48 protein-coding genes are annotated in these 51,869 nt (G+C 67.6%); 27 read left to right on the top strand and 21 right to left on the bottom strand.

What is annotated here, in order from left to right:
- Nucleotides 1-258: 258 nt before the first annotated feature.
- The 3 genes from J0J01_RS30630 to J0J01_RS30620 are packed head-to-tail and all read right to left on the bottom strand — an operon-like array spanning nt 259 to nt 3,529.
- Nucleotides 259-1,293 (bottom strand): amino acid ABC transporter permease, encoded by a 1,035-nt coding sequence (locus tag J0J01_RS30630; protein ID WP_296387429.1) that lies wholly within the window; start codon nt 1,291-1,293, stop codon nt 259-261.
- Between the two features lie 8 nt (nt 1,294-1,301).
- Nucleotides 1,302-2,453, bottom strand: coding sequence for an ABC transporter permease subunit (locus tag J0J01_RS30625; RefSeq protein ID WP_296387428.1), 1,152 nt, complete (start codon nt 2,451-2,453; stop codon nt 1,302-1,304).
- Between the two features lie 47 nt (nt 2,454-2,500).
- Nucleotides 2,501-3,529, bottom strand: coding sequence for an amino acid ABC transporter substrate-binding protein (locus J0J01_RS30620; RefSeq protein WP_296387427.1), 1,029 nt, complete (start codon nt 3,527-3,529; stop codon nt 2,501-2,503).
- A gap of 48 nt (nt 3,530-3,577) precedes the next feature.
- Between J0J01_RS30620 and J0J01_RS30615 the strand changes: the two genes are divergently transcribed.
- Both J0J01_RS30615 and J0J01_RS30610 read left to right on the top strand, forming a co-directional pair.
- A complete protein-coding gene (locus J0J01_RS30615) occupies nt 3,578-4,774 on the top strand; it encodes a formimidoylglutamate deiminase (RefSeq protein WP_296387426.1) in 1,197 nt (398 codons plus the stop codon).
- A gap of 75 nt (nt 4,775-4,849) precedes the next feature.
- Nucleotides 4,850-5,878, top strand: a complete 1,029-nt coding sequence (locus J0J01_RS30610) for a serine protease (RefSeq protein WP_296387425.1) — start codon at nt 4,850-4,852, stop codon at nt 5,876-5,878.
- A 4-nt stretch (nt 5,879-5,882) separates the two neighbouring features.
- On the opposite strand, the gene J0J01_RS30605 is transcribed toward J0J01_RS30610, so the two are convergent.
- Nucleotides 5,883-6,743 carry an alpha/beta hydrolase gene (locus J0J01_RS30605; RefSeq protein ID WP_296387424.1) on the bottom strand — a complete coding sequence of 287 codons (861 nt, stop codon included), beginning with the start codon at nt 6,741-6,743 and terminating at the stop codon, nt 5,883-5,885.
- Nucleotides 6,744-6,800: 57 nt separating this feature from the next.
- On the opposite strand from J0J01_RS30605, the gene J0J01_RS30600 reads away from it, so the two are divergent.
- From J0J01_RS30600 to J0J01_RS30575, 6 genes are all read left to right on the top strand, one after another.
- Nucleotides 6,801-7,547 (top strand): 3-oxoacyl-ACP reductase family protein, encoded by a 747-nt coding sequence (locus tag J0J01_RS30600; protein WP_296387423.1) that lies wholly within the window; start codon nt 6,801-6,803, stop codon nt 7,545-7,547.
- A gap of 27 nt (nt 7,548-7,574) precedes the next feature.
- On the top strand, nt 7,575-7,943 hold the full coding sequence (locus J0J01_RS30595) for a thioesterase family protein (RefSeq protein ID WP_296387422.1): 369 nt from the start codon (nt 7,575-7,577) through the stop codon (nt 7,941-7,943).
- Nucleotides 7,944-8,118: 175 nt separating this feature from the next.
- Nucleotides 8,119-8,325, top strand: coding sequence for a hypothetical protein (locus tag J0J01_RS30590; protein WP_296387421.1), 207 nt, complete (start codon nt 8,119-8,121; stop codon nt 8,323-8,325).
- A gap of 8 nt (nt 8,326-8,333) precedes the next feature.
- On the top strand, nt 8,334-8,621 hold the full coding sequence (locus J0J01_RS30585; RefSeq protein WP_296387420.1) for a YciI family protein: 288 nt from the start codon (nt 8,334-8,336) through the stop codon (nt 8,619-8,621).
- 32 nt (nt 8,622-8,653) lie between these two features.
- The gene (locus tag J0J01_RS30580; protein ID WP_296387419.1) at nt 8,654-10,147 is read left to right on the top strand and encodes a CoA-acylating methylmalonate-semialdehyde dehydrogenase; all 1,494 of its coding nucleotides are present in this window, start codon (nt 8,654-8,656) and stop codon (nt 10,145-10,147) included.
- A 94-nt stretch (nt 10,148-10,241) separates the two neighbouring features.
- Nucleotides 10,242-11,540, top strand: a complete 1,299-nt coding sequence (locus tag J0J01_RS30575) for an FAD-binding oxidoreductase (protein ID WP_296387418.1) — start codon at nt 10,242-10,244, stop codon at nt 11,538-11,540.
- 42 nt (nt 11,541-11,582) lie between these two features.
- Here the strand turns inward: J0J01_RS30575 and J0J01_RS30570 are convergent, their stop codons facing one another.
- Nucleotides 11,583-13,139, bottom strand: a complete 1,557-nt coding sequence (locus J0J01_RS30570) for an ABC transporter substrate-binding protein (protein ID WP_296387417.1) — start codon at nt 13,137-13,139, stop codon at nt 11,583-11,585.
- Nucleotides 13,140-13,265: 126 nt separating this feature from the next.
- Nucleotides 13,266-13,394, bottom strand: a complete 129-nt coding sequence (locus J0J01_RS30565; RefSeq protein ID WP_296387416.1) for a hypothetical protein — start codon at nt 13,392-13,394, stop codon at nt 13,266-13,268.
- Nucleotides 13,395-13,447: 53 nt separating this feature from the next.
- On the opposite strand from J0J01_RS30565, the gene J0J01_RS30560 reads away from it, so the two are divergent.
- Nucleotides 13,448-13,636 (top strand): hypothetical protein, encoded by a 189-nt coding sequence (locus J0J01_RS30560; protein ID WP_296387415.1) that lies wholly within the window; start codon nt 13,448-13,450, stop codon nt 13,634-13,636.
- 269 nt (nt 13,637-13,905) lie between these two features.
- Here the strand turns inward: J0J01_RS30560 and J0J01_RS30555 are convergent, their stop codons facing one another.
- Nucleotides 13,906-15,525: a GMC family oxidoreductase N-terminal domain-containing protein gene (locus J0J01_RS30555; RefSeq protein WP_296387414.1), complete on the bottom strand. Its 1,620-nt coding sequence runs from the start codon at nt 15,523-15,525 to the stop codon at nt 13,906-13,908.
- A 10-nt stretch (nt 15,526-15,535) separates the two neighbouring features.
- Nucleotides 15,536-16,375: an SDR family NAD(P)-dependent oxidoreductase gene (locus tag J0J01_RS30550; RefSeq protein ID WP_296387413.1), complete on the bottom strand. Its 840-nt coding sequence runs from the start codon at nt 16,373-16,375 to the stop codon at nt 15,536-15,538.
- A gap of 107 nt (nt 16,376-16,482) precedes the next feature.
- Between J0J01_RS30550 and J0J01_RS30545 the strand changes: the two genes are divergently transcribed.
- Nucleotides 16,483-17,625 carry an amidohydrolase family protein gene (locus J0J01_RS30545; protein WP_296387412.1) on the top strand — a complete coding sequence of 381 codons (1,143 nt, stop codon included), beginning with the start codon at nt 16,483-16,485 and terminating at the stop codon, nt 17,623-17,625.
- A gap of 36 nt (nt 17,626-17,661) precedes the next feature.
- Here J0J01_RS30545 and J0J01_RS30540 read toward each other — a convergent pair whose 3' ends face one another.
- The 5 genes from J0J01_RS30540 to J0J01_RS30520 form a co-directional block, all read right to left on the bottom strand.
- Nucleotides 17,662-18,300, bottom strand: a complete 639-nt coding sequence (locus J0J01_RS30540) for a DUF4286 family protein (RefSeq protein ID WP_296387411.1) — start codon at nt 18,298-18,300, stop codon at nt 17,662-17,664.
- Nucleotides 18,301-18,491: 191 nt separating this feature from the next.
- Entirely contained in the window at nt 18,492-18,725 is a 234-nt protein-coding gene (locus J0J01_RS30535; protein WP_296387410.1) for a hypothetical protein, read from the bottom strand.
- 37 nt (nt 18,726-18,762) lie between these two features.
- Nucleotides 18,763-19,002: an Lrp/AsnC ligand binding domain-containing protein gene (locus J0J01_RS30530; protein ID WP_296387409.1), complete on the bottom strand. Its 240-nt coding sequence runs from the start codon at nt 19,000-19,002 to the stop codon at nt 18,763-18,765.
- Between the two features lie 3 nt (nt 19,003-19,005).
- Nucleotides 19,006-20,541, bottom strand: coding sequence for a DEAD/DEAH box helicase (locus tag J0J01_RS30525; RefSeq protein WP_296387408.1), 1,536 nt, complete (start codon nt 20,539-20,541; stop codon nt 19,006-19,008).
- A 211-nt stretch (nt 20,542-20,752) separates the two neighbouring features.
- Complete coding sequence (locus J0J01_RS30520; RefSeq protein ID WP_296387407.1) at nt 20,753-21,064, bottom strand: cupin domain-containing protein; 312 nt, start codon at nt 21,062-21,064, stop codon at nt 20,753-20,755.
- 69 nt (nt 21,065-21,133) lie between these two features.
- Between J0J01_RS30520 and J0J01_RS30515 the strand changes: the two genes are divergently transcribed.
- The 3 genes from J0J01_RS30515 to J0J01_RS30505 are packed head-to-tail and all read left to right on the top strand — an operon-like array spanning nt 21,134 to nt 23,760.
- On the top strand, nt 21,134-22,585 hold the full coding sequence (locus tag J0J01_RS30515; RefSeq protein WP_296387406.1) for an MATE family efflux transporter: 1,452 nt from the start codon (nt 21,134-21,136) through the stop codon (nt 22,583-22,585).
- Nucleotides 22,527-23,225, top strand: coding sequence for a class I SAM-dependent methyltransferase (locus J0J01_RS30510; protein ID WP_296387405.1), 699 nt, complete (start codon nt 22,527-22,529; stop codon nt 23,223-23,225). The genes J0J01_RS30515 and J0J01_RS30510 overlap by 59 nt, the downstream gene beginning before the upstream one ends.
- A gap of 1 nt (nt 23,226) precedes the next feature.
- Entirely contained in the window at nt 23,227-23,760 is a 534-nt protein-coding gene (locus tag J0J01_RS30505) for a GNAT family protein (protein WP_296387404.1), read from the top strand.
- On the opposite strand, the gene J0J01_RS30500 is transcribed toward J0J01_RS30505, so the two are convergent.
- Complete coding sequence (locus J0J01_RS30500; RefSeq protein ID WP_296387403.1) at nt 23,733-24,155, bottom strand: cupin domain-containing protein; 423 nt, start codon at nt 24,153-24,155, stop codon at nt 23,733-23,735. The two genes, J0J01_RS30505 and J0J01_RS30500, sit on opposite strands and share 28 nt — an antisense overlap.
- Nucleotides 24,156-24,241: 86 nt before the next feature.
- The gene (locus tag J0J01_RS30495; RefSeq protein ID WP_296387402.1) at nt 24,242-27,697 is read right to left on the bottom strand and encodes an FAD-dependent oxidoreductase; all 3,456 of its coding nucleotides are present in this window, start codon (nt 27,695-27,697) and stop codon (nt 24,242-24,244) included.
- Nucleotides 27,698-27,711: 14 nt separating this feature from the next.
- Here J0J01_RS30495 and J0J01_RS30490 point away from each other — a divergent pair, with 14 nt between their 5' ends.
- Both J0J01_RS30490 and J0J01_RS30485 read left to right on the top strand, forming a co-directional pair.
- The gene (locus J0J01_RS30490) at nt 27,712-28,824 is read left to right on the top strand and encodes a COX15/CtaA family protein (protein WP_365738855.1); all 1,113 of its coding nucleotides are present in this window, start codon (nt 27,712-27,714) and stop codon (nt 28,822-28,824) included.
- A 33-nt stretch (nt 28,825-28,857) separates the two neighbouring features.
- A complete protein-coding gene (locus J0J01_RS30485; RefSeq protein WP_296387400.1) occupies nt 28,858-30,252 on the top strand; it encodes a peptidoglycan-binding protein in 1,395 nt (464 codons plus the stop codon).
- A 39-nt stretch (nt 30,253-30,291) separates the two neighbouring features.
- Here the strand turns inward: J0J01_RS30485 and J0J01_RS30480 are convergent, their stop codons facing one another.
- Genes J0J01_RS30480 through J0J01_RS30470 form a run of 3 tightly spaced genes read right to left on the bottom strand, consistent with a single transcriptional unit; the run spans nt 30,292 to nt 34,583 of the window.
- On the bottom strand, nt 30,292-31,140 hold the full coding sequence (locus tag J0J01_RS30480) for a 4-(cytidine 5'-diphospho)-2-C-methyl-D-erythritol kinase (protein WP_296387399.1): 849 nt from the start codon (nt 31,138-31,140) through the stop codon (nt 30,292-30,294).
- Nucleotides 31,141-31,150: 10 nt separating this feature from the next.
- On the bottom strand, nt 31,151-32,914 hold the full coding sequence (locus tag J0J01_RS30475; RefSeq protein ID WP_296387398.1) for a tetratricopeptide repeat protein: 1,764 nt from the start codon (nt 32,912-32,914) through the stop codon (nt 31,151-31,153).
- Nucleotides 32,915-32,927: 13 nt separating this feature from the next.
- Nucleotides 32,928-34,583: an electron transfer flavoprotein-ubiquinone oxidoreductase gene (locus J0J01_RS30470; protein WP_296387397.1), complete on the bottom strand. Its 1,656-nt coding sequence runs from the start codon at nt 34,581-34,583 to the stop codon at nt 32,928-32,930.
- An 84-nt stretch (nt 34,584-34,667) separates the two neighbouring features.
- Between J0J01_RS30470 and J0J01_RS30465 the strand changes: the two genes are divergently transcribed.
- Nucleotides 34,668-35,696: an alpha/beta fold hydrolase gene (locus tag J0J01_RS30465; RefSeq protein WP_296387396.1), complete on the top strand. Its 1,029-nt coding sequence runs from the start codon at nt 34,668-34,670 to the stop codon at nt 35,694-35,696.
- Nucleotides 35,693-36,523 carry a uracil-DNA glycosylase gene (locus J0J01_RS30460; protein ID WP_296387395.1) on the top strand — a complete coding sequence of 277 codons (831 nt, stop codon included), beginning with the start codon at nt 35,693-35,695 and terminating at the stop codon, nt 36,521-36,523. Before J0J01_RS30465 ends, J0J01_RS30460 begins: the two co-directional genes overlap by 4 nt.
- A gap of 126 nt (nt 36,524-36,649) precedes the next feature.
- Here the strand turns inward: J0J01_RS30460 and J0J01_RS30455 are convergent, their stop codons facing one another.
- Nucleotides 36,650-37,081 carry a GNAT family N-acetyltransferase gene (locus tag J0J01_RS30455; RefSeq protein WP_296387394.1) on the bottom strand — a complete coding sequence of 144 codons (432 nt, stop codon included), beginning with the start codon at nt 37,079-37,081 and terminating at the stop codon, nt 36,650-36,652.
- Nucleotides 37,082-37,286: 205 nt separating this feature from the next.
- Between J0J01_RS30455 and J0J01_RS30450 the strand changes: the two genes are divergently transcribed.
- The 9 genes from J0J01_RS30450 to J0J01_RS30410 all read left to right on the top strand — a co-directional run bounded on the left by J0J01_RS30450 (nt 37,287) and on the right by J0J01_RS30410 (nt 49,237).
- A complete protein-coding gene (locus J0J01_RS30450) occupies nt 37,287-38,249 on the top strand; it encodes a tripartite tricarboxylate transporter substrate-binding protein (RefSeq protein ID WP_296387430.1) in 963 nt (320 codons plus the stop codon).
- A 49-nt stretch (nt 38,250-38,298) separates the two neighbouring features.
- Nucleotides 38,299-38,802 (top strand): tripartite tricarboxylate transporter TctB family protein, encoded by a 504-nt coding sequence (locus J0J01_RS30445; protein ID WP_296387393.1) that lies wholly within the window; start codon nt 38,299-38,301, stop codon nt 38,800-38,802.
- Between the two features lie 13 nt (nt 38,803-38,815).
- A complete protein-coding gene (locus J0J01_RS30440; protein ID WP_296387392.1) occupies nt 38,816-40,327 on the top strand; it encodes a tripartite tricarboxylate transporter permease in 1,512 nt (503 codons plus the stop codon).
- Between the two features lie 331 nt (nt 40,328-40,658).
- On the top strand, nt 40,659-42,467 hold the full coding sequence (locus J0J01_RS30435) for an ABC transporter ATP-binding protein (RefSeq protein WP_296387391.1): 1,809 nt from the start codon (nt 40,659-40,661) through the stop codon (nt 42,465-42,467).
- 84 nt (nt 42,468-42,551) lie between these two features.
- Nucleotides 42,552-43,238 carry a GntR family transcriptional regulator gene (locus tag J0J01_RS30430; protein WP_296387390.1) on the top strand — a complete coding sequence of 229 codons (687 nt, stop codon included), beginning with the start codon at nt 42,552-42,554 and terminating at the stop codon, nt 43,236-43,238.
- Nucleotides 43,239-43,254: 16 nt separating this feature from the next.
- The gene (oxc, locus tag J0J01_RS30425) at nt 43,255-44,997 is read left to right on the top strand and encodes an oxalyl-CoA decarboxylase (RefSeq protein WP_296387389.1); all 1,743 of its coding nucleotides are present in this window, start codon (nt 43,255-43,257) and stop codon (nt 44,995-44,997) included.
- Between the two features lie 10 nt (nt 44,998-45,007).
- Nucleotides 45,008-46,456 carry a formyl-CoA transferase gene (gene frc / locus J0J01_RS30420; protein ID WP_296387388.1) on the top strand — a complete coding sequence of 483 codons (1,449 nt, stop codon included), beginning with the start codon at nt 45,008-45,010 and terminating at the stop codon, nt 46,454-46,456.
- Between the two features lie 4 nt (nt 46,457-46,460).
- On the top strand, nt 46,461-47,390 hold the full coding sequence (locus J0J01_RS30415) for a methionyl-tRNA formyltransferase (RefSeq protein ID WP_296387387.1): 930 nt from the start codon (nt 46,461-46,463) through the stop codon (nt 47,388-47,390).
- 149 nt (nt 47,391-47,539) lie between these two features.
- Entirely contained in the window at nt 47,540-49,237 is a 1,698-nt protein-coding gene (locus J0J01_RS30410) for a formate--tetrahydrofolate ligase (RefSeq protein ID WP_296387386.1), read from the top strand.
- A gap of 17 nt (nt 49,238-49,254) precedes the next feature.
- Here the strand turns inward: J0J01_RS30410 and J0J01_RS30405 are convergent, their stop codons facing one another.
- Entirely contained in the window at nt 49,255-49,914 is a 660-nt protein-coding gene (locus J0J01_RS30405; RefSeq protein ID WP_296387385.1) for a Crp/Fnr family transcriptional regulator, read from the bottom strand.
- Between the two features lie 122 nt (nt 49,915-50,036).
- Here J0J01_RS30405 and J0J01_RS30400 point away from each other — a divergent pair, with 122 nt between their 5' ends.
- Complete coding sequence (locus J0J01_RS30400; protein ID WP_296387384.1) at nt 50,037-50,330, top strand: hypothetical protein; 294 nt, start codon at nt 50,037-50,039, stop codon at nt 50,328-50,330.
- A 43-nt stretch (nt 50,331-50,373) separates the two neighbouring features.
- Here J0J01_RS30400 and J0J01_RS30395 read toward each other — a convergent pair whose 3' ends face one another.
- A complete protein-coding gene (locus J0J01_RS30395) occupies nt 50,374-51,567 on the bottom strand; it encodes an MFS transporter (RefSeq protein WP_296387383.1) in 1,194 nt (397 codons plus the stop codon).
- Nucleotides 51,568-51,869: the final 302 nt, after the last annotated feature.

The raw sequence follows: 51,869 nt of genomic DNA, 5'->3' as shown, positions 1-51,869 counted from the left end.
CGGCTCTCGGGGTCGATGTAGGAGAACAGACCGCCCTGATCCCGGAACTCACCGCGCATTGCCCATGCTCCACAGCAAAAACCACGCTATGGAATCATCAATCCTGAAAAACCGGAAGGTTCTTCAGCAAACTGCTAGAGCGATTTCCGGTTAGATGGAACCGCGCGCGGTTCCATCTAACCGGAAATGCGCGCACGGGTGATAGTCGTTGCAGAAGGCATATTCCGTCCGGCTGATTCCAGCCGGACGGAATATGCTCTAGCGGCCGTGAGCGACCTGCAGGCGCCGCTCGCGCTGGCGGCTCCATTGCGAGAGGCCGAAGCAGGCGAACCAGTAGATGGCGCCGGCGAAGACATAGGCCTCCATGTTCATGCCGACCCAGGCCGGGTCGGCCAGCGCCGCCTGGGCGATGCCCAGGAGGTCGAAGATCGAGACGATCAGCACCAGGGTGGTGTTCTTGAACAGGGCGATGAACTCGTTGGTCATCGCCGGCAGCGCGATGCGCAGCGCCTGCGGCAGCACGATCATGCGCTGGATGCGCCAGTAGCCCAGCCCCAGCGCCTGGGCGGCCTCGGCCTGGCCTTCGGGCAGCGCCTGCAGGCCGCCGCGCACCGCCTCCGCCATATAGGCCGCGATCACGAAGGCAAGCCCGATCACGGCGCGCGCCAGGCGGTCGACATCGAAGCCGGTCGGCATGATCAGCGGCAGCAGCAGCGAGGCGAGGAAGATCACGGTGATGATCGGCACGCCGCGCCAGAACTCGATGAACACCACCGAGGCGAAGCGGACCAGCGGCAACCGCGACTGGCGGCCGAGCGCCAGCAGCACGCCGAGCGGGATGGCGATCAGGCCGGCATAGACGGTGAGGAACAGGGTCAGCATCAGCCCGCCCCATTCCCGCGTCTCGACCAGCTTGAGGCCGGTGCCCCAGCCGCCGTGCAGCAGCACGATGCCGACCGGTGGCAGCAGGACGGCAGCCGCGACCGTGGCGCCGCGACGCTGCGGCAGGCCGCGCCACGACAGCGCCAGCGTCACGGCCACCCACAGCGCGCCGACGATGTCGACGCGCCAGCGCTCCGGCACCGGATACTGGCCGTACATGAACTGGCTGAAGCGCATCTTCACGAACACCCAGCAGGCGCCGGAGCCCTTGCAGTCGTCGCGGCTGGTGCCCTGCCAGGTGGCGTCGAGCAGAAGCCAATGCACCAGCGGCACCGAGATGCGCCAGACGATGTAGAGGCAGATCAGCGTGATCGCCGCATCGACCGGCGTCGCCAACAGGCGCTGACGCAATTGCGCGATCATCGCGTCACCAGCCGGTGGCGCGTGTTGTACCAGTTCATGAACGCCGACACGGCGAGGCTGAGCGTCAAGTAGATCGCGAGCGTAATCGCGATGATCTCGATCGACTGGCCGGTCGAGACCAGCGCCGAGCCCATGAACACCGCGACGATCTCGGGATAGGCGATCGCCGCGCCGAACGAGGAGTTCTTGATCAGGTTGAGGTACTGGCTGGTGAGCGGCGGGATGATCACCGGCATCGCCTGCGGGATCACCACCAGCCGCACGATGCGGCCGGGCGCGAGGCCGAGCGCGCGGGCGGCGTCGATCTGGCCCTGCCGCACCGACAGGATGCCGCCCCTCACCGCCTCTGCGATGAAGCCCGCGGTGTAGGTCGAGAGCGCCGCGAACAGCGCCACGAACTCCGGCGCCAGCACGAAGCCGCCGCGATAGTTGAAGCCGCGCAGCGTCGGCACGTCCCAGCTGGTGGCCGCGCCGCCGGCGACCAGGGCCAGGATGGGCAGCAGGCCACAGGTCACGAAGCCCACGGCCCAGGTCGGGAAGTCGCGGCCGGTGCGCGCCTGGCGCGCCCGCGCCCAGCGCGCGAGGCCCCATTGGCCGGCGATCAGGACCGCGATCGCCAGCAGCGCCAGCCGCAGCCCGGTGGCGTCGTTAGGCGTCGGGATCGAGAGCCCGCGGCGGTTCAGGAAGGCGACGTCGAGAAAGTTCAGGCTCTCGCGCGGCGTCGGCAGCGCGGCGAGCACGCCGAAGTACCAAAACAGCACGAAGAACAGCAGCGGGATGTTGCGTACGAACTCGACATAGGCGCCCGCGAGGGTCGACAGCAGCCAGTTGCGCGACAGCCGCAGCAGACCGACGGTGAAGCCGATCACCGTTGCCACCATGATCGAGACCGCCGACACCAGCAGCGTGTTGACGATGCCGGTCCACAGCAGCGCCAGGATGGTGTCGCTGGGCTTGTAGCCGGTGAGGTTGAACGGCACCTCGATGCCGCTGTCGCGCCACAGGAAGCGGAAGCCCGAGGCGATGCCCGCCTTGACCATGTTCTCCGAGGCGTTGCGCACGAAGAACCAGACGAGGGCGACCAGGACGATCGCCCCCGCGGCCTGCCACAGGACGTCGCGGACCTTGCGGTCGCGGAGGAACGCCATAGAAATCACTCTCCTCCCTGCGCGCAGCGCGGGGAGGAATATGAAGGTCACTGGAACGGCGGCGTGAACAGCAGACCGCCCTTGGTCCACAGCTCGTTGCTGCCGCGCTTCAGCTTGAGCGGCGAGGCCATGCCGACGGTGCGCTCGTAGCTCTCGCCGTAGTTCCCGACCTGCTTGACGATGTTGTAGGCCCAGTCGTTGCCGATCCCCATCATGTCGCCGAACTTGCCTTCGACGCCGAGCAGGCGGCGGACCTCGGTGTTGGTCGACTTGGCCTTCATCTCGTCGACGTTCTTCGAGGTGATGCCGAGCGCCTCGGCGGCGATCTGCGCGTTCAGCACCCAGCGCACGATGAGCTGCCAGCGCTCGTCGCCCCAGCGCGTGGTCGGGCCCTGCGGGTCGTTGGAGATGATCTCGGTCAGGATCTGGTGCTCGGCGGGATCCTTGAACTTGATGCGCTGGCCGGCCAGCGCGCCGAGGCCCGCGGTGTAGGCGTCGCAGCGGCCCTGGTCGTAGGCCGAGATCGCATCGTCGTTCTTCTGGAAATTGATGATCGTGACCTTGAGGTTGCGCTCGCGGAACCAGTCGGCCGCGGTCTTCTCCTCGGTCGAGCCGGCGGCGACGCAGATCGTGGCGTCGGCGAGGTCGGCGACCTTGGCGACCTTGGCCTTGGTGCGCACCACGAAGGTCTGGCCCTCGTAGAAGTTGATGCCCTGGAAGTTCACGCCGAGCGTGGCGTTGCGCGAGAAGGTGATGGTGGTGTTGCGCGCCAGCAGGTCGACCTGACCCGACTGCAGGATCGGCCAGCGCTGCTGCACCGAGGTCGGCGTGTACTTGACCTTGGTCGCGTCGCCCAGCACGGCGGCGGCCAGCGACTTGCAGTAGTCGACGTCGAGGCCGGTCCACTCGCCCTTGTCGTTGGCGAAGGAGAAGCCCGGCAGGCCGAGATGCACGCCGCATTCGATGTTGCCGCGTGCCTTGACGGCGTCGAGCGTCGGGCTGGGCGCCAGCTGCTGCGCACCCGCAGGCGTCGCGACCAGGCATGCCACCGCGGCGGCAAAGCCGTAGAACTTCATGTGAAAACCCCCTCAACAGTCGTTGCCCGATACCGTACAAGCCTCGGCGTGACCAGTAAATCGCCGCTCGAAACCAGCCGCATTCCGGGCCTGCCCAACCTGCACAGCCACGCCTTCCAGCGGGCCATGGCAGGGTTGACGGAGCGCCGCGGCAGCGGAAGCGATTCTTTCTGGACCTGGCGCGAGCAGATGTATCGCTTCGTCGAGCGGCTCGGGCCGGACGACCTCGAGGCGATCGCCGCCCAGGCCTACATGGAGATGCTCGAGGCGGGCTTCACCTGGGTCGCCGAGTTCCACTACCTGCATCACCAGCCCGACGGCCGGCCCTACGACAATGTCGCCGAGATGTCGCAGCGCATCGTTGCCGCCGCGGCCGAGGTCGGTATCGGCCTGACCCTGCTGCCGGTGCTCTATCGCCAGAGCGGCTTCGGCGGAAGGCCCGCGACACCCGGCCAGCGCCGCTTCCTCAACGACCGCGAATTCTACGCCCGGATCATGGAAACCAAGGTGCCGGGCGGGCGTATCGGCATCGCGCCCCATTCGCTGCGGGCGGTGACGCTCGACGACCTCAAATGGGCGGCCGAAACCTGGCGCGGCCAGCCGGCGCACATCCATGTCGGCGAGCAGACGCGCGAGGTCGAGGATTGCCTCGCCGCCCATGGCCGCCGCCCGATCGACCTCTTGATGGATACCGTGCCGGTCGACGCGCACTGGTGCCTCGTCCATGCCACCCACGCCGATGCCGGCGAACGTACGCGCATCGCGAAGTCGAAGGCGGTCGTCGGCCTCTGCCCGATCACCGAGGCCAATCTCGGCGACGGCCTGTTCGACGTGCCCGACTTCCTCGGCAAGGACGGCCGCTTCGGCGTCGGCTCGGATTCCAACGTGCGCATCTCCGTCGCCGACGAGTTGCGCACCCTCGAATACGGCCAGCGCCTGGTCCACCGCCAGCGCAACGTGCTGGGCGATGCGGGCCGATCAACCGGCCGCCGCCTGTTCGAGGCGGCGCTCGCGGGCGGCGCGCAGGCCGTCGGCGCGAGCGACGAGAGCATCGTCGTGCTCAACGACAGCAGCCATCGCGGCGACGCGATGCTCGACCACTGGCTGTTCACCGCCGACAACGATGCCATTATCTCGGTCGAACGCGGCGGCGTGCGGCTGGTCGACCGTGGGCGCCATCGCGATCGCGATCGAATCGCGGGACGCTACGACAGGACGCTCGCCCGACTGCTCTCCCAGCCATGAGCGGCACGGCACCGCTTGATCGATGGCTCGCGCTCCGTCAAAGTTGGATTTTGGGAGACCAATCATAGGTTGCAGATGAACCGGGCAAGCTGGGGCGTTCTGGTCGCTGGACTTGCGGTGGCCGGCTGCTCGGTCACCGTCGATGTCGTCGGCCTCGTGGGAAGCGAAACCTTCAGGGGAAAATCGACCGGCTATGGCGACGGCACCGGCTACATGGAGATGCAAAGCGACGCCGGCACCAAATGTGTCGGCGACTTCGCCTTTCACGGCTCCCGCAACGGCACCGCCATCCTGTCGTGCAACGACGGCCGTCAGGCCGCCTTGCAGTTTCGTTCATTGCGGGCGGGCGTCGGCTACGGTTTCGGCACGCTCAATACCGGCGGGACCGTGCGCTTCTACTACGGCATGAGCGACGAACAAGGCGCCGCGTACATTGCCGCCGGCCCCGGCCAAGCCGGACCGGCTGCCGGCGGACCGAAGAGCGGAAGCGGCACCGGATTTTACGTCACCCGACAGGGCCACGTTCTCACGAATGCCCATGTTGTCGACAGCTGCGGGAGCTTGACCGTCCATCGGGCGGGCGGGGTCTCCGCGCCGGCCATCATCGTCTCGACTGACAAGCAGAACGATCTGGCGCTCTTACAAACCGCCTCCGCGCCCGCGGCGATCGCGACGCTGCGCGGCAATCGGCCGGTGCGTCCCGGCGAGGCGGTCGTGGCGTTCGGGTTTCCAATTCCGAACATGGTGACGACGACCGGCGTGCTCACGACAGGGACGGTAAGTGCGCTCGCCGGCCTGCGCGACGATACCCGCTTCCTCCAGATTTCCGTGCCGATCCAACCCGGCAACAGCGGTGGCCCGTTGATGGACATGACCGGAGCCGTGGTTGGTGTCACATCCTCCTCGCTCGACGAGCGTGCCGCCATCCGCAGGAGCGGCGCTCTTCCGCAGAACGTGAACTTCGCCATCAAGACCGAGGTCGTGAGGACTTTCCTGGCGACGACCGGCGTCTCGGCCGAAACCGGCGGTGGCCATGAGCTTGGCGCCGCTGACGTCGGAGAACGTGCCCGCGGCTTCACCGTCCGCATCGAATGCAAGGGCTGACGCGCTACAGTCCCATCAGCGAGAACAGCGCGCGGCCGAGCGCGCTGTTCGGGTCGGCGAGCTGGCGCGGTTCCTCGAAGTGGTTGGGCGAGAAGACCTCGGTGCGGCTGGCCAGCCGGCCCATACCTTCCAGCGCCGCAGCGAACACCTGCCCGTGGCGGCGGAACTCCGGGCTGTCGCCGACCGACCAGGCGACGGCGACCGGGCAGCGGATGCGGCCGAGATGGCGCATGGCGCTGGCGGCATCCAGCTCCTCGGGCGTGATCTTCACGTACTTGCTGCGCGCCGACAGCAGCGGCGCGTGCAGGTCGTACATGCCGCTGATCAGCAGCGCGCCCTTGACCGTGTCGTTGCCGAGCAGCACGCAGCTCGCCAGATGCGCGCCGGAGGAATGGCCCGCGAGATAGATGCGGTCGGGGTCGCCGCCGAAGCTCGCCGCGTTGCGCGCCGTCCACGCCACGGCCTCGCGGCACTGCGCGATCATCGCCGGCAGCGGCACCGTGGCGACATTGTCGAAGTCGGCGACCACCAGCGCCGCGCCCTTGCCGACAACCGCTGGCGCCGGGTAGGCGACGTCGAGGCGCGAGCCGCGCAGCCAGGCGCCGCCGTGCAAATAGACCAGCACTGGTACCTTCGACGCTCCCTTGGGCGCGAAGATGTCGAGCAGCTGCATTTCGCTCCTGCCGTAGCGCTCGGTGCGCGACGGCATCGCCTTGCGGACAGCCTCGCAGTCCTTGCGGATCTCGGCCTGGATGGCATCGCGATGCGGCGCCCAGACGAGCTGGTCGTAGGCCTGATCGAGCTGTTCCTTCGTGTAGTCGAGGAATACCCTGTCGCTGTCGTTCGGCATCGCCGGACGCAACACGACTATCGCCTGCCGTGCAAGCCTGTTGTGGGGTTCGGACTGGGGAGGAAGAGCAGCATGAAGCTCGCGGGAAAAATCGCTCTGATCACCGGCGGCTCGCGCGGGATCGGCCGCGCCACGGCGCTCGCCTTCGCCGCCGAGGGTGCGGATGTCGCCTTTTGCCATCTGAATGACGATGCCAAGGCTGACCAGACCGCTGGCGAGATCCGCGCCCTCGGCCGGCGCGCCCTGCATCGCTCGGTCGATGTCGCCGATATCGCGTCCGCGCGGGTCTTCGCTGAGCAGGCGGCGCGGGAACTCGGACCGGTCGACATCCTGTTCAACAACGCCGGCATGAACATTCGCAAACCCTTCGAAGCCTATACCGAGGAGGAGTTCGACCGGATCATCTCCGTGCACCTGAAGGGCACGTTCTTCATGGCACAGGCGGTCTACCCGGCGATGGCGGCCCGTGGGCAGGGCTGCATCATCAACGTCGCCTCGCAGCGCGGCTTGAAGGGCGCGGTCAATTCGGCGCCCTACTCCGCCGCCAAGGCCGCGATAATGGGATTCACGCGCGCGCTGGCATGGGAAGCGACGCCGAAAGGCGTTCGCGTCAATGCCATCGCGCCTGGCCCGATCGTCACCGATCTGACGGCGACCATGACGCCCGGGGATCGTCAGGCCTTCATCGATGCGCTGCCGGTGGGCCGTTTCGGCCGGCCGGAGGAAATCGCCGCGACCGCGCTGTTGCTGGCCGGTCCGGACGGCGGATTTTATGTCGGTGCCACCCTGTCGCCCAATGGTGGAGACGTGATGTACTAGTCAGCCACCAACCCGGGAGAGAAACACATGCCGACGAACGACCTGACACCAGGGCTCAAGGCGGAGATCGTCACGACAGTCGATGACAAGCTGGTGGTCAGGCACATGGGCGGCGACGGCGTGCTGTCCACGCCATCGATGATCGGCCTGATGGAGCGTGCCGGCATCGAGGCCGTGCAGTCGCATCTCCCCGAAGGGCACACCACCGTGGGCTTCGAGGTGAACGTCAAGCACTTCGGCGCCACGCCGAAAGGCAAGAAGGTGACGGTGCGCGCCGAGCTGCTCGAGGTGGATGGCCGCAAGCTCCGCTTCAAGGTCGAAGCGCACGACGAGGACAAGAAGGTCGGCGAAGGCACTCACCGTCGCGCCATCGTACCCGTTCAACGCAAGGGTTGATTTTAAAATCCGCCGGGCGGATCCCAACCGACGCGACGGCCAGCACCAAATATCGAGAAGTGGTTTGCGATAATACAATCTATGATAGGTTGAACGATTCCGCTTACACGTGCACAGTAGCTGCGGTGGGAGTAATGAGGGACATGCAGTTCGGCAGGATGCTGACGGTGGCGGGATGGGCGTCGTCTCGTCGCGGCTCGGGGGACGGGCCGGCCAGGGCGCGCAGAACGTGAACTTTGCGATCAAGGCCGACGTCGCCCGGACGTTCCTCGACGCGCAGGGCGTCACGGCCGAGATGGCGACGGGCGGGAGCGACCTCCCGGGCCCCGACATCGCCGACCGGGCGCGCGCTTTCGCCGCCTTCATCGAGTACAGGGGCTGAGGAAGGCCATGCCGGACTACCTCCTTTTCATGCACGACGATTCGATCGACGACGGCGACTGGGGCCCCTATCTGGAGAGGCTGCAGCGCGCCGGGAAGTTCCGGGGCGGCAGCGCCATCGGGCCGGGTGTCTGCATCCGCAAGCCGGGCCGGCCGCCGAAAGTCACCGAACACATTGTGGGATTCATCCGCGTCGAGGTCGCGAACCTGGCCGAGGCCCGCAAGCTGCTCGCCGGCAATCCGGTGTACGAAAACGGCGGAACGGTCGAGATCAGGGAACTGCCGAAGACGCCTTGAGAGTGCTAAAACGCGGCCAATCGGAGGAACACATGGTCGCGAACATCGGGCACTACATCGACAACAAGGCTATGGCGGGCAACAGCGGCCGCACCGGCGACGTCACCAACCCGGCGACCGGCGAGGTCACCGCCAAGGTCGCCTTCGCCTCGGTCGAGGAGGTCGACCAGGCGGTGCAGGTCGCGAAGAAGGCGCAAGCTGCCTGGGGCGCCCTGCCGCCGCTGCGCCGCCAGCGCGTCATGTTCAACCTCAAGAACCTGATCGAGAAGCACGCCGACGACCTGGCGCGCCATCTCTCGCTCGAGCACGGCAAGACCTTCGACGACGCCAAGGGCGAGGTCGGGCGCGGCCTCGAGGTCGTCGAGTTCGCCTGCTCGATCGCCCATCACATGAAGGGCGACTTCACCGAGCAAGTCGCGACCGACATGGACACCTGGTCGATCCGCCAGCCGCTCGGCGTCGTGGCCGGCATCACGCCGTTCAACTTCCCGATCATGATACCGTGCTGGATGGGCGCGATGGCGGTGGCGACCGGCAACGCCTTCATCCTGAAGCCGTCGGAGAAGGACCCGTCGGCGCCGATGCTGCTGGCCGAGCTCTACCAGCAGGCGGGCGCACCGGCGGGCATCTTCCAGGTGGTGAACGGCGACAAGGTCGCGGTCGATGCGCTCTTGAAGCACCCCGACGTACCGGCGATCTCGTTCGTCGGCTCGACGGCGATCGGCGAGTACGTCTATCACACCGGCACGGCGATGAATAAGCGCGTGCAGGCGCTGTGCGGCGCCAAGAACCACATGGTGGTGATGCCCGACGCCGACCTCGACCAGGCGACCGACGCGCTGATGGGCGCCGCCTACGGCGCCGCCGGCGAGCGCTGCATGGCGATCTCGGTCGCGGTCGCGGTCGGCGATGTCGCCGACAAGCTGGTGCAGAAGCTGGCGCCGCGCGTGCAGGCGCTGAAGGTCGGGCCCGGCCTCGACCCGCAGTCGGAGATGGGGCCGCTGGTGACCCGCCAGCACCGGGACAAGGTGATGGGCTATGTCGACCAGGGCGTGAAGGAAGGCGCCAAGCTGGTGGTCGACGGTCGCGGCTTGAAGTTGCAGGGATACGAACAGGGCAACTTCATGGGCGGCTGCCTGTTCGACGAGGTGAAGCCCGACATGACGATCTACAAGGACGAGATTTTCGGGCCGGTGCTCTCCGTCGTGCGCAGCAAGAACTTCGACGACGCGATCAAGCTGGTGAACGACCACGCCTACGGCAACGGCACGGCGATCTTCACCCGCGACGGCGACGCCGCGCGCGCCTTCGCCAGCAACGTCAGGATCGGCATGGTCGGCATCAACGTGCCGATCCCGGTGCCGGTCGCCTATCACAGCTTCGGCGGCTGGAAAGCCTCGGTGTTCGGCGACCACGGCATCTACGGCATGGAAGGCGTGCGCTTCTACACCAAGCTGAAGACGGTGACGGCGCGCTGGCCGGCCGGCATCCGCTCGGGCGCGGAGTTCAACTTCAAGGCGCGCTGACTGGACTAGCGCACAATCCGCCTAGGCGGATTGTGCGCCTGTCGGCACGATCCGTGCTGAGTCCGGGCGTCGACCTCAACTGCGAGCGAGATCCATGGCCGAGCCCTTTCCCCTCGAACCGTCGCTGTGGGCCGCGACCGCTCCCGCCGCGGTCCCGACCCCGCCCCTGCAGGCGCCGGCCACCGCCGATGTCTGTATCGTCGGCGCGGGCTATGCCGGCCTCTCGACCGCGCTGCATCTCGCCGAGCGCGGCATCAAGGCGATCGTGCTGGAGGCCGGGGAACCGGGCTTCGGCGGGTCGGGCCGCAACGGCGGCCAGGTCATCCCCGGCCTGAAGTTCGATCCCGACGAGCTCGAGACCATGTTCGGCCCCGAGCGCGGCCCCCGGCTCGTCGACTTCGTCAGCCGCACGGCCGAAGTCGTGTGGGAGCTGATCGACAAGCACAGGATGGACGTTCCCAACACGCGGACCGGCTGGATCCAGAGCGCCATCTCGAGCCCGGCGGTCGGCCCGATCGAGGCCCGGGCCGCGCAATGGCAGAAGCGCGGCGCGCCCGTGGAGGTGCTCGACCGGCAGGAGACGGAACGCTACGTCGGCCACAACCAGTATCTCGGCGCCTGGATCGACCGCCGCGGCGGCGTGGTGCAACCGCTCGCCTACGCGCGCGGCCTGGCGCGTGCGGCACTGGCGGCCGGCGCTGCGATCCATGGCGAGACGCCGGCGACCGGCCTCGAGCGCGAGAACGGCAAATGGATCGTGAGCACCCGCCAGGGCGCCACGGTGACGGCCGATCGCGTCGTGCTGGCGACCAACGGCTATACCGGCGATCTCTGGCCGCATCTGCGCCAGACCATCATCGCCGCCAATTCCTTCCAGGTCGCGACCAAGCCTCTGTCGGACAACGTCCGCAAGTCGATCCTGCCGGGCGGCCAGGCGACCTCCGATTCGCGCCGCATCGGGCTTTACTACCGGCTCGACCATACCGGCCGCTTCCTGCTGGGCGGCCGCGGACCGATGCGCGAGCCCAAGAGCGTTGGCGACTGGGCGCATATCGAGACGATGATGGAAAAGATGTTTCCCCAGTTGAAAGGCGCCGGCATCGATTTCCGCTGGGGTGGCCGCGTGGCGATCACGCGCGATCACCTGCCCCACCTGCACGAGCCCGCGCCCGGCCTGCTGATCGATATCGGCTGCATGGGACGCGGCGTGGCCCTGCAATCGGCGATGGGCCGCGCGATGGCGGCCTATATCGCCTCGGGAGATCCGCTGGCGCTGCCGTTGCCGCCGGGCAAGGTCAAGCCGCTGCCGTTCCATGGCCTGAACAAGCTGTACTTCCAGGCTTTCGTCACCTGGTACCGGTTTCTCGATCAGCGCGACGCCAGCGCCGCCTGATTGCCAATTTCCTCTCCTCCCCTGCGGCGGAGGAGGTAAGAGTCACTTCTTCTCGATGTTCCAGAAGATCGTCACCGGCGATTCGAGGTTGCCGGTGATGTTCTTGCGTACCGCCGCCGGCACGACCCATTGGCCGGCGAAGATGTGCGTCGGGTTCTCCGATACCCGCACCTGCATGGCTTCGGCAATCGCCTTGCGCTTGGTCTCGTCGGCTTCGTCGGCGAACTCGGCGCGCAGCTTGACCAGCAGCTCGTCCTTCGGCCAGCCGAACCAGGCATTGTCGCCGACCGCGTTGATGTAGGTGTTGGCGAGCGGATCGACGATGTCGACCGACGCCGACGAGGTCAGGAAGGCATTCCAGCCGCCCTTGTCCGGCGGATCCTTGCGCGAGCGGCGCGAGACCAGGGTCGACCAGTCCATGGAAACCATGTCGACCTTCATGCCGGCGCGCTCCATCAGCTGCTTCGCCACCGGCGCGAGATTGGCCAGGATCTGCAGGTCCGAGGAGTGCATCAGCACGACCGGCGTGCCGTCGTAGCCGCCTTCCTTGAGCAGCTCCTTGGCCTTGGCGACGTTGCTCTCGAGCTTGTCCTCGAAGCCCTTGGTGCTGGCATAGGGCGTGTCGCACATGAACATCGCCTTGCAGACCTTGTAGTAGCGCGGGTCGCCGATCACGCCGTCGACGAAGTCCTTCTGGTTGAAGGCGTAGAGCATCGCCTGCCGGATCTTCGGGTTGTCGAACGGCTTGTAGAGCTGGTTGAAGCGGAAGATGTACTGGTTGCCCCACTTGTTGAGGTTGACCAGCTTCACGCCGGGATCGGCCTCCATCATCTTGAGCAGGTCGTGCTGCGGCGTCTCGATCATGTCGATCTCGCCCTTCATCAGGGCGCTGGTCGCGGTCTGCTGGTCGGGGATCGCCACCCATTCGACCCGGTCGAGCTTGGCGATCTTGCCGCCGGCCAGGCCGGAAGCGGGCTCGGCGCGGGGCTTGTACTTGGGGTTCCTGACGTAGACCGTCTTCTCGCCGGGCTTCCATTCGTTCTTGACGAAGATGAACGGCCCCGAGCCGGTGTAGTCGTCGATCTGCTTGAACGGATCGGTTTCGGCCACCTTCTTGGGCATGATGAAGGCGGCGCCCGAGGGCTGGCTCAACGCCTGCAGCATGATACCGGTCGGCGCCTTGAGCTGGATCTGGAAGGTCTTGGGATCGAGCGCCTTGACCTCGGCGACCTTGGTCCACAGGAGCTGACCGTACGGCATCCGCACCGCCCAGCGCTTGAGCGAGGGCACCACGTCCTCCGACGTCACCGGCGTGCCGTCGTGGAACTCGAGCCCGTCGCGCAGAGTGAAGGTCCAGGTGAGCCTGTCCGGCGAGGTCGTCCACTTGTCGACCATCTGCGGCTTGACCTCGAGATTGCCGTCCAGCGCGAACAGCGTGTCGTAGATCATGTAGCCGTGGTTGCGCACGATGTACGCAGTGGTCCAGATCGGATCGAGGATCTTGAGATCGGAATGGTTGACGACGCGGAAGGTCGTCTGGGCATGGGCCGCGCCGGCCAACGCCAATGCCGCAAGGAACGCCACTGTACGCTTGAGCATGCAGACCTCCCTTATCGTTGAAGACATCCTGAGCCGAGGGCGGTCGATCTGGCAACCTCTCCTCCTTCCCGCAGGGGCAGGACGGCTCGTCCATTTCCGACCATTTTCATCCATTTTTCTCCATTTTCACCGTTTCCCGCGGGCATAAGAAATGGTGACGTTGGTGTCCTCGGCCGCCTTCATCTGTTCCTGCAGCGACTTCAGCACGCGCGCGGCGGCCTGGGCGTCCTGCGGCGCGATTTGGCCCTCCAGCATCGCCGAGGCGACCGCGCTGTGCTCGCCGATCGTGTAGACTCGTCGTCCATCTCTTGCTCGGGGTCGACGATCTCGACCGACCGGTTGCGGCGCACCGGCCAGACGCGCTGCAGCACCATCTCGGCGGCCTTGAGGTTGCCCTGCAGTCCCTGCTCGGCGACGACGCCGATCAGGTGGTGGGCCAGCTCGATGCCCAGGCGATCGAGCTCGCTGATCGCGACGGACTTCTGACTCGGACATGAAACGCTCCTGCACACGTGGACGTGCAGGCAAGATAAGCGCGCCGAGCAGCAGGACCTATTATGGGCAATGGCCGTCAAAAAAGACGCCATTTCCGGACTTCGAATCGCGGTCCATTGCCCATAATGGGGCGCTGGGAGCGCAGCACTCCGTGCCGCTCATGCCTGATCATCGCGCATTGCTGGGAAATCGCGTTGGGCCTCGCGCCAGATTTATTTTTTAACAAAAGATAAAGAGCGGCACGGAGTGCCACGCTTCCAGCAGTGCTCGCCTAGGCGGCCTTGGCAAGATTCCGGCCGCGAATCATCTCGGCTGCCTTGTCGGCGATCATGATGGTCGGCGTGTTGGTGTTGCCCGAGGTGATGGTGGGCATTACCGAGGCATCGACGACCCGAAGCCGCTCCAGTCCCATCACCCGCAGCTCGGCATCGACCACCGCCATCGGGTCCGACGGCAAGCCCATCTTGGCGGTGCCGATGGGGTGGAAGATCGTGGTGCCGATGTCGCCCGCCGCCTTGGCCAGCGAGGCCTCGTCGTCGCCGACGCTCGGGCCGGGCAGGAACTCCTCGGGACGATAGGGTTTTAGCGCCGGCTGCTTCATCAGCCGCCGCGTGACGCGGATCGCATCGGCGGCGACGCGGCGGTCCTCGGGCGTCGAGAGATAATTGGGCGCGATCCTGGGCTTGTCCGCCGGATCGGCCGAACGCAGGCGGATGGTGCCGCGCGAGGTCGGCCTGAGGTTGCAGGCGCTGACGGTGATCGCGGGGAAGCGATGCAGCGGCTCGCCGAACTTGTCGAGCGACAGCGGCTGGACGTGGAACTCGATGTTGGCGCGCTCGTGCTCGCTCGACGACATGGTGAAGATGCCGAGCTGCGAGGGCGCCATGGTGAGCGGCCCCTTCTGGAACAGCGCGTACTCCGCGCCCATCATCGCGCGGCGCAGCAGCGAGTGATAGGTCGTGTTCAGCGTCTTCGTGCCCTGCACCTTGAAGATCGCGCGCTGCTGCAGATGGTCCTGCAGGTTGCGGCCGACTCCCGGCTTGTCGAGCACCACCGCGATGCCGAACTCATTCAGCCAGTCCGCCGAGCCGACGCCCGAGAGCTGCAGGATCTGCGGCGAGCCGACGGCACCCGCCGACAGGATCACCTCGCCCCGCGTGCGCGCCGTCACGACCTGGCCGTTCTGGCGGTACTGCACGCCGACCGCGCGGCGGCCCTCGAACAGCACCTTCTCGACCAGCACGCCGGTCTCCAGCCTGAGGTTCGGCCGCCCGAGCACGGGCTTGAGGAACGCGCGCGCCGTCGACATGCGGATGCCGCGCTTCTGGTTGACGTGGAAGTAGCCCACCCCGTTGTTGTCGCCCGTGTTGAAGTCGGTGGTCGTCGGCACGCCCATCTGGTTGGCCGCCTCGATCACCGCGTCGAGGATCGGCCAGCTGATCCGCATCTCCTCGACCCGCCATTCGCCGCTGCCGCCATGATGCTCGGTGTCGCCGAGGAAATGGCCGTCGAGCCGCTTGAAGACCGGCAGCACGTCGTCCCAGCCCCAGCCGGCGAGCCCGAGCTGGCGCCAGTGGTCGTAATCCGACGCCTGCCCGCGCATCGAGATCATGCCGTTGATCGCCGAGCAGCCGCCGATCACCTTGCCGCGCGGATAGTTGAGCGCGCGGCCGTTCAGCCCGGGCTCCGCCTCGGTCTTGAACATCCAGTCGGCGCGCGGATTGCCCATCGCATAGAGGTAGCCGACCGGGATGTGGAACCAGATCCAGTTGTCCCTGCCGCCCGCCTCGAGCAGCAGCACGCGCGTTTGGGGATCGGCCGACAGCCGGTTGGCCAGCACGCAGCCTGCCGACCCCGCGCCGACGACGATGTAATCGAACTCGCCTTCCATCCCACCGTTCCTAAATCTGCGAATAGCCGGTGCCAACCGTGTCGATGCCGCGGCCGACGCCTTTTTCGATCCAGCCCCATTCCTTCAGGATCTGCTGGCTGTAGGTCACGCGGCCGTTGACCTTCTCGGCCGGCTCGCTGGCCAGCAGCAGGACGGCGCGCGCCATCGTCGTCGGCGGCTCGCCGCGCGGATCGTCGAGGCTCGCCATCAGCTTGTGATAGACCGTGCCCGGCGTCGGCACGGTGCGCGAGGGCGACACGCAGCTCACCGCGATGCCGCCATGCTGCGCCACCTCCTGCGCCAGGCCCTGGGTGAAGCGCTCCAGCGCCGCCTTGGTCGCGCCGTACATCACGCCGCCCCGCACCGTCTGGTCCTTGTACGGCCCGCGGCCCGGCCCGATCGCCGAGCCCGAGCTGATATTGACGATCGCGCCGCGGCGGGCGGCGATCATGTCGGGCAGCACGGCCTTCGAAAGGATGAACGGCGCATGGACGTTGACGGCGAAGGCCTTGACCCAGCGACTGGTCGGATATTCCGCCGTCGGGATGTAATAGTTGAGCGCGGCGTTGTTCACCAAGGTGTCGATCGGGCCGCAAGCGGCGCGCGCCGCCTCGACCAGCTTCAGGCACTCGGGCTCCGACGAGATGTCGGCCGCGATCGCCGTCGCGTCGCCGCCGGCGCCGCGGATCGCCGCGACCGTGCTGTCGAGCGAGCCTTCGAGGCGATGATCGCCCTCCTTGAGGGTGCGCGCCACGCAGACCACGCGGGCACCCTCGGTGGCCAGCAGCTCGGCGATGGTGCGGCCGATGCCGCGGCTGGCGCCGGTCACGAGAGCGGTCCGGCCGGTCATCCTGCGCATGGTTCTCCTCGGGTGTTCTCCCTTTGACAGTCGAAACCTGACCCTTGCCCGGCCCCGCGGCAAGCGCGCACAATCTTAGCACCCAAGGGAGCGACGCCATGAAATACAATCGGATTTCCGCGGATTGCCACCTCGACATGCCCTGGATGCCGCCCGACCTGTTCACGTCGATGGCGCCGCGCGACATGAAGGACCGCATGCCGTTCGTCGTCGACACCGACGAGGGTCCCAAATGGACCGCCAAGAACGGTGCCTCCTTCGGCTTCAAGAACGGCGTCGGCCCGGCCGGCAGCAAGTACCAGAAGGGCAAGCACCACCGCGTCGACGTGATGGCCGAGACCGGCCTGTACGAGGACGGCGCCAAGGACATCCGCCGCGTCTCCGATCCGCACCTGCGCATCAAGGACCTCGACCGCGACGGCGTCGATGCCGAGGTGATCTACGGCATCCTCGGCGCCTCGAGCCGGCTCAACGACAAGGATGCGTCGAACGAGATGCTGCGCATCTACAACGACTGGCTGAAGGACTTCTGCAGCCACTATCCCGACCGGCACATCGGGCTGGCCTGCCTGCCCTACGGCGACATCGACGCCGCGGTGAAGGAGATCTACCGCGTCGCCAAGATGGGCATCCGCGGGCTCGAGCTCTCCTGCTCGTGGGACATGGAGCCGATGTGGCACCCGATGTGGGAGCCGCTGTGGAAGGCGGTCAACGACGTCCAGTTGCCGCTGCACTTCCACACCTTCCCGACGGTGCCGCCGAACACCATCGAGAAGCACGGCGGCCGGGTCGGCCGTTCGGTGTTCTTCACGGTGGTCTCCGGCTTCCAGATGAACCTGGTGAACATCCTGGCGGCGATCATCGCGGCCAACGTGCTGGAGCGCTATCCGCACATCCGCATCGCCTTTGGCGAATCGGGCTGCGGCTGGATCCCCTATGCGCTCGACCGCATGGACTTCGAATGGGAGGACCGCTTCACCGATCTCGGCCTCAAGATGAAGCCGTCGGACTACTGGCGCCGCCAGTGCAAGGCGACCTTCCAGTTCGACCGCATCGGCGCCAAGCTGATCGACGACATGGGCGCGGAGAGCCTGATGTGGGGCTCCGACTACCCGCACGGCGACGGCGTGTGGCCGCACTCCGACAAGTACATCAAGGAGCAGTTCGCCGAGGTCTCGCCCGAGGTGACGCGCATGATCACCTGCACCAACGCCGGCAAGTTCTACGGCCTGATCAACTGACGGCGCAGCCGTCATCCCGAACGAAGTGAGGGATCTTTACGGCACAGGAAGATCCCTCGCCGACGCTCGGGATGACAGATAGAGATCGCCCTTCGACACGGTGTGTTGGAGGGCGAAGATCTCTCCCGACGGCGCGTGGCGATCACGCGCCGTTTTTGCGTCCGCCACCGACCGGAAGAAGGCGAGAAGCGCTTGATCGATCTGGCGGTCGGGTGCCGGCCGCAGGTCCTTCTCCGTTGTGTGCGCCTGGCCGATCGTGGCTTCACCCTTCAGCAGATCGAGACGCGCCGGTTTCAGCGCCGCAAGCGCGTCGAAGGCCGAGACATCGCCGCGCACCGTCAGCACGGCCGCACCGATGCCGCCGCCCTGCCGGCGCTCGACCGAACAGACGGTGCGCCACGCATCGTTGAACTTGGGGAAGATCGCACGGCTGAGCGCACTCGGATGGCGCAGCCGCGCGTAGTAGGCGTCGCTCTCGAACGCCGCTGTCGTCTCGGCATCGTAGAACAGGAGATAGCGGCCCGGCCGGTCGATGCCCTTGAAGCGGCTGCCGCGCAGCCAGCCGGGGCAGCCGACGCGCTCCTGCACATGCTCGCGGCTGTGCCAGTGATTGAAGGCCTCGTCGTCCGCCGGGTCGATGTCGACCCAGATGGCGAGCACAGCGGAAGAGGCCATCACTCAGAGCTTCAGAAACTCATCCGGATCGGCATATCGCCGGGATGGTTCGGGATGGTCGTGAACTTGCCGGTCGCCGGGTTGGCTCAGATCTCGTGGCTGCCCGCTGCCTGGCGCCGGAACTCGAACCGAAGTCGCCTCAGGCGAGCGATGATCTCGCGGTAGCGAAACCCCGAAAGCCGTCCCACGCCCTACTCGGCGGCAATAACCAGGGGATAGTCCAGCGAATCGCCGGCAGCCGGCAAAGCGATGGCATCGGGATCGCCGCCGCGCGCTTCGATCAGCTTGCGCGCGACGTCGCGAGCGATCTCGAGCGTCTCCGTGATGGTTCGGCCTTGGGCGACCAGTCCGGGCACGTCGTCGCTGGTGGCAAGACAGACGCCTTCGGGCAGCGTCTCGATGTGGAGGCCGGCGATGCGTTCCATCACCCGATTATCGCTCCGCGGGCGACCCAACTCAATCTCAGGAGAAGGCCTTGAAGGTGATGAGGGTGAAGGTGTCCTTCACGCCGGCCAGGGTCTGGATCCTGCTGGTCACGAAGTGGCCGATGTCGGTCTTCTCGTCGAGATAGCACTTCATCAGGAGATCGTACTGGCCCGAGGTCGAGTAGACCTCGGAGACGTTCTCGACGCCCACCGCCTCGTCGGCGACCTCGTAAGCCTTGCCGAGATCGCACTTCACCATGACGAAGATCGTCTGCATGCCCTAGCGGCCACCTCGGGCGAGGAAGGCCGGCACGTGATCGCCGAGACCGACCGGCGCGCGCTCGTCGCGGCCGCCGCCGTGACGCTCATGCGAGCGCCCCTGGTGCGATTCCGGCCGCCGCTCGCGCTGCGGCCGCTCGGCGCGTTCCTTACGCGGCTCGGCATGACGGCGCTCGGCACGCTGCTCGCGCGGCTCATGATGCTCACGCGGTTCCCGAGGCTGCCGGGGCTCGCGATGTTCCTTCGGTTCGCGATGCTCGCGCGCCTCGCGGGGCTCTCTCGGCTCCCGGTGTTCGCGCGGCTCGCGATGCTCGCGCTTCTCGCCGCGCGGCTTGTCGCCGGTGGGGCGGGCGCTGCGGCCGCCACGACCGCGGCCACGACGGCGGCGTCCATCGCCTTCCTCGAAGGCGACCGCGTCCATGCCCGGCACCTCGACCCGCGGGATGGCGGCGCCGATCAGCTTCTCGATCGCCTCGACCAAGCCGCCTTCGGCCGGCGACGCCAGGGTGAAGGAGTGACCGGTCCTGCCGGCGCGGCCGGTGCGGCCGATGCGATGGACGTAGTCCTCCGGCGAATAGGGCACGTCGAAGTTGAAGACGTGGCTCATGTCGACGATGTCGAGGCCGCGCGCGGCGACGTCGGAGGCGACCAGGATCTGGATCTCGCCCTGCTTGAACTTCTCGAGCGTCTCCATGCGCGCCGGCTGGCTCATGTCGCCGTGCAGCGCGCCGGCGTTGAAGCCGTGCTTCTTGAGCGAGGTCTGCAGGATCGCCACGTCGCGCTTGCGGTTGCAGAACACCAGGGCGTTCTTGATGTCCTGCTCCTTGATCAGCCGGCGCAGCGCCTCGCGCTTGTCCTCCTCGGGCACGACCGTTAGGCCCTGCACGATGTTGGTGCCGGCCGAGGCCGGCGGCGACACGGTGACTTCCTTCGGATTCTGCAGGAAGCGGTCGGCCAGCCGCTTGATCTCGGGCGGCATGGTGGCGGAGAAGAACAGCGTCTGCCGCAGCTTCGGCAGGTAGCCGACGATGCGCTCGACGTCGGGGATGAAGCCCATGTCGAGCATGCGGTCGGCTTCGTCGATCACCAGCACCTTGACGTCGTTCAGCAGCACCTTGCCGCGCTCGAAATGGTCGAGCAGCCGGCCCGGCGTGGCGATCAGCACGTCGACGCCCTTCTCGAGCGCGCGCTCCTGGTCGTCGAAGCTCACGCCGCCGATCAGCAGCGCCATGTTGAGCTTGTTGTACTTGCCGTAGATGTCGAAATTCTCGGCCACCTGGGCGGCGAGCTCGCGCGTCGGCTCGAGGATCAGCGAGCGCGGCATGCGCATCTTGCCCCGGCTGCCGGCGAGAATGTCGATCATCGGCAGCACGAAGGAGGCGGTCTTGCCGGTGCCCGTCTGGGCGCATCCGAGGACGTCTCGGCCCATCAGCACGATGGGGATGGCTTTTTCCTGGATCGGGGTGGGCTGCGTGTAGCCCTTCTCGGCGACTGCCTGTAGAACCGGGGCGCTCAGCCCCAAACTCTCAAAACTCATTGAATTTCCGTTACTTAGCCCACATCCGATGGGCCGTCGGGGGCGGTCTCCCAAGGCTCAAGTGGACGAGCCGGACCGCTGACGAGCTTCGATATGAGGCTTGGGCCCGTCCAAGTCAATGCAGCCGCCATGCGCAGCAGGGGCGCGGTTTACCGCACCTTGGTCGCGGATTACCGCGCCCTTGTCGCGGATTACCGCACCCTTGTCGCGCTCACCGCGTCTTCAGCTCGATCTCGATGAAGACGAATTCGAAGCTGTTGGGGTTGATCACGTCGTGCTCGACGCCCGTCTGGCGGGCGTAGGAAACGCCGGACCGCAACGGCGCCGGCACCGTCGCCTTGCCGTCGAAGATATGCAGTTCGCCTGTCGTGATCGGCACCACGACATAGTCGTGCATGTGCTTGTGCCAGCCGGTATGGCCGCCCGGCGGGAAGCGCCATTCGGTGACGATGACACGGTCGTTTTCCACCTGGACGGTGGGTTTTGCCAAGGGGCGGTCCTTGTCGGTCTTAGCGTCGCTCATGGCGAAAAAGCTAATGGCAGGCCGGCCATTTGTCAGGTGACAGGAACGCACGCCCTCCATACCGTGCATATGCACGCATTTCCGGAGAGTTCCCTGTCCCATCCCCTGCTGACCGCCCCGATCGGCCGCAGCCTGTGGCGTCTGGCGGCGCCAACCACGGCGGTGATGATCGTCCAGACCTTCGTGGCGATCGCCGAGACCTATTTCTTCGGCCGCCTCGGCACCGACGCGCTGGCGGGCTTCGCGCTGGTCTTCCCGTTCATGATGCTGATGCAGATGATGGCGGCCGGCGGCATGGGCGGCGGCGTCGCCGCGGCGATGGCGCGGGCGCTGGGCGGCAAGCGGCTGGAGGATGCACGCGCCCTGGTGCTGCATGCGCTGGTGCTGGGCGTGATCTTCGCCGGCCTGTTCACCCTGATGGCCTGGACGATCTTCCCGACCTTCTTCCGGCTGCTGGGCGGCAGCGGCCCGGCGCTGGCCAACGCCGAGACCTACAGCCACGTCTTGTTCACCGGCGGCGTCGCGGTGTGGGCCAACTTCTTCTTCGCCGCCCTGCTGCGCGGCGGCGGCGATGCCGCGACGCCCGGCCGCTACATGCTGTTCTCCTCGATCCTGCAGGTGCCGCTGTCGGGCATGCTGGCGCTCGGCCTGTTCGACTGGCAGGGCCTCGGCGTCGCCGGTCCCGCGGTCTCGCAGGTCGCCACGATGGCCATCGCGGCGTTGTTGCAGGCCCGCGCGGTGTGGCGCGGCAAGCTCGGCTTCCAGCCGGCGCTGACCGGTATCCCGCTGCAGCGCCGGCTGTTCTGGGAGATCCTCCGGGTCGGGCTGATCGCCTCCTTCTCGGCGCTGACGGCCAACCTGACCGCGATGCTGGTCACCGGTCTCGTCGGCCGCTTCGGCATCACGGCGCTGGCGGGCTACGGCATCGGCGTGCGGCTCGAGTTCATGCTGGTGCCGCTCGCCTTCGGCATCGGCTCGGGCCTGACGACGCTGGTCGGCGTGGCGGTCGGCGCCAACGACTGGCCGCGCGCGGTGCGGGCGACCTGGACCGGCGGGCTGATCGCCTTCTTCCTGATCGGCACCTTCGGCTGGGTCGTCGCCGCGGTGCCGGAAGGCTGGGCACGGCTCTTTACCAGCGATCCGCAGGTCGTGGCGGCGACCGTCGGCTACATCACCCATGTCGCGCCCTTCTACTGCCTGTTCGCCATGGGCATGACGATCAACTTCGCCTGCCAGGGTGCGGGCCGCATGACCGCGCCGCTGGTCGCCGGCGTCTCGCGCCTGGTCCTCGCCACCAGCGGCGGCTGGTTCGCCTCGGAGCGGCTCGGCCTGGGACTCGACGGCGTCTTCATCGCGATCGCGGTCGCGATGTTCGTTTACGGTTTGATGATTGTCGGCCCGCTGCTGGTGAAACCCTGGGGCCGCAAACGTGTTAGGCTTGTGTCCGCACCCGGAGCAAGCGATGGCCCGTCCCCTTTCCCGACCGTCGACGATCGCCACCTGGAACCGCAACCCCGCTGACGAAGAAGCGATGGGCGCCGCCCATGCGCCGATCTGGCGGCGCATGGTCGATGTCTCGGTGCCACACGATCTCAGCGCCTCGACCATCCTCGACTATGGCTGCAACCAGGGCGGCTTCCTGCGGCTGCTCTACGACAACCATCCCTTCAAGGCGGCGGTCGGCATCGACATCGCCCGCGAATCGGTGGCCCGCGCCGAGCTGCTGAAGGGCCATCGCCCGATCCAGTACAAGGTCGCGGACCAGGCGGCCGGGCTCGGCCAGACCTTCGACTTCGCCTTCAGCCACGAGGTGGTCTACCTGCTGCCCGACCCGGCCGAGCATGCCCGCGACATCAAGGCGGCGCTGCGCCAGGGCGGCACCTATATCGCCGCCATGGGCTGCCACACCGATTCGAGCCTGTGGCCGCGCTGGCGCCAGCTGATCTCCGAGACCTCGTCGATCCCGATCTATGACCATTCGCTGGAGGATGTCTCGCGGGCCTTCGCCGATGCGGGCTTCAGCGTCGCGGTGCGGCCGCTGTCGCTCGATGCCTTCATGCAGGTCGCCATCGGCAGCGCCTATTTCCCCAAGGTCACCGACCAGTTGCGCTACTACACGACCGACAAGGTGCTGTTCAGGTTCGTCAAGACCCGCACCTGACATGACGGTGCTGAGCGGTCCGTCGCTGACGCTCCGGCCGCCGCGCGACAGCGACGGCGAGGGCCGCTTCGCCCTGGGCAACGATCCCGAAATCATGCGCATGTTCGGCGCCGATCCGAAGACCGTGCCGCCGCTCACCCTGGAGGTGGCGCGCGACTGGATCGCCCGGCTGGCCGCGCATCCGAACGCCTGGGTCGTCGAGCACGAGGGCCGCTTCCTGGGCGAGGTCCGCCTCGACGGCGTCGATCGCGTGGCGCGTCGTGCGCGGCTGGCGATCGGCTTCTACGACGCCGGCAAGCTCGGACGCGGATTGGGCCGCGAGGCCGTTCGGCTGGCGCTGGAGCATGCCTTCGGACCGCTCGGCCTGGAGCGCCTCACCTTGCGCGTGCTGGCCTACAACGAACGCGCGATCCGCTGCTATGCCGCGTGCGGCTTCAGGGAAGTGCACCGCGAGCCCGCAGCCGTGCTGCTCGACGGAAGCTGGCACGACGACGTCATCATGGAGGCCTACTCGGCCGCCTTCGGCTCGTCGTAGACCGGATAACCGTGCGCGTCGGTCTTGCGGCCGATGTAGTTCGTGACACGCTCGGCGTTGGCATGGATGCCGAGCAGCCGCATCGGCTTGTCGCCGACCACCTTGAAGGTGTGCGGCGTCTCGGGCGGCACGGCGACGCAATCGCCGGCTTTCAGGCGATGCGGCTCCTCGCCCTGCAGCCAGACGTCGGCCTCGCCCTCGATGATGAACAGCAGCTCCGTATAGGGATGCCAGTGCATCGTCGCCTGATAGCCGGGGTTGGCGGTCTGGATGCCCGTGCGCACCGGCGTGTCCCCGTCGGCGACCAGCGGGTGATAGAAAGAGAGCGGCCCGAACTCGACTCGCGAGGCGTCCGCCAATTTGGCGATCTTGAGCGGATGGGAGGCAGCGGTCATGGAACTCCCCGTGGAAGCAGCCGCTAGGAGTCTGCTAGCCCCGCCCCCGAACCGCAAGAGCCGTTCCGGCTCCGCGCACCCGAATGTCAGCGCGCGCCCAGCCTGCGCAACGAGCGGTCGATCCAGAGGGCGCCGATCTTTTCCTGAACGCTGTTCTGGCGCAGGCGCTGACGCAGGCAGGAGAAATCGACGCGGTCGAGCTCCTGGTCCTGGTTGAAGCAGGAGAAGACCACCGTTTCCTTGCCGGTCTGCGGGTCCTTGTGGAGCTGCAGGCACTGGGCGCAGATCTCCTTCATCATGCATTGCATGGGGGAGTTGATCGAGCCGAGGCCGCGATGCTCGGGCTTGAGGTAGGGCTTGAGCACCGAATGGCGTGCGAGCCGCACCGCGTTCATCATGCCGTCCGAGCCGATCGCGATCAGCCGGTCGGCTGAATTGAACGGGATCGGCTGCTCGCCCAGGTCGCCCGCGGCATACATCTGCATCGCCTCGACGATGTTGGCGACCAGCGCCTTGTCCTGCGGCCGTGTCGGTTCGAAGCCCGGATCCTCGTCGCAGCACCAGATGACGATGTCGGCTGCCGCCTCGATCTCCTCGACCTTGTAGCGGTCGATCACCCGCTTGTAGCCCGCGAAGTAAAGCACCTTGCTGCCGGCGCGGCGGAACGCCTGGCCGATCGAGAACAGCACCGCGTTGCCGAGGCCGCCGCCCGCCAGCACGACGGTCTCGCCCGGCTCGATCTCGGTCGGCGTCCCGGTCGGGCCCATGACGATCACCGGCTCGCCCGGCTCGAGCAGCGCGCAGAGATCGGACGAGCCGCCCATCTCCAGCGTGATCAGCGACAGCAGGCCCTTGTCCTTGTCGACCCAGGCGCCGGTCAGCGCCAGGCCCTCCATGGTGAGCAGGGTGCCGTCGATCTTCTTGGACCGCGCCTCATAGTTCTGAAGGCGATAGAACTGGCCGGGCTCGAAGTTGCGCGCCGCCGCCGGCGCCTCGACCACGATCTCGACGATGGTCGGCGTCAGGCGATCGACCCGCACGACCCTGGCGCGCCAGGACTTGTTGGCCTCATCGAGGATCTGCTGCGGCGAATGGTTGGACGCCGCCAGCGTCTCCATGCTGCGGGTCAGCACCGGGTAGCCCTGCTTGGCGCCGCCCATCGCCTTCACGACGTTGCCGGCGAACGACGGATGCAGGTCGCCGAAGAACGACATGAAGCGGCCGTCGGGATGGCGATACATCAGGACGCGCACTTCGTCGGGCTTGCAGACCCGCTCGGGCGTCGCCGGCGCGCCGTTCTCGTCGAGGGCGCGGAAGTACTTGCCGTCGATGAAGGCGTGGCTCGCATCCTCGCGCGCCAGCACGGTGTTGGGCTGCGTGCCAGCCGCGACAAGGATAGTCCGCGCGGGCAATACAGCCTCGACCTTCTCGCCGCCCTGCTGGCCGGTGACCTTGAGCGCCTTGGCGGCGCCGTAGGCATCGACCTCGACGGCGACGGGCGACAGGCCTTCGGCGAAGCGGATATCCTCCTCCAGCGCCTTGTGCACTTCCTCGTGGTTCAGGGTGTACGAGGGCGAATCGATCAGCCGGCGGCGATAGGCGATGGTGACGCCGCCCCAGCCGTTGATGAGCTTCTCGATCGCAGGCTCGCGGCCTTCTAGCGCCGCCGCGGCGCGCTCCTCTCGGATCGCCCTGGCGTGGGTGATGTATTCCTCGGCGATCTCGCGCTCCTCGTCGCTCCAGACCGGCTTCTTCTCGAGCGCCTCGTAGCGCGCCAGGAACTTCTCGACCTGCAGCGGGTAATAGGCGAGCGACTCGGTGGCGGTGTCGATCGCGGTCAGGCCGCCGCCGACCACCACGACAGGCAGGCGGATCTGCAGGTTGGCGATCGAATCCTTCTTGCCCGCGCCGGTGAGCTGCAGCGCCATCAGGAAGTCCGACGCCGCGCGCACGCCGCGCGCCAGGCCGTTGGGCATGTCGAGCACTGTCGGCTTGCCCGCGCCGGCGCACAGCGCCACGTGGTCGAAGCCCATGGCGAAGGCGTCCTCGACCGTGACCGTGCCGCCGAAGCGCACGCCGCCGAACATCGAGAACTGCGCCCGCCGTTCGAGCAGCAGGCGCACCAGTTTCAGGTAATTCTTGTCCCAGCGCACGGTGATGCCGTACTCGGCGACGCCGCCGAAGCCCGCCATCGCCCGCTCGCTCAGATCCTCGCGCAAGGTCGCGATGTCCTTCACCGCCGCGAACGGCAGGCGCGCGCCGTCGGCCTCGACGCCCGACTGAAGCGGCGGCAGCGGCTCGATCTTGAGGCCGTCGATGCCGACCACGGCGTGGCCGTCGTTCATCAGGTGGTGCGCGAGATTGAAACCCGCCGGGCCGAGGCCGACCACCAGCACCGTACGGCCGGTGGTGGGGCGCGGGATCGGGCGGCTCAGATTGAGCGGGTTCCAGCGCGTCAGAAGCGAGTAGATCTCGAAGCCCCACGGCAGGGCGAGCACGTCCTTCAGCGTGCGGGTCTCGATCTGCGGGATGTCGACCGGCTCCTGCTTCTGGTAGATGCAGGCCTTCATGCAGTCGTTGCAGATGCGATGCCCGGTCGCCGCCACCAGCGGATTGTCGACCGCGGCCATCGCCAGCGCGCCGATGGAGAAGCCCTCGCTCTTGAGGAGATTCATCTCCGAGATCTTTTCCTCGAGCGGGCAGCCGGCGAGGGTCACACCGAACGGCGACTTCTGGAACTGGCCGGTCTTGCGGTCCTTGAGACCCTTGGAGCAGCTGTCCTTGCCCTGATTGTGGCACCAGATGCAGTAGAAGGTGTGGTCGAGCGAGCGCACGAGATCGAAGCCCGGATCGGTCAGGCCGAAGCCGTCGCGATGGCGCAGCAACGGCCGCGGCAGCATCATGCGGGTGACGCCGTCGACCACCTCGGTCTCGATCGGCACCAGATGCTCGAAGTCGAGCCGATGCGGCACCTTGAACAGCGGGCCGTCGCGATGACGCTTCTTGCCCTCGGGAGTGTGCAGCGCCCAGGCGGCGTAGCGCGTCAGCGCCTCGAGCTCGGGCGTCGGCGTCTCGACCTTGAACTCCGCGCCGATCAGCGCGCGCACCTTGAGGGCGAAGGCGAGCTCCCAGGCCTCGAGATCGTCCTCGATCCGTACGGGGAGCTCGACGACGGGATCGTCGATCGAGGCCGCCGCATCCGGCTTGATGGCGCGGGTGACATAGCGCTGCACGAACAGCCGCTTGCAGTCGTAGAGCGGCGCCAGCGTGACGTGCCGGGCGCGCAGCGACGCGGCCTCGTTCGTGACGCCGAACAGCGCACCGATGAAATCCTCGAGCGGGCGCGCCAGCTCGATCAGCAGGTTGGACTCGTCCTTGGTCGCAAGACCGTCCGGCGCGGTACGCGCAGCCATCAGGCGCGCGTGTCCCTCGACATTGGCTTCTTTCAGCCACGCCACGAACGCCGCATCGAGGCGCGCGAGGCCCTCGCGGTCATAAAGGTCGTGGAAGCTCAGCCCGTAGCCGAGCGCCGGCGCGTTCATTGTCGGATATCCGGATGGCGGAAGGGGTGATTCGTTCGTGTGCGAACCGATTAGCGAAGGCCGCGGGCGGGCGCAAGGCGACCGGTCTTCGCGACATTAAGGATGCTGACGGGGGCTTGGGCTTCGCGCATGGTCCGGCGCGCATGCAACCCGCCTCCTCCGCGATTCGCAACTGGCTGATCGTCGTAGCCACCATGATTTTTTTCATGATCGTGCTCGGCGCTTTCACGCGGCTGACCGAGTCGGGCCTGTCGATGGTCGAATGGAAGCCGATCACCGGCTGGCTGCCGCCGATCGGCGCCGAGGCGTGGCAGGCGGAATTGCAGAAGTATCTTTCCTCGCCGCAGGGCCGCTTGGTGAATCGTGGTTTCACCGTCCCCGAATTCCAGCAGATCTTTTGGCTCGAATACCTGCACCGCCTGTGGGGCCGGCTGATCGGGCTCGCGGTCGCCCTGCCGCTGCTCTGGTTCTGGCTGCGCGGCCAGCTCACGCGGCCGCTGCAGGCGCGACTTTTCGCCCTGCTCGTCCTGGGCGGCCTGCAGGGTGCCCTGGGCTGGGCGATGGTGGCTTCCGGCCTGGTCGACCGGCCGTCGGTCAGCCACTACCGGCTGGCCGCCCATCTCCTCTTCGCCGTCGCGCTCTATGCCTACACGGTCTGGCTGGTGCTCGGGCTCGGCCAGGGTCCGCGCCACGACGACGGCAAGACCCGGCGCGAATCGACCGGCCTGATCGCCTTCCTGCTCATCGTCATGACCTTCGGCGCGCTGATGGCGGGCCTGCGCGCCGGCAACTCGCACAACACCTTCCCGACCATGTCGGGCTACTGGATCCCGCCCGGTCTGTTCGATCTCGATCCGTGGTGGATCAACCCGTTCGAGAACGGCACCACCGTGCAGTTCATCCACCGCTGGATCGCCACCCTGCTGGCGCTGGGCGTGATCGCGATGGCGTTCCGCGTGCGCCGGCCCGAGACCTGGGTCGCGGGCGGTGTGGCGCTGCTGCAGTTCGCGCTCGGCGCCGCGACCATCGTGAGCGGCGTGGTCGTCCCGATCGCCGCCGCGCACCAGGCGGGCGCGATCCTGCTGCTCACGACCCTGCTGGTGGTACGTCATCGCACGGGAACGTGAGTTGTCCACACCGGCATCGGTTATTCTTCAGGGATGAGGCGCAAGCCCCCCAGGCGCTTCCTTCGTCCGGTCCTGCTGGTCGCCGCCGCTTTCGGCGTCGCGCCGGCGCCTGCCCATAGCGCGCCACCGGTCTCCATCGCCGCATCCGACACGCCGAAGGATGCATCGGCCTGGCCGGCCATGCCGATCGAGGAGCTACGCCACCGCGCCAACGGCAATGAGGTCGCGGCGATGGAAGAGCTCGGCCGCCGCCTGCTGGCGGCGGACGGCGTGCCGCGCGACGTGCACACGGGCACGACCTGGTTCCAGCTCGCAGCCAATGCCGGCTCACCGATGGCGGCGTTCACCCTGGGCGTGCTGTACGAGCGCGGGATCTCGGTCGATCGCGATTCGGCCAAGGCGGTCGACTGGTACCGCAAGGCCGCCGCCGGCAACGTGGCGGCCGCCAAGCACAACCTCGCCCTGATGCTGCGCGACGGCAGGGGCTTGCCGCAGGACGGGCCCAAGGCGATCGAGCTGCTGCGCGAGGCGGCTCGCCAGGGCATGACCGCGTCGATGTTCACCCTGGGCGACATGTACGAGCGCGGCGGCGCGGTGCTCAAGGATCCGGCCGCGGCGCTGGCCTGGTTCTCGATCGCCAACCAGTTCGAGCTGCAGGCCAACAAGGGCGGCGAGACGCCGCTCGCCAAGAGCGCGCGGACGCGCGGCGAGGCGCTGGAGCAGGCGATCAGTGGCGCCGACCGCGAGCGCGCCGACAAGATCGGCAAGGAGGAGTTCCGCCAGATCGTGGTGGCGCTGACGCCGCCCCGGCCGCCGCCGCGATCCACGCTGCCGCCGATGCCCGCCCCGCCACCGGCCCCGGCGACCAATGCTGCTGCCGCGGCGCCATCGCCGGCTCCGGCGCCGAGCGCGGCCGCCGAGGAGCCACTGCCTGAGCCGGCCTGGCCGAAAACCGCGGTCGACCAGGTCAAGGCGGTACAGCAGGCGCTGATCGACCTGCAGCGGCTGCGCGGCAAGGCGGACGGTGCGGCAGGACCGGCGACGAAGACGGCGATCCGCGAGTTCGAGAAGAGCGCCGGCCTGCCGGAGACCGGCCAGGTCTCGCGCGAAGTCTACCTCGCGCTCGTCAAGGCGAAGGCGCAGCACGACGTGCCATCATCGACGCCGGTACCGGCATCGACGCCCGCACCCGGCCCTGATTCCGACGCGTCGGCCTGGCCGGCCAAGGGCGCGGACCAGATCCGCGCCATCCAGCAGCTGCTGGTCGAGCTCAAGCTGCTGAAGGCCGAGCCGACCGGCACGGTCGGGCCGCTGACCAGGCGCGCGATCCGCGACTATCAGCGCAAGTCCGGCCTCAAGGAGACCGGCGAGCCAAGCCAGGCGCTGTTCGAATCCCTCAAGGCCACGCGCGCCAAAGCCGGCGGCTGAGGGCTGGGGGCGCGTCCTCGCCAGTGGCGCGCCTCCAGCTCAGCCGGTCAGCGTTCCCGCGTGGTGCCACCACGGTGCGGGCACACGCGCCGCGGCGCGTCGGGCTTCGTCGGTCGTTGCGTAGAGCGCGAAGCAGGTGGCGCCGCTGCCGCTCATCGCGACATGCACCGCACGGTCGGTCCGGCGCAGGAAGGCCAGCACCTCGCCGACGACCGGCCGCAGCGACACCGCCGCGTCGGTGAGATCGTTGCCGCGCTCGGCCAGCGCCGCTGCAAAACCCGCGAGGTCGGTCCACGGCCGCGCGAGCGGCCGCTCGGGCGAGAAGTCGCCGCGCCGCGCGGCGAAGACTTCCGGCGTCGCCAGCGCCACGCCGGGATTGACCAGCAGGATGGCGCAGGCCGGCAAGGCCGGCGCCGGCGCCAGCCGCTCGCCGACGCCGGAGGCGAGCGCGGCGCGGGTGGCCAGGCACATCGGCACGTCGGCGCCGAGTCGCGCCGCCAGGTCGAACAGCTCCTCGATCGGCAGGGCGACGCGCCAGAGATCGACCAGCACCCGCAATGTCGCCGCGGCGTCGGCCGAGCCGCCGCCGAGGCCGGCGGCCACCGGGATGCGCTTGGTGAGATGCAATGCGGCGCGCGGCGACACGCCAGTGCGGTCGGCCAGCAGGCGCGCAGCCTTGAGCACCAGGTTGTCGGCTTCACCCGCGAGCGCGTCGGCCAAGGGGCCGTCGACCGCCAGCGTCAGCCGGTCGGCCGGCTGTGCCGCGATCTCGTCGGTCAAATCGGTGAAGGCGATCAGCGAGTCGAGCAGGTGATAGCCGTCGGCGCGGCGGCCGACGACGTTCAGCCAGAGGTTGACCTTGGCCGGCGCGCGCAGGGCGCCCGTCACGTCCCGCCCGTCACTTGCGGTCGGCCGCCTTCTCGTAGACCGTCGGCTTGTCGTTGCCGGGATTGAGCCCGTTGCCGACCTTGTCGAGCAGCACCGGGATGCGGTCCTTCTCCGGCTTCTGGCCGAGCGCGCGGTTCCACTGGAAGCGCGCCTCGCGGAAGCGGCCGACATGCCAGTAGGCGTCGCCGAGATGCTCGACCACGGTGGCGTCGTCGCCCTTCTGCTCGCTCGCCCGCTCCAGCCATTCGACCGCCTTGTCGAACTGGCCGAGCCGGTAATAGGCCCAGCCCACCGAGTCGGTGATGGCGCCGTCGTCGGGCCGAAGCTCGGTGGCACGCTTCAGCATCTTCATGCCGGCATCGAGATTGATGCCCTGGTCGATCCAGCTGTAGCCGAGATAGTTCAGCACGTAGGGCTGCTCTGGCGAGAGCTCGAGCGCCTTCTTCATGTCGGCCTCGGCCTTGGGCCACTGCTTGGTGCGCTCCTCGACGATGCCGCGGCCGAAGAAGATCGGCCAGTGGCGCTCCTCGACCTTCTTGATGCGGGCGATCGCGGTATCGTAGGCGGCGACGGCGTCGGCGTACTTCTCCCTGTTGCGCAGCAGCTCGGCCAGGGTCAGCACGGCATCGACGCGCTCGGGCTTCTCGGCCACCAGCACCCTGAGCTTCTTCGCCGCGTCGTCGAAGCGCTCCTCCTGCGCGTCGAGGGCGGCGGCGCGCAACCGCGCCTGCCAGTACAGCGCCGAGGTCGGCCCGACCTTGTTGTAGGCGGCCATCGCCTTGGACGAATTGCCCCACTGCTCGTAGAGGCCGGCGATGGTCAGCCAGGCGAAGTCGTGCTCGGGCTTCAGATCGACCGCGAACTGCTCGAAGATCAGCGCCAGGTCGCTGCGCGCGTTGCGCGGATCGGCGTTCAGCGCGCTGCCGATCTCGAACATGATCTCGCCGATGCCGGACGCGGCCGACGGCGGCTTGGGCATCGGCGCGTTGGGCGCCAGCAGGCCGTCCATCACCACGGTGTCGCTGTATTTGTCGCCGAAGGCCTTGAGGATCGCCCGCGCGTCGGCGTCCTTGCCGAGGCGGCGCAGGCCGTCGGAGGCGATCAGCACGACGCGCAACGCCGAGGGATCGAGCTCGACGGCGCGGCGATACTTGGCTTCGGCGGCCGCCCGGTCGCCGGCCATCTCGTCGATCTGGGCGTCGATCACCACCACCGGCGCCTGGGCATTGGCGTCGCTCGGCTTGAGCTTGGCGATCGCGGCCCGCGCGGCGGCGAAGTCCTTCTGGCCGGCCTTCAGCCAGGCGACGACGAAGTCGCGCAGCGGCCCGAGCTGGTCGGTGCCGCCGATCTTGCCGACCTGCTGCTCGGCGGCGCGATAGTCGCCCTTCTTGATTTGCTGGATCGCCATGACGAGGTTGAGCAGCCCGTCGTTCGGCCGCGCGATCAGGAGCTGTGGCGCAAGCTGCGCCGCGGCGTCGAGGCGCCCGGCATAGATGCGCAAGCGGAAGGTGCTGTAGGCGAGCTCGAGATCGCCCGGCGCCTGCGACAGCGCCAGGTCGAACTGATCGGCGCCGCCGTCATAGTCGTGGTCCTGCTCGGCGACCCGGCCGGCGAGGTAGCGGCCGCTGAGAGAGATCGAGGCGAGCTGCGGGCCGGCCGGCTGGGCCTGGCGCGGCTTGGGGCCGCTGCTCGGCTGGGCCTCGCTGGTCATCGGCAAAGGCAGCAGGAGCGCCGCCGACAGCAATGCGAGGGAGAGGGGACGCTTCGAGGCCATGGGGACGAGGCTCTCACATATTGGGGTAGTTGGGCCCGCCGCCACCTTCCGGCACCGACCAGTCGATGTTCTGCGCGGGATCCTTGATGTCACACGTCTTGCAGTGCACGCAGTTCTGGGCGTTGATCTGGAACCGCGGCTGGCCGTTGTCCGAGGTCACGACCTCGTAAACGCCTGCCGGACAATAACGCTGCGCCGGCTCGGCATAGAGCGGCAAATTGACCGCGATCGGGATCGAGGGATCGCGCAGCTTGAGGTGAACCGGCTGGTCCTCCTCGTGGTTGGTGTTCGACAGAAACACTGAAGAGAGCTTGTCGAAGGAGACCACGCCGTCCGCCTTGGGGTACTGGATCGGCTGGAACTCGGCGGCCGGCCGCAGGGTCTCGTAGTCGGCCTTCTTGTGCCGCATCGTCCAGGGCAGGCGGATGCCGAGATCGTGGCACCACATGTCGAAGCCGCCGTAGATCGTGCCCAGCACCGAGCCCCACTTCAGCGCCGGCTTCACGTTGCGCACCTTGTCGAGGTCCTTCCAGACCCACGACGCCTTGAGCGCCGCCGGATAAGAGGAGAGCTCGTCGCCGCCGGTCTTGCCCGCAACCAGCGCCTCGAACGCGGCCTCGGCGCCCAGCATGCCGCTCTTGATCGCGTTGTGGCTGCCCTTGATGCGCGGCACGTTCACGAAGCCTGCCGAGCAACCGATCAGCGCGCCGCCCGGGAAGACGAGCTTGGGGACGGATTGCACGCCGCCCTCGTTGATCGCACGCGAGCCGTAGACCAGCCGCTTGCCGCCTTTGAGGTACTTGGCGACGTCGGGATGGGTCTTGAAGCGCTGGAACTCGTCGAACGGCGAGAGATACGGGTTCTCGTAGTTGAGATGCACGACCAGGCCGATCGAGACCAGATTGTCGCCGAAGTGGTACATGAAGGAGCCGCCGGTGCTGCCGGTCTCCGACAGCGGCCAGCCCTGGCTGTGCACCACCAGGCCCTTCTGGAAGGCCTCGGGCGTGACCTGCCACAGCTCCTTGATGCCGATGCCGAACTTCTGCGGATCGACGCCGGCGCGCAGATCGAACTTGGCGAACAGCATCTTGCTGAGCGAGCCGCGCACCCCCTCGGCGATCAGCGTGTACTTGGCATGCAGCTCCATGCCTTCGGTGTAGGTGTCCTTCTTCTCGCCGTTGCGGCCGATGCCCATGTCGCCGGTGGCGACGCCCTTCACCGCGCCGTCCTCGTTGTAGAGCACCTCGGCAGCGGCGAAGCCGGGATAGATCTCGACGCCCAGCGCCTCGGCCTGGGTTGCCAGCCAGCGGCAGACGTCGCCCAGGCTGACGATGTAGTTGCCGTGATTGTGCATCAGCGGCGGCAGGGAGAAGTCGGGGAAACGCAGCGAGCCCTTCTTGGTCAGCCACAGGAACCGGTCGTCCGTGACCTGGGTCTCGATCGGGGCCCCCAGCTCCTTCCAGTTGGGAATCAGCTCGTTGATCCCGATCGGATCGATCACGGCGCCGGACAGAATGTGCGCACCGACCTCCGAGCCCTTCTCGAGCACGCAGACGGAGACTTCGTGGTTGCGCTCGGCCGCCAGCTGCTTGAGGCGGATCGCTGCCGCCAGCCCGGCCGGGCCGCCGCCGACGATCACGACATCATATTCCATTGCCTCGCGTGCCATTCGCCTTCTCGCCTTGCCAAACCGTCAACTGTAAATAGCCTGTCGGGTGCCGGATCGCCACCTGCCCGAAAAGGAAGAATCGCCGTGGCTGCACTGACCGATATCGAGAGCAAGCTGTTCTCCGCCAAAGATTTTCCGCTCGAGAATGGGCAAACCCTGCCGCTGCTCGAGCTCGCCTACGAGACTTACGGCAGCCTCAATGCAAAGGCCGACAACGCGGTGCTGGTGGCGCACGGCTACACCTCGAGCCATCACGCCGCGGGCAAGAATGCGCCAGGCAAGGAGGGCCGCGGCGTGGCGCCGGGCGCCGCCGGCTGGTTCGACGGCCTGATCGGGCCGGGCAAGGCGGTAGATACCGATCGCTACTTCGTGGTCTCGGTCAACGCGCTGGGCTCGGCGCACGGCAGCAGCGGACCGAATACGATCGACCCGCGCACCAAGAAGGCCTACGGCCCGACCTTCCCGCACATCACCCTGCGCGACATGGTGGCGAGCCAGAAGCTGCTGGTGGACTCGCTCGGGCTCAAGAGCCTGGTCGCCGTGGTCGGCCCGTCGATGGGCGGCTTCCAGTCGTTCCAGTGGGCGGCGAGCTATCCGGGCTTCATGAAAGGCATCGCGGCGTCGGTGACCGCGCCGCGCGCCCCCAATCGCCTGGGCGGCCTCGACGCGCTGCAGAAGCGGCTGGCCAGCGATCCCAACTGGAACGACGGCTGGTACTACGACAATGGCGGCATTCCCGGCGTGCTCGAGCAGATCCGCTACGACACGCTGCTGAATTACGGCCAGGACGCCGAAACCGCCAAGGTCGCCGCCAAGAGCTGGGCCAAGATGTACGACGGCCATTCGCTGGTGACCTTGCGCCGAGCGATCGACGGCTTCGACATCACGCACCAGTACGACCGGCTGAAGCAGGCCAAGGTGCTGTACGTCAATTCCAAGACCGACAAGCTGTTCGACATCGCGTTGTGCCCCGAATACGTGATCGGCATGCGCAAGGCGGGCGTCGACGTGACCTATGTCGAGCTGCCGTCGGACAAGGGCCACATGGCGAGCCACCAGGACGCGGCGATGTGGGCGCCGATCCTCGCCGCCTACATCAAGAGCCTGGGATGATCGAGGGCACCGCCGCCCTGCTGCGCTGGTACGTCGAGCAAGGCGTCGACGAGGCGATCGGCGAGGAGCCGATCGACCGCTTCGCCGCGCCGCCGCCCGCGCCGGCCGTCGCGGCGGTTGCCCCCTCTCCGCCCGCCGCGCGCGCGCCGACTCCCCTGCGCGCGCCGCCATCACCTCCGCCGGCACAAACGCGCGCGCCGGTGCCGCTCGAATCGCCGCAGCTCGTCGAGGATGCGCGCACGCTGGCCGATGGCTGCAGCACCCTCGCCGAGCTCGAAGCGGCGATCCGCGGCTTCGAAGGCTGCGCGCTGAAGCGCACGGCGAAGAACACCGTGTTCGCCGATGGCACGCCCGGCGCGCCGGTGATGATCGTGGGCGAAGCGCCGGGCGCCGACGAGGACCGCCTCGGCAAGCCGTTCGTCGGCGTCAGCGGCCAGTTGATGGACCGCATGATGGCGTCGATCGGGCTGACGCGCGACGGCGGCTTCTACATCACCAACATCCTGTTCTGGCGACCGCCCGGCAACCGCACGCCGACCACCGCCGAGCAGGGCATGTGCCTGGCCTTCACCCGCCGCCACATCGAGCTGGCGAAGCCCAAGGTGCTGGTGCTGGCGGGCGGCGTCGCGGTGAAGGCGGTGCTCGACACCACCGAGGGCATCACGCGGCTGCGCGGCAAGTGGACGGGCTACACGCTCGGCGACGGCACCGTGATCCCGACCATGCCGACCTTCCACCCCGCCTATCTGCTGCGTACGCCCGCGAGCAAGCGCCAGAGCTGGCAGGACCTGCTGGCGATCGACAAGAAGCTCAAGGAATTGGGTTAGTGCCCCACCTCACCCTGAGGAGCATCGCGAAGCGATGCGTCTCGAAGGGTGGCACTAAGGATGGCGCCTGTTGCCATCCTTCGAGACGCCGCGCGTTGCGCGGCTCCTCAGGATGAGGTGAGCGGGTTACAGCTTCTTCCTCAGGAAGAACTTCTTATGTCCCTTGGGGAAGTCGTCGAGCGTGCCGAACACCTCGTAGCCGCGGCCCTCGTAGAACGGCCGCGCCTGGAACGAGTGGGTGTCGAGCAGCACCGAATGGCAGCCGCGCTCGCGCGCATAGGCCTCGGCATGATCCATCAGCCGCGTGCCCCAGTCCTTGCCGCGCACCGAATCGTCGACCCACAGGAAGCCGATCTGCAGCCAGCCGCCCCACACCGCGCCCATCACGCCGCCCAGCGTCTCGCCGCGCGCGCTCTTGACGAAGAACTGCACCGGGTACCACGCCGAGACACCGGTCTGGCCGACGTTGTACAGATCGAGTCGTTCGCGCACGAACTTGGCCTCGGCGCCGCCCATGTCCGGGTTGAAAACGATGGTGAGGTCGTCGTTGGTCGTCATTCTTCATCCACTACTCGGACGGGTTGCGCGCGCGGTGTCTCGACGGCGGGAAGTGCGGCGTTGCACGCCGGGCAACCTTGACGGTTCCGAACGCCGCGGCCAAGATCGCCGCAAAAAGTAACACCGTATGCAGTAGGTCTGGGAGGACCCAATGGGTGTGAACGAGATGGGATGGCGCCTGTCCGCCGTCGCGGCAGCGACTGCCATGGCCGCGACCCTCTTCGCTCCTGCAGCAAAAGCGTGGGAGCCCACGCGCACGATCGAATTCATCGTCCCGGCCGGCACCGGCGGCGGCGCCGACCAGATGGCCCGCGTCATCCAGGGCATCGTCGCCAAGCATGGCCTGATGAAGCAGACCATGGTGGTGATCAACAAGGCGGGCGGTGCCGGCGGCGAGGGCTTCCTCGACATCAAGGGCGCCAAGGGCAACCCCCACAAGCTCGTGATCACGCTGTCAAATCTGTTCACGACGCCGATGGCGACCGGCATCCCGTTCTCGTGGAAGGACATGACTCCGGTCTCGATGATGGCGCTCGACGAGTTCGTGCTCTGGGTCAATGCCGAGTCGCCGTACAAGACCGCCAAGGACTACACCGACGCGATCAAGGCGGCCGAGCCCGGCAAGTTCAAGATGGGCGGCACCGGGTCGAAGCAGGAAGACCAGATCATCACCGTCGCGATCGATCGCGTGACCGGCAAGAAGATGACCTACGTGCCCTACAAGGGCGGCGGCGAGGTCGCGGTCCAGCTGGTCGGCAAGCACATCGATTCGACGGTCAACAACCCGATCGAGGCGGTGGCGCAATGGCGCGCCGGCGCGCTGCGGCCGCTCTGCGTGTTCGACAGCAAGCCGCTGCCGGTCACCGACAAGATCGCCGGCGACAAGGCGTGGGCCGACATCCCGACCTGCAAGTCGGCCGGCCTCGACATCGAGTACCTGATGCTGCGCGGCATCTTCATGCCGGCCGGCGTGCCGAAGGAGGCCACGGCCTACTACGTCGATCTCATGAAGAAGGTGCGCGACACGCCGGAGTGGAAGCAGCTGATGCACGACGGCGCCTTCAACCAGACGACAATGTCGGGCGACGAGTACGCCAAATGGGTCGAGAACGAGGAAAAGCGGCACCGGGACCTGATGAAGGAAGCGGGCTTCCTGGCCTCCAACTGATGCCGCGCGACCTCTTGCCACCGCGTTGAGTTAACGGCAGCGGAGTTCGATGTCTGATCCTTCGAAAGCCCCCGGATCGCCGGGGCCCGGGCAGCGCATCGTCGAGATGGGCGTCGCCCTGTTCATCCTGGCGCTCGGCGCCCTCGCCATGATCGGCAGCCTTCGGGTCGGCATCGGCTGGGGCGCAGAGGGCCCGAAGTCGGGCTTCTTCCCGTTCTGGGTCGGGCTGATCGTCGTGCTGGCCAGCGCTCGCAACTTCTGGCGCGCGATCGCGATCTCGCCGGCGCGGCTGTTCGCCGAATGGGGCCAGATCGCCCAGGTGCGCAAGGTCGTGATCCCGATGGCGATCTACGTCGCGCTGGTGCCGTTCTTCGGCATCTACGTCGCGTCGGCGCTCCTGATCGCGGGCTTCATGCGCTGGCTCGGCCGCTACGGCTGGCTGCTCACTCTGGCGGTAGCCATCCTGCTGCCGATTCTCATCTACGTTACGTTCGAGGACTGGTTTTTGGTGCCGTTGCCCAAGGGCCCGCTCGAGGACTGGCTCGGGCTCTAGAAGAAGACGATAGATGGAAGGCATTGCCGATCTCCTGCACGGTTTTGGCGTTGTCCTGAGCTGGACCAACTTCGTCTACATGCTGATCGGCATCATGCTGGGCGTGATCATCGGCGTGCTGCCGGGCCTGGGCGGCGCCAATGGCATCGCCATCCTGCTGCCGCTGACCTTCAGCATGCCGCCGACCTCGGCGATCATCCTGCTGTCGTGCATCTACTGGGGCGCATTGTTCGGCGGCGCCATCACCTCGATCCTGTTCAATATCCCGGGCGAGCCGTGGAGCGTGGCGACGACATTCGACGGCCATCCCATGGCGCAGAAGGGCCAGGCCGGCGAGGCACTGACCGCGGCCTTCACCTCGTCGTTCGTCGGCGCGCTGTTCGCCGTCATCGTCATCACGCTCGCCGCCCCGCTGGTCGCCAAGTTCGCCCTCCAGTTCGGGCCGGCCGAGAAGTTCTCCGTTTTCTTCCTGGCCTTCTGCAGCTTCGTCGGCATGGGCAAGGAGCCGCCGTCCAAGACCGTCGCCGCCATGATGCTGGGCTTCGCGCTGGCCGCGGTCGGCACCGACACGGTGACCGGCGGCCTGCGCCTCACCTTCGGCTCGACCGAGCTGTTGAGCGGCTTCGATTTCCTGGTCGCCGTGATCGGCCTGTTCGGCATCGGCGAGATCCTGCTGACCATGGAAGAGGGCCTGTCGTTCAAGGGCAAGGCGACCGGCATCAACCCGACGGTCGTCTGGCAGACCTGGAAGATGCTGCCGCGCTACTGGATGACGTCGCTGCGCTCCTGCGTGATCGGCTGCTGGATGGGCATCACCCCGGCCGGCGCCACGCCTGCCTCGTTCATGAGCTACGGCATCGCCAAGCGCAGCTCCAAGGACGGCGAGAAGTTCGGCACCGGCGAGATCGAGGGCGTGGTCGCGCCCGAGACCGCCGCGCACGCCGCCGGCACCTCCGCCCTGCTGCCGATGCTGGCGCTCGGCGTCCCGGGCTCGCCGACGGCGGCGGTGCTGCTGGGCGGCCTGTTGATCTGGGGCCTGCAGCCGGGCCCGCTGCTGTTCGTCGAGCAGAAGGATTTCGTCTGGGGCCTGATCGCCTCGATGTATCTCGGCAACATCGTCGGGTTGGTCATCGTGCTCACCATGGTGCCGGTGTTTGCCGCCATTCTGCGCGTGCCGTTCGCGATCGTGGCGCCGATCATCCTGGTGATCTGCGCGATCGGCGCCTACACCGTGCACAACAACACCTTCGACGTGATCATGATGCTGGTGTTCGGCGTCGCCGGGTACTTCCTGAAGAAGTGCAACTACCCGCTGGCGCCGATGGTCCTGGCGATCGTGCTGGGTGACAAGGCCGAGGAGGCCTTCCGCCAGTCCCTGCTGTTGTCCGGCGGCAAGGTCACGGTCTTCTGGTCGAGCCCGCTGGTCAGCGCGATCATGGCGCTGGGCCTGATCGCCCTGTTCTGGGGCGGCATTTCCAAGGGCCTCAACCGGGTCTTCGCCCGGCGTAGGGCCGCGCCCCTGTGACCGCGGGGCCACAGTGCGACAGCCTCGATAGCATCGTCATCACGCCGGTCTTGCCAGTGCGCGCGGCTGCTCCTAGCTTGTCCGCCCTCGATGCACCACCAGCCAGGGAGACGTTGATGTTGTCGATCATGTTCAGCGCCGTCGTTCCCGTCGGCTGCACCCCGGCCCTCGCGCTCTTCGAGCAGTAGGTCCGGCCGCGGCCGCCGATCCGGCCGCCTGCATTCGTCTTTCTCATCCATCCGTCGTCGGACGTCACCGCGCCTCACCTCGGCGCTCGGCCCGTACGACCCTTTGAGGAGCCACCATCCCTTTCAGGGCGTGGCATCGAACAATGACTTCTCGCAAGCCTGAGCGGGCGAAGGACCCGTTCCTGCGGACCCTGCGGTTCGCCGCCGGCCGCTGGCGCCGGCAGTGGCGGTTGGCGCTCGTCATGGCGGGCATCCTGGTCCTGATGGCCGCCGCCGAGCTCGCCTTGCCGCTGTTTGCCGGTCAGATGGTCGACGCCATGGCCGGGCCGGCACGGCCGCGCAACGGCGCCGCGCACGACGCGCTCGTGGCGCTGGCGGCGATCATCGGTCTCGGCCTGACGGTGGTCGCCCTGCGCTACGTGCTGTTCAAGAGCATCGTGCGCTTCACCTTGCGCATGATGAGCGAGGTGGCGCACGACACCTTCCGGCGCGTGCAGCGGTTCTCGACCGACTGGCACGCCAACAGCTTCGCCGGCGCCACCGTGCGCAAGCTGAGCCGCGGCATGTGGGCCTTCGACCTGCTGAACGACACCGTGCTGGTGGCGCTGTGGCCGTCGCTGCTCGTGCTGGTCGGCGCGACGTTGCTGTTCGGCTGGCGTTGGCCGCTGATGGGCCTCGCCGTCGGCGTCGGCGCCATCGCCTACGTGCTGGTGACGGTGAAGCTGTCGCTCGACTACGTCACGCCCGCGACGCGGCGCTCCAACGCCTGGGACAGCCGCATGGGCGGCGCGCTGGCCGATGCCATGAGCTGCAATCCGGTCGTCAAGGCGTTCGGCGCCGAAGGCCGCGAGGACGCGCGCTTCGGCCGCGTGCTCGCGCGCTGGCAGTCGCGCACCCGCGTGACCTGGATGCGCGCCACCCTGTCCGGCATCGTGCAACAGACCATTCTCATGGGGCTGCGCCTGGTCGTGATCGGCCTCGCCGTGCTGTTCTGGTGGCAGGAGGCGGCGACCCTGGGCGACGTCACCTTCGTGCTGACGGCCTACGGCGTCATCCACGGCTATCTGCGCGACATCGGCCACCACGTGCACAACGTCCAGCGCTCGACCAGCGACCTCGAGGAACTCGTCGCCTTCCACGACGAGCCGATCGTGGTCGAGAACCGGCCAGGGGCACCCGCGATCCGCATCGCGCGCGGCGACATCCGCTTCGACGCCGTGCGCTTTCGCTATCCGGCGCGCGAGCGGCCCGTCTATGACGGGCTGTCGATCGAGATCGCGGCCGGCCAGCGCGTCGGCCTGGTCGGACGGTCGGGCTCGGGCAAGACGACCTTCGTCAAGCTCGTGCAGCGGCTGTACGACCTCGAGGCCGGGCACATCGCCATCGACGGTCAGGACATCTCCCAGGTCACGCAGGAGAGCCTGCGGCAGCAGGTGGCGATCGTGCAGCAGGAGCCCCTGCTGTTCCATCGCTCGCTGGCCGAGAACATCGCCTACGGTCGGCCCGACGCGTCGCAGGCTGAGATCGAGCGGGCGGCGCGGCTCGCGCACGCCGACGCCTTCATCGAGCGCCTGCCGCAGCGCTACGCCACCTTGGTGGGCGAGCGCGGCGTCAAGCTGTCCGGTGGCGAGCGCCAGCGCGTGGCGATCGCGCGCGCCTTCCTGGCCGACGCGCCGGTCCTGATTCTGGACGAGGCGACCTCGAGTCTCGACAGCGAGTCGGAGGCGCTGATCCGGGACGCCATGCACGGCCTGATGCAAGGCCGCACCACCCTGGTGATCGCCCATCGCCTGTCGACGGTGCGCGAGCTCGACCGGATTCTGGCGTTCGACCACGGCCGCATCGTCGAGGACGGCAGCCATGCCGACCTGATGCGGCTGAGGGACGGCCTCTACCGCCGCCTGGTCGAACGCCAGGCGGACCGCCTGGATGCAGGTTTGGCGGCTGCCTAGGCGCAGGCCGCAAACCTGGACGGGGCCGGTTGCCGCCCCGTGGTATACCTAATAATGTATGCCCAGGGGGAAGGAGGAACGCGCTTGAGCGAACGGCTCGTCGTGGCGCCGATCGGCAGCCGCGAGACCTTCAAGGACATGGCCTACCAGGCCCTGCGCGACGTCATCGTGTCGTCGGGCGTCTATCGCTCGCGCACCGACATCCGGCTGGATGAGCGGCAGCTCGCGCAGGATTTCGGCATCTCCCGCACTCCCGTCCGCGAGGCCATGGCCCAGCTCGAGCGCGAGGGCTTCGTCCGCTCGATCCCGCGCCGCGGCATCTACGTGGTGCGCAAGACCAAGCAGGAGGTGATCGAGATGATCACCGCCTGGGCGGCGCTCGAAAGCATGGCCGCGCGCCTGGTCACGCAGCATGCCAGTGACGATGAGATCGCGGGGCTGCGCCGCATGTTCGCCAAGTTCGACGGCACCACCCCGCACGCCAAGCTCGACGAATATTCCGAAGTGAACATCGCCTTCCACCAGACCATCATCGAGCTCTCGGGCAACCAGGTGCTGATCAAGCTGGCCGAGAACCTGTTCACCCATATGCGCATGATCCGCGGCCAGACGATCGGCGAGGACGACCGCGCCGACCGCTCGATCCACGATCACATGAACATCATCCACGCCCTCGAAGCGCGCGACACCGAGCGCGCCGAGGACCTGGTGCGCCAGCATGCGCTCGGCCTCGCCGAGCATGTCGCCAAGCACGTCGATTATCTGGACTAGGAAACGGGAGGATCCCATGGCCGAAGCAGCGGCACTCACGAAACCCGAAGCCGAGAGCGAGGAGCTCACCGACGGCTTCAACCTGCTCATCGATGCCATGAAGCTGAACGGCATCGAGACCATCTACGGCGTGCCGGGCATTCCGATCACCGATTTCGGCCGCATGGCGCAGGCGGCTGGCCTCCGCGTGCTGTCGTTCCGCCACGAGCAGAATGCGGGCTATGCCGCGGCGATCGCGGGTTTCCTCACCAAGAAGCCCGGCATCTGCCTCACGGTGTCGGCGCCGGGCTTCCTCAACGGCCTGACTGCGCTGGCCCACGCCACCACCAACTGCTTCCCGATGATCCTGGTCTCGGGCTCGTCGGAGCGCGAGGTCGTCGACCTGCAGCAGGGCGATTACGAGGAGATGGACCAGCTCGCCGTCGCCAAGACGATGTGCAAGGCCGCCTATCGCGTGCTGCACGCCGCCGACATCGGCATCGGTCTTGCGCGCGCGATCCGCGCCGCCGTCTCGGGCCGTCCCGGCGGCGTCTATCTCGACCTGCCGGCCAAGCTGTTCGGCCAGGTCATGAATGCCGAGGCCGGCAAGAAGTCGCTGGTCAAGGTGATCGACGCGGCACCGGCGCAGATCCCCGACCCGGCTGCCGTCAAGCGCGCGCTCGACGTGCTGAAGGGCGCCAAGAAGCCGCTGATCATCCTCGGCAAGGGCGCGGCCTACGCGCAGGCCGATGACGCCATCAAGGCGCTGGTCGAGAAGTCCGGCGTGCCCTTCCTGCCGATGAGCATGGCCAAGGGCCTGCTGCCCGACACCCATCCGCAGTGCGCCGGTGCGGCGCGCTCGACGGTGCTGAAGGACTCCGACGTCGTGGTGATGATCGGCGCTCGCCTCAACTGGCTCTTGAGCCACGGCAAAGGCCGCACCTGGGGCGATGCACCGAAGAAGTTCATCCAGATCGACATCGAGCCCAAGGAGATGGACTCCAACGTCGAGATCGCCGCCCCCGTGGTCGGCGACATCGGCTCGTGCGTCGCGGCCCTGCTCGACGGCCCTAATGGAATTGGTGGCGGCAACTGGACCAAGGCGCCGTCGGACTGGATGGGCGCGGTGTCGGCCAAGCGCGAGGAGAACGTCGCCAAGATGGCGCCGCGTCTCATGAACAACAACAACCCGATGGACTATCACGGCGCGCTCGGCGTGCTGCGCACCATCGTCAAGGAGCGGCCCGACGCGATCCTGGTCAACGAAGGCGCCAACACCCTCGACCTGACGCGCGGCGTGATCGACATCTACAAGCCGCGCAAGCGGCTCGATGTCGGCACCTGGGGCGTGATGGGCATCGGCATGGGCCAGGCGATCGCCGCGACCGTCGAGACCGGCCATCCTGTGCTGGCGATCGAAGGCGATTCGGCGTTCGGCTTCTCCGGCATGGAGGTCGAGACGATCTGCCGCTACAACCTCCCGGTCTGCATCGTCGTGTTCAACAACGACGGCATCTATCGCGGCACCGACACCAACAAGGCTGGGACTGACCCGGCGACGACGGTGTTCGTCAAGGGTGCGCGCTACGACAAGATGATGGAGGCGTTCGGCGGCGTCGGCGTCAACGCCACGACCCCCGACGAGCTGAAGCGCGCCGTCAATGCGGCGATGGATTCGGGCAAGCCCACGCTCATCAACGCGGTGATCGATCCCGCCGCCGGCAGCGAAAGCGGCCGCATCGGCAATCTCAACCCGCAATCCAAGCTCAAGAAGAAATAGAGGACCGACCATGGCGAAGAAGAAGGACAAGAAGGCGAAAGCCAAGGACAAGGACAAGAAGGCCGCCAAGAAGAGCGCGGAGGCTGCGAAGAAGCCGGCGCTGAAAGTCGTCGCCAAGGCGGCTGCGAAGGCGCCGAAGATCTCGAAGAAGGGCTGGGGCCAGGACGGCAAGGCGCTCGACGGCGTGAAGATCCTCGACTTCACCCATGTCCAGTCGGGCCCGACCTGCACCCAGCTCCTGGCGTGGTTCGGCGCCGACGTGATCAAGGTCGAGCGGCCGGGTCAGGGCGACATCACGCGCGGCCAGTTGGTCGACGTGCCGGGCGCCGACAGCCTCTATTTCACGATGCTGAACCACAACAAGCGCTCGATCACGCTCGATTCCAAGAGCAAGGAAGGCATGCGGGTGCTCGAGCGCCTGGTGAAGACCTGCGACGTGCTGGTCGAGAACTTCGCCCCCGGCGCGCTCGACCGCATGGGGCTGACCTGGGAGCGCATCCATTCCTGGAACCCGCGCATGATCGTGGCCTCGGTCAAGGGCTTCGGCCCCGGCCCCTACGAGGAGTGCAAGGTCTACGAGAACGTGGCGCAGTGCGCCGGCGGTGCGGCCTCGACCACCGGGCTCCGCGACGGCATCCCGCTGGTCACCGGTGCGCAGATCGGCGATTCGGGCACCGGCCTGCACCTCGCCCTCGGCATCGTCAGCGCGCTCTACCAGCGCATCCGCACCGGCCGCGGCCAGCGCGTGCTGTGCGCCATGCAGGACGGTGTGCTCAACCTCTGCCGTGTGAAGCTGCGCGACCAGCAGCGGCTGAAGGCCGGCCCGCTCAAGGAGTACACCCAGTTCGGCGAGGGCATCCCATTCGGCGACGCGGTGCCGCGCGCAGCCAACGATTCGGGTGGCGGCCAGCCCGGCGTGATCCTGAAGTGCAAGGGCTGGGAGACCGATCCCAACGCCTACATCTACTTCATCACCCAGGCGCCGGTGTGGGAGAAGATTTGCGACCTGATCGGCGAGCCCGGCTGGAAAACCCATCCCGACTACGCCAAGCCGCCGGCCCGCCTGCCGCGGTTGACGGAGATCTTCGGGCGCATCGAGCAGTGGACCATGACCAAGTCCAAGTTCGACGTCATGAACGAGTGCAATGCGCTCGATATTCCCGTGGGCCCGATCCTGTCGATGAAGGAGATCGCCGAGGAGCCGTCGCTGCGCGAGACCGGCACCGTGGTCGAGGTCGATCACCCGACGCGCGGCAAGTACCTGTCGGTCGGCAACCCGATCAAGCTCTCCGATTCGATCTCCGAGGTGAAGCGCTCACCACTGCTGGGCGAGCACACCGACGAGATCCTGTCGAAAGTGCTGAAGTTCACGGCGCGCGAGATCGCCGAGATCAAGGCGTCGGGCGCGACCGGCGAACAACCAAAGGCCCCCTCTCAAAAGGCAATGGCGGCGGAGTAACACCATGCGCATCGTGGTCCATGGCCAGCAGGCCTTCGGCAAGGCCGTGCTGGAGGCGCTGCTGAAGCGCGGCGACGACGTCGTCGCGGTCTATGTCGCGCCCGAGAAGCCCGGCCAGAAGGCCGACCCCCTGAAGGAGGCGGCACTGGCAGCCAAGCTGCCGGTCTACCAGCCGGCCTCCTACCGCAAGCCCGAGGTATGGGAAGAGTTCAAGGCGCTGAAGCCCGACCTGCAGGTCATGGCTTTCGTGACCCTGTTCGTGCCCGAGGAGTTCCTGAACATCCCGACGCACGGCTCGATCCAGTACCATCCGTCGCTGTTGCCGGCCTATCGCGGCGCGTCGGCGATCAACTGGCCGATCATCCTCGGCGAGAAGGAGACGGGTCTGTCGATCTTCTGGCCGGACAACGGCCTCGATACCGGCGATGTGCTGCTGCAGAAGAAGACGCCGATCGGCCCCAACGACACGCTGGGCTCGGTCTACTTCGACCGCCTGTTCCCGATGGGCGTCGAGGCGATGCTGGAATCGGTCGACCTGGTGAAGGCCGGCAAGGCGCCGCGCCTCAAGCAGGACGAAGCGAAGGCGACCTACGAAGGCCGCGCGACGGCCGACATCGCCCGCATCGACTGGGGCAAGTCGTGGCGCCAGATCGATCCGCTGGTGCGCGGCTGCAACCCCGCGCCCGGCGCCTGGACGACGCTCGACGGCAAGACGCTGCAGGTGTTCGACATCACGCCGCTGCCGGCGAAGCATCCCAAGGGCATCGGCGGCAAGTACGGCGAGGTGGTCGCGGTCGATGCTGACGGCTTCACCGTCGTCTGCCCCGACGGCCGCATCAAGGTCACCCGGGTCAAGCCGGCCGACGGCCCCAAGGTCGCGGCCGGCGACTGGGCGAAGGCCGCGAACCTCGCCGTCGGCGCGCGGTTCGTCTGAGACGCAACAAGCACACCTCACCCTGAGGAGCGCCGCACAGCGGCGTGTCTCGAAGGGTGGGCAACAACAAGACTGGTCCCACCCTTCGAGACGCCGCGCTTCGCGCGGCTCCTCAGGGTGAGGTGGTTCTCCAAAGAGGAAATTGTCCGATGCCTGCGTCCCAGCACACCAATCCCAAGACCGACATCCAGATCGCGCAGGAGGCCAAGAAGCGGCCGATCCTCGACATCGCCAGGGAAAAGCTCGGCATTGCCGCGGAGAACCTCGAGCCCTACGGCCACTACAAGGCCAAGATCTCGATGGACTTCATCAAGTCGCTGCAGGGCAAGCCGAACGGCAAGCTGATCCTGGTCTCGGCGATCTCGCCGACCCCGGCGGGCGAAGGCAAGACCACGACCACCGTCGGCCTCACCGACGCGCTGAACCATATCGGCAAGAAGGCGATGCTCTGCCTGCGCGAGCCCTCGCTCGGGCCCTCCTTCGGCATGAAGGGCGGTGCGGCGGGCGGCGGCTATGCCCAGGTCGTGCCGATGGAGGACATCAACCTCCACTTCACCGGCGACTTCCATGCGATCGGCACGGCGCACAACCTGCTGTCGGCATTGCTCGACAACCATATCTACTGGGGCAATGCGCTGGGCATCGACGGCCGCCGCGTGATGTGGCGGCGCGCCCTCGACATGAACGACCGCAGCCTGCGCCAGATCGTGTCGTCGCTGGGCGGCGTCGCCAACGGCTTCCCGCGCGAGGACGGCTTCGACATCACCGTCGCTTCCGAGGTGATGGCGATCTTCTGCCTCGCCAAGGACCTCGAGGACCTCAAGGCGCGGCTGGGCAACATCATCGTCGCCTACACCCGCGACCGCAAGCCGGTGCGCGCCAAGGATCTCAAGGCGCAGGGCCCGATGACCGTGCTGCTGAAGGACGCGCTGTCGCCCAACCTGGTGCAGACGCTGGAAGGTACGCCCGCCTTCATCCATGGTGGCCCGTTCGCCAACATCGCGCACGGCTGCAACTCGGTGCTGGCGACCACGACGGCGCTCAAGCTCGCCGACTACGTCGTCACCGAGGCGGGCTTCGGCGCCGACCTGGGCGGCGAGAAGTTCATCGACATCAAGTGCCGCAAGACCGGCCTCAAGCCCGACGCGGTCGTGCTGGTCGCCACCATCCGCGCGCTCAAGATGCATGGCGGCGTGAAGAAGGAAGACCTCAAGACCGAGAACCTCAAGGCGCTCGAAGCCGGCATGTCGAACCTCAAGCGTCACGTCGAGAACGTGCGCAAATTCGGGCTCGAGGCGGTGGTCTCGATCAACCGCTTCAGCGCCGACACCGACGGCGAGATCGCGCTCGTTAGATCCGCCTGCACCAAATTAGGCGTCGAGGCGGTGATGGCCGACCATTGGGCCGAGGGCGGCAAGGGCGCCGCCGACGTCGCGCGCGCCGTCGTCAAAGTGATCGAAGAGGCCAAGAGCAACCTCAAGCTACTCTATCCCGACGAGATGCCGCTCTACGACAAGATCCGCACCATCGCCAAGGAGATCTACGGCGCCGCCGACATCTCGGCGCCCAAGCCGGTGCGGGACCAGCTCGCCTCGTTCGAGGCCATGGGCTACGGCAAGGTGCCGGTCTGCATCGCCAAGACGCAGTACAGCTTCTCGACCAACCCTGACGCAAAGGGCGCGCCCGAGGGCCACACCATTGCAGTGCGCGAGGTCCGGCTGTCGGCGGGCGCGGAGTTCGTCGTGGTGATCTGCGGCGAGATCATGACCATGCCCGGCCTGCCCAAGGTGCCGTCGGCCGACAGCATCGACATCAACGCCGAGGGCAAGATCGTCGGCCTGTTCTAGGGCGATTAGGCCGGCCGTCAGGCGACCGTCGTCGCCTCGCGCTTGAGCCGGGCTTCGTGGACCACGTAGCCCGCGCGCGCCGAGCCTTCGAGGATCTTCTGCCGGCTCCAGCCGCCGAGCGTGCGGCTGACGCTCTCGCGCGCCACGCCCGCCATGGCAGCGAGATCGCTCTGGGTGATCTTGTGCCGGATGCGGATGCGGCCCTCACCCATGTCGGCGCCGAGATGGCGGGCGAACACCAGCACGGCGCGGGCGACGCGGGCGCGCACCGTCAGGAAGCTCGACGCTACCATGTCCTCGTCGGACTGGCGCAGTCGGGCGGCCAATGTCGCAACGATCTCGCGGTGCAGCTCGGGATGGCGGTTCATCACCGCGGTGAAGGCGGCGCGGCTGACGAAGCTCAGCTCGCAGTCGCGCACCGCCTGGACGGTGGCCGAGCGCGGCAGGCCGTCGATCATCGCCAGCTCGCCCACCAGCTCGCCCGGGCCGAGGATGGCGAGGATGCGCTGCTCGCCGTTGGCCGAGGCGATCGAGACGGCGAGCACGCCGCGCCGCAGCCAGTAGCAGCCGTCGCCGGCGTCGCCCCGTTCGAACAGCGTATCGCCGGCGCGCAGGGTGACGGTGCGCTCGCCGGCCAGCAGCTTGCCCGAGAGCTCGGCCGGCAGCCGGCCCAGCACGTTGTCCGGGCGAATCCGTTCCGCGGTGGTCTCGATCGAGTGCAGAAACTCCCCCTCAAAAAGCAGTCGGCCTGTGACAAACCGACTCGAACCTGCCCCCCAGCGCTTCTAGTCACTATAGCATGACTGGGGAGTCCAACGAGGCGCCAGGCGGCCGTTCCTGCCGGGCGCAGCTGATCGAGCGCATCGGGGTGCTCGTGGGCGAGCTCGAGGCGCTGAGCCAGCGCGCCGACCAGGTGCCGTCGTCGCTTGTGATCGAGATGCGCGCCATGCTCGAGAATGCCCGCCGCATCCTGGAGAAATGCGGGCAGCGCCCGGCCGACCGGGATGAGGGCGACCCGCAGCCCGACGTCGACCGCGACGTCCTCGAGCGGATGTACCGCGCGCTCGCGGCCGGCCGCTCGGCGAAGCGGTAGGCCCAAGCGGTAGATCCAAGCGGTAGGCCAGCCGCGGCTCATATCAGACCTCCTTGCGCCAGCCGCGCCGCGGCAGGGTCAGGGCCAGCGCCATGCCCGTCACGTTGGCAAGGCCCGCGATCAGCATTGCCGTGACATAGCTGCGCGTGACGTCGAACAGGTAGCCGGCCAGCACCGGCAGGCAGATCGCGGCCAGGCACCAGGCGATGTAGGTGCGGCCGGCGATGCGCCCGTAGTCGGCCGGCGGCCAGTAGAGGCCGATCCCGCCGGCGGTCGAGCCCGAGACGAAGCCGTAGCCGACGCCGATCAGCCCCAGCCCCAGCACCGCGGTCGCCGGCGCGGGGAAAGCCGTCACCAGCACGCCGCCGCCCAGCGCCAGCGCGTGCGCCGCGCACATCACGTGCGGCACGGCGAAGCGGTCGACCAGCCAGCCGCCGCCGATGCGCGCCGCCGCGATCGCCCCGGTGATGGCGGTCGTGGCGGCCACCGCCAGCGTCGCCGCGCCGCCATAGGTGGCCACGATCTCGCGCGCCTGGCTCAGCACCATCAGGCCGGCCGAGGCGGCGAGGAAGAAGGTCGCCGAGAGCTTGAAGAAGGTGAGGCCCAGCGCCGCCGGCCGCTCGACCCGGCCGGCCGGCCGGGCGAGCCGCGCCGCGCTATGCCAGGCGAGCAGCGACGCGGCGGTGCCGCAGGCGAGCAGCACGGCGGCGAGCCCGCCGAGCGTGGTGCGCCAGCCGAAGGCTTCGTTGCAGGCATGGAAGGCGGGCGTCGCGATCATCGCGCCCATCGGGTAGAGGCTCACGATGTAGCCGTTCACCAACCCGCGCCGGCGCGTCACCAGCATGTTTACGCCCTGCTGCAGCAGGATGTAGGCGACGCCGCCGCCGGTGCCGAACACCACGCTGTAGCCCACCAGCAGTTGCGCGAGCCCGGTCGCGGTCGCGGCGAGCGCGACGCCGCCCGAGGCCACCACCGCACTCGCGAACACCAGGATCGGCGCCGGCGCGGCGCGGTACAGGAAGGCGGCGGCGACCGAGCCCACGGTAAAGCCCGCCGTCGCCACGCCGAACACCAGAGACAAGGCCGAGCGCGGGATGCCCAGCTCCTGCTCGAGCGGGCGCAGCAGCACGCTGAAGGAGTAGACCGAGCCCAGCGGCAGGTTGAGCAGCGTCGCCGCCAGCAACGCCGCCCACAGGCGCCCAGCCTGCGAGCGGGCGAGAGGTGCTGCGACAGACATCACCGGATCGTAAACGAATTCCTCCCCATTCATATGGGGAGGTGTCAGCGTCTTACGCTGACGGAGGGGTCACGAGCCGCAGTCGTGTTGCGGCTTCATGACCCCTCCGTCGCCAACGCGTTTTCGAACTCCGTTCGAAAAGCGCGCGGACGGCGACACCTTGTGTCTTGGAATGGGTGCAGACTGCGGTCGCCAGAGGATCGGCTCGCACCCGATCCTCTGGCGCGGCAGGAGAGCCCGTCTGGCACCAAGACTGCACGTCGTTGGGGAGCTTGGGCCCCGGCCGTTGTCTTCGCAAACCC

Source organism: Reyranella sp., from assembly GCF_017305915.1.
In the GTDB taxonomy this organism is placed as follows: domain Bacteria; phylum Pseudomonadota; class Alphaproteobacteria; order Reyranellales; family Reyranellaceae; genus Reyranella.
This window is presented reverse-complemented; position numbering and strand designations above follow the sequence as displayed.

Coding starts and splice junctions, on each gene's coding strand:
- J0J01_RS30625 (WP_296387428.1), bottom strand. CDS start 2,453: ATGGCGTTCCTCCGCGACCGCAAGGTCCGCGACGTCCTGTGGCAGGCC.
- J0J01_RS30620 (WP_296387427.1), bottom strand. CDS start 3,529: ATGAAGTTCTACGGCTTTGCCGCCGCGGTGGCATGCCTGGTCGCGACG.
- J0J01_RS30610 (WP_296387425.1), top strand. CDS start 4,850: ATGAACCGGGCAAGCTGGGGCGTTCTGGTCGCTGGACTTGCGGTGGCC.
- J0J01_RS30600 (WP_296387423.1), top strand. CDS start 6,801: ATGAAGCTCGCGGGAAAAATCGCTCTGATCACCGGCGGCTCGCGCGGG.
- J0J01_RS30595 (WP_296387422.1), top strand. CDS start 7,575: ATGCCGACGAACGACCTGACACCAGGGCTCAAGGCGGAGATCGTCACG.
- J0J01_RS30590 (WP_296387421.1), top strand. CDS start 8,119: ATGGGCGTCGTCTCGTCGCGGCTCGGGGGACGGGCCGGCCAGGGCGCG.
- J0J01_RS30585 (WP_296387420.1), top strand. CDS start 8,334: ATGCCGGACTACCTCCTTTTCATGCACGACGATTCGATCGACGACGGC.
- J0J01_RS30580 (WP_296387419.1), top strand. CDS start 8,654: ATGGTCGCGAACATCGGGCACTACATCGACAACAAGGCTATGGCGGGC.
- J0J01_RS30575 (WP_296387418.1), top strand. CDS start 10,242: ATGGCCGAGCCCTTTCCCCTCGAACCGTCGCTGTGGGCCGCGACCGCT.
- J0J01_RS30570 (WP_296387417.1), bottom strand. CDS start 13,139: ATGCTCAAGCGTACAGTGGCGTTCCTTGCGGCATTGGCGTTGGCCGGC.
- J0J01_RS30565 (WP_296387416.1), bottom strand. CDS start 13,394: ATGCTGGAGGGCCAAATCGCGCCGCAGGACGCCCAGGCCGCCGCGCGC.
- J0J01_RS30555 (WP_296387414.1), bottom strand. CDS start 15,525: ATGGAAGGCGAGTTCGATTACATCGTCGTCGGCGCGGGGTCGGCAGGC.
- J0J01_RS30550 (WP_296387413.1), bottom strand. CDS start 16,375: ATGACCGGCCGGACCGCTCTCGTGACCGGCGCCAGCCGCGGCATCGGC.
- J0J01_RS30545 (WP_296387412.1), top strand. CDS start 16,483: ATGAAATACAATCGGATTTCCGCGGATTGCCACCTCGACATGCCCTGG.
- J0J01_RS30540 (WP_296387411.1), bottom strand. CDS start 18,300: ATGGCCTCTTCCGCTGTGCTCGCCATCTGGGTCGACATCGACCCGGCG.
- J0J01_RS30535 (WP_296387410.1), bottom strand. CDS start 18,725: ATGGAACGCATCGCCGGCCTCCACATCGAGACGCTGCCCGAAGGCGTC.
- J0J01_RS30530 (WP_296387409.1), bottom strand. CDS start 19,002: ATGCAGACGATCTTCGTCATGGTGAAGTGCGATCTCGGCAAGGCTTAC.
- J0J01_RS30525 (WP_296387408.1), bottom strand. CDS start 20,541: ATGAGTTTTGAGAGTTTGGGGCTGAGCGCCCCGGTTCTACAGGCAGTC.
- J0J01_RS30520 (WP_296387407.1), bottom strand. CDS start 21,064: ATGAGCGACGCTAAGACCGACAAGGACCGCCCCTTGGCAAAACCCACC.
- J0J01_RS30515 (WP_296387406.1), top strand. CDS start 21,134: ATGCACGCATTTCCGGAGAGTTCCCTGTCCCATCCCCTGCTGACCGCC.
- J0J01_RS30510 (WP_296387405.1), top strand. CDS start 22,527: ATGGCCCGTCCCCTTTCCCGACCGTCGACGATCGCCACCTGGAACCGC.
- J0J01_RS30505 (WP_296387404.1), top strand. CDS start 23,227: ATGACGGTGCTGAGCGGTCCGTCGCTGACGCTCCGGCCGCCGCGCGAC.
- J0J01_RS30500 (WP_296387403.1), bottom strand. CDS start 24,155: ATGACCGCTGCCTCCCATCCGCTCAAGATCGCCAAATTGGCGGACGCC.
- J0J01_RS30495 (WP_296387402.1), bottom strand. CDS start 27,697: ATGAACGCGCCGGCGCTCGGCTACGGGCTGAGCTTCCACGACCTTTAT.
- J0J01_RS30490 (WP_365738855.1), top strand. CDS start 27,712: ATGGCGGAAGGGGTGATTCGTTCGTGTGCGAACCGATTAGCGAAGGCC.
- J0J01_RS30485 (WP_296387400.1), top strand. CDS start 28,858: ATGAGGCGCAAGCCCCCCAGGCGCTTCCTTCGTCCGGTCCTGCTGGTC.
- J0J01_RS30475 (WP_296387398.1), bottom strand. CDS start 32,914: ATGGCCTCGAAGCGTCCCCTCTCCCTCGCATTGCTGTCGGCGGCGCTC.
- J0J01_RS30470 (WP_296387397.1), bottom strand. CDS start 34,583: ATGGCACGCGAGGCAATGGAATATGATGTCGTGATCGTCGGCGGCGGC.
- J0J01_RS30460 (WP_296387395.1), top strand. CDS start 35,693: ATGATCGAGGGCACCGCCGCCCTGCTGCGCTGGTACGTCGAGCAAGGC.
- J0J01_RS30455 (WP_296387394.1), bottom strand. CDS start 37,081: ATGACGACCAACGACGACCTCACCATCGTTTTCAACCCGGACATGGGC.
- J0J01_RS30450 (WP_296387430.1), top strand. CDS start 37,287: ATGGCCGCGACCCTCTTCGCTCCTGCAGCAAAAGCGTGGGAGCCCACG.
- J0J01_RS30445 (WP_296387393.1), top strand. CDS start 38,299: ATGTCTGATCCTTCGAAAGCCCCCGGATCGCCGGGGCCCGGGCAGCGC.
- J0J01_RS30440 (WP_296387392.1), top strand. CDS start 38,816: ATGGAAGGCATTGCCGATCTCCTGCACGGTTTTGGCGTTGTCCTGAGC.
- J0J01_RS30435 (WP_296387391.1), top strand. CDS start 40,659: ATGACTTCTCGCAAGCCTGAGCGGGCGAAGGACCCGTTCCTGCGGACC.
- oxc (WP_296387389.1), top strand. CDS start 43,255: ATGGCCGAAGCAGCGGCACTCACGAAACCCGAAGCCGAGAGCGAGGAG.
- frc (WP_296387388.1), top strand. CDS start 45,008: ATGGCGAAGAAGAAGGACAAGAAGGCGAAAGCCAAGGACAAGGACAAG.
- J0J01_RS30415 (WP_296387387.1), top strand. CDS start 46,461: ATGCGCATCGTGGTCCATGGCCAGCAGGCCTTCGGCAAGGCCGTGCTG.
- J0J01_RS30410 (WP_296387386.1), top strand. CDS start 47,540: ATGCCTGCGTCCCAGCACACCAATCCCAAGACCGACATCCAGATCGCG.
- J0J01_RS30400 (WP_296387384.1), top strand. CDS start 50,037: ATGACTGGGGAGTCCAACGAGGCGCCAGGCGGCCGTTCCTGCCGGGCG.
- J0J01_RS30395 (WP_296387383.1), bottom strand. CDS start 51,567: ATGTCTGTCGCAGCACCTCTCGCCCGCTCGCAGGCTGGGCGCCTGTGG.